Consider the following 57,671-nt stretch of genomic DNA (forward strand, 5'->3'; position numbering starts at 1 on the left):
GGAGTTCGAGAATACGAACTTCTCGTCGAACGTCGCCGACCTGGTCGCCGCGGCCGAGTTCATGGAGGCGGAGTACGAGGCGCCCTCCATCCTCATCGGCCACAGCTTCGGCGGCACCGCCGTGCTCAAGGCGGCGGCCGACATTCCGCAGGCCAAGGCGGTGTGCACCATCGGCTCGCCGTTCGACCCCGCCCACGTCGAGCAGGTCTTCAAGGACAAGCTCTCCGAGATCGAGGAGGAGGGCTCGGCCGACGTCGAGATCGCCGGGCGGACCTTCTCGGTCGAGAAGCACTTTCTGGACGATATCCGCAGCACCGAGATGGAGGGGGCGATCGGCGAGCTGAAGCGCCCGCTGCTCATCTTCCACAGCCCGCAGGACAAGGTCGTGGGCGTCGACAACGCCCGGCTCATCTTCCAGGCGGCCAAGCACCCCAAGAGCTTCATCTCACTCGACGGCGCCGACCACCTGCTGAGCAACAAGCGCGACGCGCAGTACGTCGCCGAGACGCTGGCGGCGTGGTCGACGCGCTACGTGCAGTATCGCCGCGAGTTGACCGACGAGGAGCGCGAGGCCCTCGGCGAGCCGCGCCCCGACGAGGCGCTCGTCGCCGAAACGGGCGAGGGTAAGTTCATGAACCACGTGATCGTGGGGCGCCATCACTTCTTCGCCGACGAGCCCGCCTCGGTGGGCGGCAACGACGCCGGCCCCGACCCCTACGACCTGGTAGCGGCCGCGCTGGGCGCATGCACCTCGATGACGCTTAGGATGTACGCCGAGCGCAAGGGCTGGCCGCTCGAGCGCGTCCAGGTGCGCGTCAACCACGACAAGATCCACGCCGGCGACTGCGCGCACTGTGAGAAGGAGAAGGGCAAGATCGACAAGCTCACTCGCGCCATCCGCGTCGAAGGCGACCTCGACGACGCCCAACGAAAGCGCCTGCTCGAGATCGCCGACCGCTGCCCGGTTCACCAGACCCTGCGCCGCGAAAATGTCATCGAATCGAGCCTGGAATCGGATCTCGAATGATCGATTGTCACCAATCAACCCGCCGCGGATTCACCCCAAACCGCTCACCCCAGCAATAAATATCCCCGTCGACCGTCAGCGCACACGTCGTCCGATCACCCGCGTCCACGCTCGCGACCGGCGGCAGGCCGCGCACGGCGACCGGGGTGGGCGCGGCGGTCGTCGTGCCGTCGCCCAATTGCCCCTTGGAGTTGTCGCCCCAGCACTTCACCTTGCCTTCATCCTCCGTGCCGCGCTCGCCGGCGACCACGCACGTATGACGCGCTCCGGCGGTCAGGTCGGTGGCGTCGGTGAGCTCGAGCACCTTCTGCGGGCTGGTGAGCTCGCGCAGCAAGTCGACGCCCAGCTGGCCGTGTGAGTTGCTTCCGAAGCATTTGACCGACCCGGAGCGTTGCAGCACGCAGGTGTGCTCTTCGCCGGCGGCGACGTCGACCGAGTCGGCGAGCATCGGGATGAGGCGGACCTCGTCGCGGTTGGTGGTGGTGCCGTCGCCGAGCTGTCCCTGGGCGTTGTTGCCCCAACAGGCGATTTGCCCGTCGGCGACGATGGCGCAGCGGTGGTAGTCGCCCACGGCGACCTTCGTCGCGCCGCTCAAATCTTCGACAAGCGTCGGCACCGAGAAGCCGTGCGGCCCCCAGCAGCGAACGCCGCCGTTGGAGGTGACCGCGCAGCCCGTGTAGTTGCGAATGTCGAGGTCGACCGCAGCGCTGATCTGCTGCCAGCGCGTCGGCCGGTGGCGTTCGGTCAGCGGCGCCTCGGCGACCTGTCCCTGGCCGTTATAGCCCCAGCAGAAGACCTCGCCGTTTTGGGTCATCGCGCAGCTGAATCCGTCGGCAGCGGCGATCTTGGCCGTCTCATCCATCCACAACGCGTCGACCGGGCGCTCGGTGCTCTGGGTGGTGCCGTCGCCGAGCTGGCCGTAGGTGTTCTGGCCCGCGCAGCGCACCTGCCCGTCGCTCAAGGTCACGCACATGTGGTCGGCGCCGACCGACACGTCGACCGCCTCGACACACTGCGACTCGCTGCAGGCGACCTCGCAGCTATTCGAGCACGCTCCGCAATGGTCGGCGTCGCGATACAGGTCGCGGCAGGTGTCGCCGCAGCTAAATCCGTCGGGGCAGTCGCAGCTGTTAGCCAGGCATACCGCCTCCTCGCCGCATAGATTCGTCGAGGCGTCGCCCTCGTCGATCAACCCGTCGCAGTCGTTGTCGGCGCCGTCACAGATCTCTTCGGAGCTCTCGCAGGTGCAGAACTTGCCGTCGGCCGGGTAGAGCGTCTCACACGCCCAGCCCGAAGGACACTCCGAGGCTACGCTGCAGCCCACGGTGCACACACCGCGAAGCTCGCCGCCCACGCTCGCGCAATGGCCGGAGGGGCAGTCGTTGTCGGAGTTGCAGGGAATGCCGATGCCGTCTTGCTCGGGGCGGCGAGGGGGGCCGCCGATGTCACGCTGATCGGATACATCGCCGCCGGAGGCGTCGGTCGCTCCCGACGTGTCGATGCCCGCACCGGCGTCACTCACGCCGGCGTCCCATCCGCTCGAGGCGTCCTGGGGAGAGTTGTTGGCGTTGTTGACCAGAGAGTCGTTGCTCAAAATGCCTGCGGTCGAGTCGTCGCCACAGCCGGCCAACAGAGCCAAGCAGAGGATCCCCAGCATCAACAGTATACATCTTCGGTGGGCGGGTGCGTTCATGTGGTGCTGCGTCGATGTTGCTGTGAGTGGCGCTCGTCCTCTTGCCACGTACCCATCTCTACCGAGAATGCAAGTGCGATTCAAATTTTCGCACGATACAGCGCACTTGTGTCGGATGATCCGACTTGCCTGAATTTTTGGCTCGTGAAATTCTCCGCGTCCTACAATCGACCCGAATACACCGGAGCACCCCCTATGATCCTGAGCGACCGCGACCTCAAAGAACGCCTCGACAACGACGAGATCGTCATCGACCCGCTCCTCGACCCCGACAAGCAAATCCAGCCGGCGAGCATCGACGTGCGCCTGGGTAAGGAGTTCGTGGTCTACAAGCTGCCCCACGTTGCCGCCATCGACACGCGCGACCCCGACTCCACGCGCGGCTACACCGAGACGGTGACCATCGAGGAGGGCGAATCGTTCACCCTGCACCCCGGCGAATTCGTCCTGGGCACGACCCTCGAGTGGGTCAAGATCCCCAACGACCTGGTCGCCCGCGTCGACGGCCGCAGCTCCATCGGCCGCCTGGCCGTCGTCGTCCACGCCACCGCCGGGCTCGTCGACCCGGGCTTCGAAGGCCGCATCACCCTCGAGCTGAGCAACCTCGGCCGCGTCGCCGTCAAGCTCTACCCGGGAATGCGCATCAGCCAACTCGTCTTCCACCAGATGACCAGCGAAGCCGAACGCCCCTATGGGCCGGCCCGCGGCAGCAAATACCAGGGCCAGCAAGGCCCGACGCCGAGCCGCATCTCGAACGATATTGATGAGTGAGGGGAGGAAGGGTTCACCACGGGGGGCACGGGGACACGGGGAAAGATGAGAGAAGAAGTTCCCCGCGTACCCCGTGTCTCCGTGGTGAGTCAGCCGTTGATGAGTCAAGATCGGCCGTTCGGTATGTGTCAAGATAGTTGTCGCGTCTGAATTATCTACGTCTCTTGTAAATTGAGCGGCGCAAGCCGCACCTCTTCGGGGCGCGTCCATCCTCGCGGCCTTCGACTCCAGCGTGCGGGATTCTTTTGGCGCGCCTGTTCATAGAGCTTTTGGCGTCTTTGTAGCAGCTCGACGTCTTCGCCCGCGTGGCGCTGCTCGGGGGTCACCCAGCCGATCCCGCTGTGATAGTGCTCGGTGTTGTACCAGCGGACAAACGCCTCGACCCACTCAGACCATTCATGCACGCCGTCGAGCGGCTTTTTGGGGTAGCCAGGCCGGTATTTGAGCGTGCGAAAGCTCGATTCGCAGTGAGGGTTGTCGTTGGAGACGCCCGGGCGGCTAAACGAAGCGGCCACCTCCAGGCGCTCCAGCGTCGCCAGAAGCGTCGAGCCCTTCATCGCAGCCCCGTTGTCGGCGTGGATGCAAAGTCCGCTCGCCTCGACCTGTTCGGCGAGGATCGTCTTTTCAATGAGGCGGCTCGACAGCTCCATCGATTCTTGGTCTTCGACGCTAAAGCCGACGATCTTGCGGCTGAACAAGTCCATGATCCAGTAAAGGTAGACAAACCGGCCGCGTACCTGGGTGGGCAAGTATGTGATATCCCACACCCAGACCTGGCCGGGGCTGGCGGCCACTAATTCGGGCTTCGGCCTGGGCTTCGGCGGCCGGCTTGGCTGGCGGTGGGTCATCATCTTCTCTTCGCGCAACACGCGGTAAAATGTCGACTCGCTGGCGACATACTCGCCCCGGTCGGCCAGGCTGCATACGATCTGCCGGGGGCTCACATCACAGAATTCACGACCTGTGGCGATGGCGACCACCTGTGCTCGCTCCTCGTCGGTGAGCGCGTGCGCACACCGACTGTGGGGTCCCTGGCGAGCGTCCTCGGCCTGCGGGTCTTTTCGCCACCGCTGTATGGTGCGCTCGCTGATGCCCAGGGTCCGACAGGCCTGGGCCTGACGCGCGCCGTGGGAGACCGCCTCTGCGATCATGTCGAGGATGACTTGTCGCTCTTGCCGATCATGGGAGCGTCCTCGTCCCCCCACAACCGGCGCGCCTTTTTTGAGAGCACCAACAAGGCGGCCGTCTCGGCCAGCGCGGCCTCCTTTCGGCGAAGCTCGCTTTCGAGTTCGCGCTTGTCCCGTTGGGCCTGGCGCAGCTTCTGGGTGGCCTCCTTCTTGGCCCTGGTGCGTCCATCAAGCCCCTCGTACATCTGCGCTCTCCAGCGTCGAAGGTCGCTTGTATGCACTCCTTCCTCGCGCAGGAAAGCGCCAAACTCCTTGCCCTCGAGCGCCTCGGCGGCCATCACAAGACGCAGCTTTTCGGCCGAAGAGCGTCTCTCGGGTGCCGACTCTGGCTTTGCCTCAGCACGCAAGGCACCATCGAGCGCCGCCTTTCTCCACCGCCAAAGCGTCGTCTTGCCCACGCCGCTCAGCTCGGCCAGGCTCTCCGGGCTGATCTTTTCGTCGAGCATCCGTCGAACAAGACGCTCTTTTAGCTCTTTAGGATATGGACTCATCTCGGATCTCCTTGTTGCCCCTTCGTTCCATGAAACTAACAATCGAAGAGGCGACAACTATCCTGACACCTGGGGCGTTGGGGTTCACCACGGGGGGCACGGGGACACGGAGGAAGTAAAAAGTAGTTCCCCCGTGTATCCCGTGTCTCCGTGGTGAGTCAGCCTTTCAAAAGTCGATCACGGCCGATCCTGCAGCAGAGGTCGCCCAGAAGTTGACCGCCGCGTCCTCGAGCGCGTCGTCGCTGTAGATGGTGAAGTGGCCGGTCGACGAGCTCATGTACGAGCCCATCGTCAGCGGCTGGCCGCTCAGGGATTGGCGGTTGGCTTCCAGCGGGGCGTCGACTTGTTCGATGTCGCCGACGTTCCACGGGTCGACCGGCCAGCCCTTGGGGCCGACGACGGGCAGGCCCGCGGCGGTCATCAGCGCGTTCATCGACAGGGTGGAGGTGGTGTAGTCGTCTTTGCCGTTGATCATGAACACGCTCGCCCCACCTTGGCCGTCGCCCCAGCCGCGCCAGTAGCGCGCGTAGTTGTGCGGGTCGACCACGTCGGCGCCCACTTGCGCCATCGCCACGATGGGGTGGAAGCGGTCGATGGGGCGCGAGACGTCGAGCAGGTTCTGGACGAGCTGGGCGATGTCGAACGGGTCTTTGCGGAAGATGATCGTCTCGCTCAAGTACGAGCCCACCCCGTTGAGCATGTAGGTGTCGATGCGCGGCTCGACGCCGGCGACCATCGCCCCCACGAGCGCGCCCTGGGAGTGGCCACCGTAGAAGACGCGCGAGGTGTCGATGGGGGGCAGGCCGATGAGGTTGATGAGCTTCTCTTCGATCAAGCGGATGAAGTAGCTAGTCTCGGCAACCTGTTGGCGGAAGACCGTGCGGCCCGACTTGGGGTTGATGTAGTTGAACGTGTCGAGCTCGGGGTCGTAGTCGGCCTCGCCGCGGTCCTTGTGGAATTGGGGCACGAAGGTCGCCACCGCGAAGCCCGCCTCGAGGGCGCCCACGATGTGGTCGTCGCCGATATGGCTCGCCAGTTGTGCGCCGGTGCCGTCCTCCCAGACCAGTAGTTTGAGCGGCCCGTCGGGGTTTCTGGGGACCGTCACCGCAAAGGGCACCGTCTCCCAGCGCTGGATCTCGGGACGTCCGCTCTCGTCGAATACGAGATCGCCGTCGCGCGAGTAGGGCGGCTCGCCCTTCTGGAAGATCGGCATCTTCATGGTGCCGCTGTAGACCTCGTAGGCGCTCGTCGACCGCGCCACCCACTTGCGCCAGTTGCGAATGTCCCGAATCTCGGTCGCGTCACTCCAGACCATCTCGCGCAGCTTGCGCGTCTCGGCGACCGGGTCCTGGGTCGTAAAGACCGAGGCCACCGCGATCTCCTTCGACGACAAATTCGTCTGCGGCAGGCAGTCGCGCATGGGGTCGAAGCTCAGCGCCAGCGCCTCGTCGGCGCCGTCGCCGTTGAGGTGGGCGGCGAACGCCTCGGGGCGCGCGGTCGACAGGTCGTTGCCGCCGAAGCTCGTCGTCACGATGAGCGCATACGGCGTCGCCGGCCGCAGCGGGTAGCCCGGCACCGGCGCTACCTTGAGCGTGTTGGCGGCGACGTACTTATCACCCTCTGCATCCCACACCGCCTCGACCGGCACGCGCTCGCCGCACGCCGCTTCGCTCATCGCGATGAGCTGGATGGGCGAGTTCGGGTCGACCGTGGCGCTGGGTACCGGGATGGCGTCGTCGGGCGGGGCGGTGTCGGTCTCGAACGCCACGTAGGCCACCGGCATCGTCGAGAACCCGCGGATCGTCGACAGCATCTCGACGTAGCGCTTCACGAAGTTGTGATTGGCGTTGGGGATATCGGAGACGTCGACCGTGCCTTGGGCGCTCACCCGCGCGTCCGACGGCCAGGGCATGCGGTAGAAGTCTTCGTCGGCCGGCGCATATCGCGGCATCAGGTCGCCGTCTTGCGCCTCGACCTTCTCGAGGCCTTGCTCGCGCTCGGCGATCTCGCCGCAACCCGACAAGGCGGCGCTCGCGCCCAGGGCGAGGAGAGGGGTCAAGCAGGCGAGGAGACTCGGGAATCGTGGTGTGTACATCGGCGCCGTATCGCTGGAGAGGAGCAGTTCGGCGGCATTATAGCGGCAGGTGCATCGCAGAGATAGTGCGTTCGCCCACGCCCCGTTAACTCCCCGGCCTTCGTGTCGAGTTTGAGTCTCGAGGGCTCATCTGATCCTCGATCTCGACGGAGGTGCGCGATGAAATCGGTGTTCGTACAGGAGTGGGTCGACTCGGAGCTGGGACACTCGGGTAGCAACTCGCGCTACTCGATTCATATGAAGGAGGACGACCGGGACCGGTTCGCCCGCGCTCATGCGGGGGAGGCCAAGCAAGCCGGCCGCGCGTTGCGTCCCATCGGCCGCTGGGGCGTGGTCGGGATCGACGAGGCGGTCTACGAAGAGGTGCGAAAGAGCGTCAACGGCATGTGGTACCGCGGCAAGGCCTACTGGGACGGCCAGGAGATCGATATCGGCGGCGGGTCGAAGTAGTTCGGTACGAGAGTAGTGCCGCCCCCGCACCGAACTCTAATCGGCCCGGTCATTGCTGCTTTTTCGTCCAACGCTTCATGATGCCGTTGCTGCAGCCGAACTTCTCGTGGCCTTTGCCGATGCCGAGCTCGTCGATGATCTGCGAGCAGCTGCATCCGCCGGTGTCCTCCATCGTGTAGGGCCCGTAGACGATCTCACCTTTGGGCGTCAGCGTCTGGAAGACGCCGGTCGGCGTCGCAATCCAGCGATTCACGCCCAGGCGCACCGACGGCACGCCGGCGTCGGCGTCGCTGTCGGGGCTCGCCTCACACAGATCCTCGTTGCCACAGACGCCGTCGCCGTCCGCGTCGTTGCTCGGGTCGTGGGGGCAGATATCGCACGCATCGCCGATGCCGTCGCTGTCGGCGTCGGACTGCGAGGCGTTGGCCACGCTCGGGCAATTGTCGTTCGCGTCGCACACGCCGTCGCCGTCGGGGTCGGCGCACGCATCCCCGATGGTCATCTCCTGCGGATAGCACCCCTCCACGCCCGTCTCTAGGCTCGTCGTCGAGGTCGGCTCGATCGAATAGTCCCCGTCGCCCAGCCCGCTGACGGTCACCGCTTGCCAATAAAAGACGCGCAGGTCCCCACCACACGCCTGCGGCTGACAGACGACGTCGTCGGGGATCTCCCGCGTGACATCGATGAAGTCGTAGGTCTGCCCGTCGATGACCAGCCCGCCCACCGGCCAGAGCAGCCAGTGGGCCGTGCCCGCGTAGAACGTGACGTCCCCGTTGTCGTGTTCATCCCAACAAATCTCGGAGGTGTGAGCCGACGCAGCCATCGGGATGGCGAAGACTGCGGCACAAATAACGAGAGCCAACAAATTCCTAGAACGACGCATGCTCCTCTCCTCGCTTTGTCCTTCGAACGCTCGCCACCGTGGCTTTTACGTTCTTTGGACATCATGAGTTCGTAGCCGGCGGGGATTCGATTAATCACTAAATCGATATTGAGGTAGAACGCCCCGCTTAGCTGCCTTGTTTTTTATGATAGCAGCGGGGCTGTGTTAAAGCGAGAGACGCTAAACCTGATTTTTATGACATCGCCGTCAGAAGGTTTTGTGGGTGGTGTTTTGGGCTAAGGTGTTGGGTTGTTTTGGGTTTCGCGGCCTGTGGTGTGGCTCTGGGAGCATGCATGGGTGGGGGTGGATGTACGTGCTTGTGTTGAGTTGTGCTGCAAGGTGTGTGGTGTGTTTGTGTAGGTTTAGGGGTGCAGGGTGTGTACAAATGTGGCGGTTAAAAATGAGGCTGTTTTGTTAGTTGTTGGTGCGGGTTGTGGTTCGTGTTGTGTGAAATATTAAGTTTAATTGGTTGAGGTGGTCGTTGTGGGGCTGAAAGCTGAGTCGGTCCGTCGCCCGGGCGATCGCTTCAGCGGTGTGAGCGGCTACTCGACCCGCACCGTCACCGACGCCTCCACGCGGCCCCGCCCGACGCCCACGGCGTGCTCGCCGGGCGCGAGCTTCCAGAAGGCCCGAAAGGGGGCGTCTACCGTCGCGACCGCCTCGCCGTCGACGAACCAGGTCAAGGTGTCGTCGCGCCGGCTGGCCGGCACCTCGACGCGCAGGGCGACCTGCTGCTCGCTACGCGGCAGGCTCGGGTCGAGGACGAAGGTGTCGCCGGGCATCGGGTGGGTGATGCGCAGGTCCGCGGCTCGGGCGGCGTCGCCGGGATCGTCGCCACATAGCGGCGAGTGCTGCGTGGGCGGCAGTCGGTGGCCGCGCTCGAGCGCCCACTCGGTCCAGTCGTCGGGGACGTCGAGGAACTCGCGCTCCTCGACGTGTGCGTCGGGGCAGTCGGGGCCGGCGAGGAGGCCGTTGCGCGTGTCGATTGCGAAGGTGCGGTGGATTTCGCAGTCGGCCAGTTCGGCCCACGACGCCTCGCCGGCGAAAGACTCCAGGCGCGTCGAAGGGCACAGGTGGCCGGGCTTCTGGCCCGACAGCGCGCACACGGTGCGCTCCTCGACGCCCTTCGGCGCCTCGTACCAGTCGACGTCGGCCGGGCTGGCCGCGTCCGGGTACAGGGCCTGGAAGACCTGGCGCATGATCGGCGCGGCGCCGGTCACGCCGCTCGAGCCGAGCATCGGAGTGGCGTCGAAGTTGCCCGCCCAGACCGCCACTGTGTAGTCGGGGGTCACGCCCACCGCCCAGTTGTCGCGAAAGCCCGCGCTCGTGCCCGTCTTCGCGGCGACCTTGTAGGGCAGATGCAGGGCGCTGTAGCGGCCGAAGCCCCGCGAGCGGGCGCGGTCGTCGCTGAGGATGTCGAGGAGGAGGTAGGACGTTTGCGCCGAGAGCAGACGCTTTTTTGGTTCTTGGTTCTTGGTTCTTGGTTCTTGGTCAGTCAGTTGAACCGGCTTGGGGTGGCCGAGGCGGCCCAGGGCGGCGTAGGCGGCGGCGAGGTCGAGGAGGCGGACTTCGCCGTTTCCGAGGGCGAGCCCCAGGCCGTAGTGGTCGGCGTCGGCGTCGAGGGTGTCGAGGCCGAGGGCGAGCAGTTTTTGGTGGACGGCCTCGGCGCCCAGGCGGTGGGTGACGTGGACCGCGGGGATATTGAGCGAACTCGCCAGGGCGTCGCGCACGCTGACCGGGCCGTGGTAGCTGCGGTCGTAGTTCTCGGGGATATAGACGCCATCGGCGGCCGGAAATTGCGCCGGAAAGTCGGGCAGCATGTCGGCGGCGGTGCCGCCGCTCTCCAGGTAGAGCCCGTAGACGAACGGCTTGAGCGCCGAGCCGGGCTGGCGGCGGGCGAGCACGCCGTCGTTGGCGCCGTCGCCCTCCGCGTCGAAGTAGTCGCGCGAGCCGACCCACGCCAGGACCTCGGCCGTCTTTGTGTCGAGCACGACCACGGCGGCCTGGCCGACGTTTTTCTTCTCCAGGCGCGACAACTCCTGGCCGACGATGCCCCGGACCTTGTGCTGCAAGTCGAGGTCGAGCGTCGTCTCGATGCGTTGCGGGCGCCCCAACTTACCAAGCCGCGACAGCGGGCCGCGTTCGGACAGCAAATGGTCGGTAAAATGCGCGGCCATGACGCGCCCGCGCCGCCCGACGACGGTGAGCTCCTCGTCGAGCGCGCGCCGGTACGCGGCGTCGTCGATCACGCCGCGCTCGTGCATCAGGGCGAGCACGCGGCGCTGCACGCGCTTGGCGCGCTCGAAGTCGGCGTAGGGGTTGTTGAGGCTCGGCGCGCGCGGGATGCCCGCGAGCAGCGCCGACTCGGCCAGCGTGAGCTGGGAGGGCGGTTTGTCGAAGTACATCGACGCGGCCGCGGCGACCCCGAAGAGCTGATTCCCATAGGGCGCGCGGTTCAGATACTGCTCGAGGATGCTGCGCTTGGTCTCCTGCTTGTCGAGGCGAACGGCCAGCACCATCTCCTCGAGCTTGTTGGGCAGCGTGCGCGCTCGGCTCCCGCCGGCGACCATTTTGGCGACCTGCTGGGTGATCGTCGACGCGCCGCTGACGATCTCGACGTTCGTCACGTTCTGCCAGGCCGCCCGCCCAACCGCCAAGGGGTCGACGCCCGCGTGCGACCAAAAGCGGCGGTCCTCGGCGTGGACCGTCGCCGCGACCATATGCGGCGAGATGGCGTCGAGGCCGACGGCGCGCGCGCGGCCCTCGGTGGCGCCCAACGCCTCGCGCAGCGGGCGGCCGTGGCGGTCGACGAGGCGTGTGCTGGTGAGGTTATCGTAGCTGAGCAGTTCTCCAGGGAACGGCACGAGCCAGAGCGCGGCGCCAGCCGCGAGGAGCGCGGTAGTGCAGATAACCGTGAGGGCTTTGTGGGAGTTCTTCATTGAACGCTAGCCAGTGGCGGTCGAACAGCCCCGTGATCGTCGTCGTGATCGTGATCGTGATCGGTTGTCTGTACCGCGAAAACGATAACAACCGATCACGACTACGATCACGATCACGATCACGGTCGAGTCGACGCTCAACGAATCTCCACGGCCTTCGCATCGGAACGACCGTATAGTGCCGGCTCGTACATTGCTTCCGCCCGCGCCGCCGGCGCGGTGAACGTCCCCGGCGTGGTCGCCCGGGCCAGGTAGGCGTGCTTGTAGACGCCCGGTCGCATGCGGTTGGCGAATAGGAGCACCTTGTCGTCGTGCTGCTCGGTGTGGTCGAAGCGCGCCCACCAGTACCAGGACCACCAATACCAACGCCCGCGGTCGCTCGAGCCGAGCGCCTCGTCGAGGTTCGTCGAGGTGGTCTTGAAGTCGGTGTTGATCGGCTCGAAGCCCGCAGGCAGCGGGTCCTCGACGGCCACGAAGCTGCGTTCTTCGGGCACCGTCAGCGTCAGCTGCACTTTGACGACCTGGCCGGGGCGCACCTTGTCGAGGGGTTCGCCGGCGTTGTCGCCGTCGGCGGCGACGTAGTCGCGCTGCAGGTGGAAGCCGCCGTCGAAGCCGGTCGTGGGCGGCTCGTCCTGCACGTAGGTGAGCGTGGCGGTGTAGTACATCGGGCCGCCGGCGCCGCGTCGGGCGATGGTCAGCAGCTTGCCGTCGCGCTTGGCGAGTTCTTCCATGGGGATGAAGATGCGCCGCGGGCGAAGCTCGGCCTTGGTGAACTCCTCGCGGGCGAACTCGGTGTCACCGACGCCGACGAGCGCGCGGTAGTCGGGCGTGATCGCCTCGGCGCGCTCGAAGTACTCGCTGAGCGCCATGACCGCAAAGGCGGTGTCCTGGGTGTTCTGCCAGCGGCCGCGTTGGCGCGTCTGCAGGAGGCCTTGGGCGAATTTGGGGATGAGCGGGTCGTTTGGGCGAATGCGAAGCAGCGCCAGCAGCGTCATCGCGTCGGCGCGGGTGCGCGAGTGCCAGATCATCCACCAGTGACGCTCGCTCGGCTTCTTGTCGGTCAGATGCGCGATGCCGTTCTTCTCGACCACGCTGCTCAGCAAGTCGTCCATGAGCGCGTCGCGCACCTCGGGGCTGTCGCCCGACTCGTGGATCGCCAGGGCGAGCAGCGCCTGGGCGAAGCGCGGCATCAGGTGGCGCTGGTCTGCCAGTCGGGTGTGGTAGCTCGGCTGCGGCTCGCCGGCTTCGGCGAGGACCCAGCTGGCGAAGGCCTGGGTGGTGAGGACCGCCTCGCGGTGCCAGTGGCTGCTCATCGAGACTTTGCCGCGCAGCAGGTTGCTCAGGTAGCCGAGCAGCTTGGAGTAGCGGTCGGCGTTGATGTCGTAGTCGCCGAGCTTCTTGGCGCGCACGAGCGCCAGACCGCCATAGGTCGTCGTCCACGGGTGCGCCGAGCTCGCCCCGGGCCAGTAGCCCAGGCCGCCGTCGCGGGTCTGCATATTCAACAAGCGGTCGAGGCCCGACTGGGCGAACTTGCCGATATCGTCGCTCCGCAGGCCGGGCAGCTCGAGGTCGCCGACGGTGTCGCGCATCGACACCAGCGGGAGCGTGCGCCCGGTGGTCTGCTCGGCGCAGCCGTACGGGTAGTCGACCAGGTATTCGAGGCCCGGCAGCAGCTCGCCGAGCGCGCTCGACGACAGCTCGATCTCGAGGCCGCCGACGTCCTTGCGGATGCCTTTGGGGAGCTCGAGGCGGCGGCGTACGTCGGCTTGCGACCAGCTCGAGTCCATCGTGACGGTGCCCGTTTCGACGAAGGATTGCTCGGCGGCGGGGTAGCGCACCGGAAGCTCGAGCTCGACGGCGTCCTCGCCTGCGAGCTCGCCCTGGCCGCGCACGGCGAAGCGCACCTTGGCGGCGCCGGGCACGCCGGCGGTCACCGGGAAGGCGACCTCTTTGGCCGCGCCGGCGGGCAGCGTGATCGTCTTCGTCTTGTCGCCGGTGAGCTCAAGCGGCCCGTCGATCTCGACGTCGACGCTCACTTTGCCGGCGGTCTCGACCATCGACTGGACGACCACGCGCGCCTCGAATTTGTCGCCCGTCGAGGCGAAGCGGGGCAGGGCGGGGCGAGCCATCAAGGGCTTGTTGACCTCGACGCGCTTGTCGCCCGAGCCGAAGCGGTTGCCCTCGGCCACGGCCACGGCCATGAGCCTGTAGGCGGTCAGGTTCTCGGGCAGGCGGAACTCGACGGTCGCCTGGCCACTGTCGTCGACGTCGATCTTGGCGCGATAAGTCGCGGTGGTGGCGAACTCGGAGCGGTAATTCATCGCCATGCCCGACCCGTCGCCGCCCTCGGCGGACTTGTCGGCGGCGAGCTCTTTCTTCTTCTCGAGCTCGGCGCGGGTGGTCAGCATCAGGCGCGAGTCGCGGTTTTTGACCCCGAGCGGGCGCTCTTTGAAGAAGGCGTCGACCGGGTTGGGCGTCTTGTAGCCGGTCAGGCTGAGCACGCCCTGGTCGACGGCCATGAAGGTGACTTCGCCGGCGGTGGGCCGGCCTTCGTGGTCGCGCACGCTGATATCGGCGCGCACGAGCCCGCCGGGGCGGTACTCGAGGCTGTCGGGGGCGACCGCGACGTCGAGCTGGCGCTCGCTGTGGTCGACGGTCAGCTCGACGTAGCCGATCTTGAAGGCGGGGCGGCCGAGGTCGGCGCCCTCGTCTTTGGCGCGTTGGCGCTCGTCCGCGCTCAGGGCGACGCGGCCGCGCACCAGCGAGACCGACACGTACGCGTTGGGCTGCATCTTGGGGGTGATGGGCACCTCGACCACGCTGCTCGTGCCGTCGATGGCGGTGGTGAATCGCTCGAGGACGCCGCCGCGCTCGACGGTGACCAGCGCGTGCGCCTCTTCGAAGGGCGACTGCACCATGATCTTGGCGGTGTCGCCGACCTCGTACTCCTTCTTGTCGGCGATCAGGTCGATGCGCTCGTCGTCCGAGCGGCCCCACCAGTAGCCGTCGCCGCCGTACGCGTAGAAGGGCGCGGTGCTCACGAGCTCGTTGCCGAGGCCGTCGGTCGATTTGACCTCGACGACGTAGGAGCCCGACCCGTCGATCTTGAAGTCGCAGCCTTTGGGGGCCGCGCCGCTGGTCAGCTTGCAGGCGCCGACCTCTTTGTCTTCGTGCTCGGTGACCCAGGTATACCCGCCGCCGGCCGACTTCTTCTTGACCGACTTCCACTCACGGCGCAGCACGCGCATTTGCACGGGCTTGCCGCTGAGCGCCTTGCCGTCGTAGTCGACGGCGACGGCTTTCGGCGAGATCGACTCGCCGGCTTTGACCAGATAATTGGGCTGTTTGACGCCCACGTAGTATTCGCCGGGGTGCACGCGAATCGTCGCCCGTCCGCTCGAGCGCTGGCGGTTGACGTCGGTGACCTCGGCCTCGATGACGATCTCTTGCGGGCCGGAGAAGTCCTCGTCTTCCGGCACTTCGAAGGCGGCTTCGAGCGCGCCCTCGTCGTCGAGCTTGCCCGAGGCGCTCGACAGGTGGCGCGAGCTCGACGAGTCGTAATACCACCAGTAGCGCCAGCGGTTGGCGTTGAAGTTGTACTCCTTGAAGTTCTGCGGCTCGAAGCGGGCGCGCGAGCGTCGGGCGGTCCAGTAGGCCTGGTTGTTGCGCATGGGCGCGCCGAACAGGTAGCGGCCGCGCACGGTCGCCTTGGCGTCGCGGCCGACGATCATCTCGTCGTTCTCGGGCTCGACGAGCACCTCGAACTCGGGCGTGCGATACGCCTCGACCCTGAACGAGCCGCCCCGGCCCGTGGCGAGCTGCTTGCTCACGTCGGGGTCGATGGGAGCGACGCTCACCGAGTAGGTGCCCAGAGCGGCGTTGTCGGGAAGCTTCACGTCGAGCGAGTAGCCACCGAGCTTCGACAGCTCGACCTCTTCGCGAGCGACGTTCTCGCCGCGCGAGTTCGCCACGGTGACGACCGCGCGCTCGGCGGGCATCTTTTGGAGCTCACCGTCCTTCTCCAGGCGCATATAGCCTTTGACGTGCACCGTCTCGCCGGTGCGGTAGACGCCGCGCTCGGTGAAGATGAAGTTGCGCGTGTACATCGACTCGCGCTGCTCGCGGTAGTCGAGGCGGAAGCGGTACGGCCAGACCGTGCCGCGCCAGCTGTCGAGGTCGATGAGGCTCGTGTCGGCGCCTTTTTTGGCGGTCAGCGCGACCACCGAGTTGCTGTCGATCGTTTCGCCGGCGGGCGTGGTGACGAGTCCCTGCTCGTCGGTCTTGCCGGTCCACAGGCGCTTTCCGTTGGCCGCCCACAGCGAGACCTTGGCGTCGGCGACGGGCTTGCCGTCGGAGAGTCCGGTCACCCAGACCAGGTTCTCGTCGCCGGCCTCCTTGATGGTGATGCCCAAGTCGGTCACGACCACGAGGCCCTGTCGAATGCTGTTGCCGTAGCTGACTTGCACGTCGGGCGAGTCGACGTCGAAGTAGACCGCGCCGATGGGCTTGTTGCCGAGCTCGCGGCCCAGATCGATGGCGTAGCTCTTCGTCTGCCCGGTGCGCAGGTTGGTGCCGATCTTGTATTGAGTGCCGCTGCCCAGGCGCCCCTTGAAGGGCTTTCCGGTCTGTTTGGTGACGTCGTACAGGTTCGCCGAGACGTAGGCGAGCTGGTCCTCGGGCACCTCGTACATGCGCACCGTGGCGTTCTTGGCGTTGCGCAGGGTCACCGGGATCGCCGGGGCCTCCGAGCCCTTGGCCACCTCGAGGATGCGCAGGCCGTTCTCGACGCTGATCATCGGACTGGGGTAGTCGACCTCGATGCTGTAGGTGCGCGTGGCGGCGAGCGTGTTGCCGAAGATGTCCTTGCAGCCGCGGTCGACGCGAAGCTTGTAGGTCTTGCCGCCTTTGACGTTGCTCGGGTTGATGTAGAGCGTGTCGCGCGAGGCGCTCACGCTCGACAGCTTGGCGCCGCCGCTCACCGAGACGCACTCCTCGACGTCTTCCTTGTCGAGCGGGTTGGAGAACTCGACGCGCCAAGACGAGTGGGAGTCACAGTCGCGCCACCCGCAGCGCACGCGGTCGACCTGGAAGTGGCCGTAGGCGTCGAACTGGGCGTGGTAGTCGCCCCCTCGGTAGTTCTTTTCGGCCGAGCGGCGCCGGCTGGGACTCATCGACGCGACCTTCTGCTCGATGCCCTCCGACAGCGTCGCGTTGCCCCCTTTGGGCGTCAGCGAGCCGTCGATGCGCAGGTGATAGCGCGACCCGAGCCGGAAGCCGCCCGGGCGTTTGATGGCGTAGCTATCTTTACCGTAGTAGCCCTTGGTTTCACGCCCTTCGACGACCTTGGCGATCTCGACGCCGTCCTCTTCGAGCGTGACCGCCTCCTCGAAGTCCTCGGGGTCGACCTCGAGGTTCAAGAAGACGCGAATCTCGCCTTCGGGGCGAAGCTTGCGGTAATCGGGGTGGGAGCGCACGCGGCTGACCTGCAAAAAGGGCGTGCGAAACCCGAAGGTGTAGTCCTGGGCGAGCGCGTTGCCGTCGAGGCTCTCGGTGCCGGCCGGAACGGTGACCTTGAAATGAGTCGCCTTCGGCAATTCTTCTTTGGGATGGAACACCGCGGTGCGCGAGCCCATCCAGTGGTAGGTGCCGGCGAGCTTCGGCTCGATCTGGAAGATGGGCGCGTCCGCCTCGACCTCGCCCACGCTCGGCTCGACCATCGCCTGATTGAACGAGACGGTGACCACCGACGAGCTGGTGACCTCGTCGGTCGGCCGCTTCATGACGACCTCGAGCGCCTCACTCTCTTCGCCCGACGACTCGTCGCTGGAAGACTGGAGGGCGCCGCCGGTGCTCGGAAACGCGCTGTAGGCGCTCGGATCCTCCTCGGGCGACGAGAGGCTCGGCGATTGCGAGCAGGACGTGAGCGCGCAGGACGTGATAAGGAGCGCGGCGACGAGGAGAGGGGTGATGCGGGTCATACGACACATCGTTGGATTCCCTTAAAGTACCAGCAGGCTTGTCGAGCGGGGATTGCTCGGAGTCACATCAAAAAGTATGGTGCGGCGGCGCGACCATAGCGCTTTTGCGTCGATTCGTGGAGTCAAAATGACAGCAGCACCCGAGACACAAATGACAGGCTCAACCGGCAACGCCGCTCCTTTGAGCAAGCCGGTGATCAAGCTGGTGCGCCAGGCGGTGCTCGACTTCGTGCTCATCGAGCCGGGCGACCGCATCGCGGTGGGGTTGTCGGGCGGCAAGGACTCGCTCATGCTGGCCGCGGCGCTCGGTGAGCTGTCGCGCCACGGCGACCTCGACTTCGAGATGCAGCCCATCCACCTCGACCAGAACCAGCCCGGCTTCGACCGCGACGGCTTCAACGCCGCGCTCGATCGCCTGGGGCTTGGCTGCGAGGTCATCGACGAGGACACCCACTCGGTCGTCCAGTCGAAGCTCGAGCCGGGCCAGATCCCGTGCGCCCTGTGCAGCCGGATGCGCCGGGGCATCCTCAACGAGTTCTGCGTGGCCAACGGCTTCAACAAGCTCGCCCTAGGCCATCACCTCGACGACGCCGTCGAGACGTTCTTCTTGAACCTGTTCTACGGACGCAGGCTCGAGCCGCTCAAGCCGGCCACGCCCACCGAGGACGGCGCGGTGACGACCATTCGCCCGTTGATCCTCGTCGAGGAGCGAAAGATCGAGGCGTGGGTCGACGAGCACAACGTGCCCACGGTGCCCTGTCCGGTCTGTGACGCGTTCCCCGAGTTGAAACGACGTGACCTCAAGGAGTTGTTGTCGGAGTTTGCCAAGATGCAGCCCGACATGCATGCTTCGGTACGTACCGCCCTTTACGAGAGCTGAACTATGGCGCGCTTTACGCTCATTTGCTTTCTCTTCGTCGCGCTGCTGATCCCGGCGAGCGCTTTTGCCGAGGTCGGCCCGGGCGACAAGCCCACCTACACGGCGACCACGCTCGACGGCGAGAAGGTCTCGTCGACCGAGCTTCGCGGCAAGGTCGTGCTGGTCGACTTCTGGGCGACCTGGTGCGCGCCGTGCAAAGAGTCGTTTCCGTTCTACTCGAAGCTCGCCAAAGAGTACGAAGACGACCTGGTGGTGCTGGCCGTCAGCCTCGACGGCTCGCGCAAAGAGGCGCGGAAGTTCATGGAGGGCAAAGGTTACGCGTTTACGGTTGCTTGGCACCCGAAGCATCCGGTGGTCAAGACGTTCGGCCCGTCGATCTTTCCGACCTCGTATTTGATCGACCGCAACGGCGTGGTGCGCCACGTGCACACGGGATTCGACGACGAGACGCGCAAGCAGACCGAAAACGAGGTCAAGGCGCTCGTCGGCCAATGAGCCGCATCGCGACGACCCTCAAATCGTAGTTTCGCGCCGCAGTACAGGCGCCCCAAATAGCTGGCGCCGCGACTTCTGCAAGGCGCAACATTGTTTCGAGCGGGATTGATGATGATGACGAAAACCAACACGCGCATCGCTGCAGCTTTGCTCACCGCCACCCTCGCCTTGCCGAGTCTCGGCTGCGGCGACGACGGCCCGAGTACCTCGCCGTTTGCGGACACCTACCAGGTCGTCTTGCACACGCGAAATACGGAGAATTGCGACGGAGAGGGCTCCCCCTTCGACGGCGACGACTACTTCGAGTTGACCGACGAGGGCGACTCGCTCGCCTACCACGTGTGCGACGCGGCCGACGATTGTCGAGACGCGGTCAACGACAGCAAGAGCTTCACCATCCAAGACGGCGACGCCTGGATCGGGCGCACGATCGACGCCTCGGGCACCCGCGGCGGCTGCAACGTGACGTTCACCGAGCGGGTGGCCACCCTCGAGAACAACACCGACGTGCGCATCGAAACGCGCACCTTTAGCGGGGAGTTCAGCCGGGAAGAGGGGCAGGACTGCACCGACCAACTCGTGCTCGAGAACCGCGGTGAACTGACCTGCGGGCAATTCGAGGTCGTGCTCGCCGTGCCCGCCGACTGAGCCGTGTCTGCTCGATAGGTCGCCTCAGAGTTTGCCCTCGACGAGCACGACCCGGTGGCCGAGCACGCCGGCGAGTCGCTCGATGAACTCGCGGTTGAGCGACGGCCAGTTCCAGAAGGTAAAGCCCAGACACCCGAAGCCGATGGGTGTGTCGTGGCGCCAGTCGACGATGGGCGCCCGGCTCGCGCAGTGCGGACAGTCGAGCGAGGCGCTCGCATCGCCCTCGCGCCACCCGTCGAGCGCCGCCTGCCAGGCGCTGTCGGCTGCGCGCGGCTTGTTGCACTCGGGGCAGTGCGGGCGCGACGCAAATTGGCCGGCGTCGAAGATCTGCCGGCCACAGACCACCTCCACGCCGTTGAACTCCAGCCCCAAAAAGTACTCGTCCAGCTCGACAATCGCCGACTCCCACGCCTCCGCCGGCCGGTGGCCCATTCGCCCGCCCGGCACGCACGGACTGGGCTCGTCGGCAATAACCTGCTCGTCGGCCATGAACTCGACGGCCCGTAGACCCAGACGCTCGGCCTCGGCGGGTGTGGCGTCGCGGTCGACGATGGTTTGGTAGTAGTTGTTGTGGGGCATTGGTTTGGTGTTGTAGGTATGGGTTGTTGGGGCCCCCCATCCGCCTCGCGCTAAACTACGCGCTCGGCACCTTCCCCCCGGGGAAGGGATGCTGTTGCGAAAAGTTACGTGGTTCGAACGCGCGAGGGATGCCCCTGCGAAAAGCTACGAAGTTCTAATGCGCAAGGACAGCCCTTCCCCGGGGGGAAGGTGGCTCGCGCGCTTTACAGCGCGAGGCGGATGGGGGCGCCGCCAAGCAAAGCCTTACACAACACGACCCATACAAAAGCCAATGACCGACACACTCCAAGAACTCCTCGCCGACTACCCCGTCACCGCCACGTTCCCCATCGCTTGGGGCGACATGGACGCCTTCCAGCACGTCAACAATACGCGCTATTTTCGCTACTTCGAAGACGCGCGTATCGCCTATTTCGACGAGGCCGGCATCTCCGGGGTCTCCGGGATGCCCAGCGGCATCGGGCCGATTTTGGCGTCGACCTCGTGTCGGTTCAAGGCTCCGCTGACCTTTCCCGACACCATCGCGGTGGGCGCGCGCGTCATCGAGCTGGGCGAGGATCGCTTCACCGTCGAGCACGCCGTGGCCAGCGAGAAGCTCGGGCGCATCGCGGCCATCGGCCAAGCGTTGGTCGTCTCGTTCGACTACAGCGCCCAGACCAAGGCGCCGGTGCCCGACGCGTGGCGCCAGGCCATCGAGAAGATGGAAGGTCGGACGTTCGGTTGAGAACCGTCGGCTGAAAACTCTTGAAAGATCCCCCGGGTCCGATACCCTGAGAAGCGAGAGCTCGAGATCCCGAGACCCCAAGACCTCAAGACCCCGAATATCAAGTTGAAACATTACGATGTAGTCGTCATCGGAAGTGGGCCCGCCGGAGAGGGCGCGGCCATGACCGCCGCTAAGAGCGGCAAAAAGGTTGCCATCGTCGACCGTGAGTCGGAGATCGGCGGCGGATGTGTGCACTGGGGGACCATCCCCAGCAAGGTGCTTCGTCACGCCATCCAGCGCTACGATGAGTTCCGCAACAACCCGCTGTTCCAGACCGCTATCAAGTATCTGGACATCGAGTACCCCGACCTGCTGCGCGCGGCCAAGGACGTGGTCGCCAAGCAGGTCAAGCTGCGTCGGGGCTTCTACGAGCGCAACGACGTGCGCATGGTCGACGGCTTCGCCAGCTTTATCGACCCGCACACCGTCGAGGTGACCAGCTCGGAGGGGATCAAAGAGAAGATCAGCGGTGACCACTTCGTCATCGCCGTGGGCACCAGCCCCTGGCGGCCGGCCGACATCGACTTCAGCCACCCGCGCGTGCTCGACTCGAACACGGTGCTCCAGCTCGATGAGACCCCCGGCTCGATCACCATCTACGGCGCCGGCGTCATCGGCTGCGAATACGCCTCGATCTTGCGCAACCTGGGCTGCAAGCTCGATCTGGTGAACACCCGCGACAAGCTGCTGTCGTTCCTCGACGACGAGATCATCGACGCGCTCAGCTACCACCTGCGCGACCAGGGCGCGATCCTGCGGCACAACGAGCAATACGAGAAGGTCGAGCCCCGAAACGACTGCGTCATCTTGCACCTCAAGTCGGGCAAGCGCGTGCGCAGCGACTACTTGCTGTGGGCGCAGGGGCGCACCGGCAACACCGACGGGCTGGGCCTCGAAGAGGTCGGCTGCCAGGTCAACTCCCGCAAGCAGATCGACGTCAACGAGTACTACCAGACCTGCGTCGAGCACATCTACGCGGTCGGCGACGTGGTCGGCTTCCCCGGGCTGGCCAGCGCCAGCTACGACCAGGGACGCTTTGCGGCCACCCACATCGTCAAGGGCGAGCACGACCGGCGCCTCGTCGAGCATATCCCGGCGGGCATCTACACCAGCCCCGAGATCAGCAGCGTGGGGCCCACCGAGCGCGAACTCACCGAGCGTCAGGTCCCCTACGAAGTCGGCCACGCGCTGTTCCGCAGCCTGGCCCGCGCCCAGATCGTCAACTGCCCGGTCGGCATGCTCAAGATCTTGTTCCACCGCGAGACCTTCGAGATCTTGGGCATCCACTGCTTCGGCTACCAGGCCGCCGAGATCGTCCACATCGGCCAGGCGATCATGTCGCAGTCGGGAACGGCCAACGACATCCGCTACTTCACCGACACGACCTTCAACTACCCGACCATGGCTGAGGCCTACCGAGTTGCTGCGCTCAACGGGATCAACCGCGTCAAAGGACGTTGATGGCCGGGTTGGCCACCAATCGACTTTCTTAATGACGGGCGTTGCATAAATTCCACTTACGGTTGATCTTGTATGTGTGATGTACGCACGGGGAGTGCGGCAGCGCCGACTGGCCCTGTCGCAGTGCGTTCTCGCGAGTGATGTGTGGAGTGTGCTGCGAATGGCGACAACGTCCGACAATCCATCAGGTGGCGACGGGGGCTACCTGGGCAGGATCCTCGACGAGCGCTATCGTCTCGACGAGGTGATCGGCGCCGGGGCCATCGGCAAGGTCTATGCGGGCACCCAGCTCGCGGTCGACCGCACCGTGGCCATCAAGCTGTTGCACCCGGCGATTCGCGACCGCGAACTGAGCAAAGAGCGCTTCTTGCGCGAGGCCAAGGCGGTCGCGCGTATGAACCACAGCAGTTGCCTGACGCTGTTCGACTTCGGCTCCGACGACGAGCTCGGCTGCTTCTATATGGTCACCGAGTTCGTCGAGGGACGCACTTTGGCCGACGAGATGCGCGACGGCCGCCTGTCGCTCGAGCAGATCTTCCACGTGCTCTACCAGGTGACCACCGCGCTGCAGCACGCCCACGAGCGCGGCATCTTGCACCGCGATCTCAAGCCCGAAAATATCATGCTCGTCGCCGGCGATGGCGGCTACTCGAGCGTCAAGGTCCTCGACTTCGGCCTGGCGCGCATCCGCGAGGAGGCCGCCCCGTCCGAAGGCGGCGAGAAGGGCAACGCAGGCTCGGTCGACGACTCGCGGCTGACCAACTTCGGCGAGATCAACGGCACGCCCGCCTACATGAGCCCCGAGCAGTGCCGCGGCGACCTGAACCTGACCCCCGCGTGCGACTACTACTCGCTGGGCGTGCTCGCCTACGAACTCATCGAGGGGCGGCTTCCCTACGAGTCGAGCGTGGTCCAACGGCTGCTCTCCATGCACATGAACGACCCCATCCCCGAGATGAAGTCGGGCAGGGCGCCCGACGAGGTCGAGGCGATGGTCTACCGGATGTTGGCCAAAAAGCCGGCCCACCGGCTGCAATCGGCCGACGAAATCCTCGAGATTTTGAGGCCTTATGTCGCCCTCGAGCCGAGCCAAGAGTTCTCGATGGCGAGCCTCGATCGCTACAAGCGCGATGCTTCCGCCTCGCAGGACGCCCTCGAGACCAAGACCGCTCCGGTGGCGCAGTCGGGAGAGCAGACCTTGGTCAACTACGACCAGGCCGATACGCCCCTGCCGCAGGCACAGCTCCCGATCGAGGACCGTAAAACCTTGGCGCTCGACTCGGACGAGCGCGCCAGTCACGACAGCGCCTTTGGTACGATGCTCGCCGCAGACGCCGCCTCGGCGGCGGCGAGCGAGGACGGCGACTCGACCGAGGCCGCCGACGGACCGGGTCGTGCCGGTGTGGTGGCGCTCGCCGTCGGATTCGTGGTCGCGGCGGTCGCCGGCGTCTTGTGGTTCGCTGATACGACGCCCTCGGAGCCCGCGAAAGCCGAGCCGCAAGAGCAGGTCGATCGTGCACGTCCCGCCACGCCCTCCGAAGACGACGAGCCGAGCTTGACGGCCACGGATGAATCGTCCCAGGCCTCCGACGGGGTGAAAGCAGCCGCCGAAGAGGAAGGCGACGACAAGCAAGAAGCAGAGGCCGACGAGGCGAAGACGACGATCGCCGCCGACAAGCCCGGCCGCGCCAAGCAGGCCGAAGAGCGCGGCAAGCCTCGGCCGACGCCGCGGCCCGATGACAAGAAGAAGCGGCCACGTAAGCTCGAGCTGACCTACTAGCACACAGCGAGAACGTTGCATGCCTGTGTCCCACGAAGCGACGGACAAGAAGGGGTGGTTGCCGGTCATGTTGGCGGTGGCGCTCGTCTTCAGCGGCATGCATCTGCCCGCGGTCGTTCGGGCCGCCGAGCCGGCCGGAGCGCCAGCCGACGCGCCGGATGAGGCCCGCGCCGAGCAACGCATGCTCGAGCTCAACGAGGCGGGCTTTTCGGCGTTCGCCGAAGGCGAGTTTGTCGAGGCAGCGCGCAAGTTCGAGGAGGCGCACGAGTTCGTGCCCGATCCGAACCTGCGCAAGAACGCCGCCATCGCTTGGTTCAAGGCCGAACGCTGTGAAGAGGCGAGCGAGGCGGCCGTCTTTTTTCTGCTCGCCGACGAGATGACCGTCAAAGATCGCATCGAGGCGCGCTCGGTCCTCGGCCACTGCCGCCTCGATGAGGCCGAGGCGGCCATCGCCGCAGGGGACGTCGAGCGGGCGCGCTTGATCGTCGAGCGCGTCGCCTTGCTCGAGACCGACGAGCGCGTCGAAGAGCGCCTGTCGTCAGTCCGCGTCCAACTCGGCCCCCCGATGGGGCAGGGCGAGGGCGTCGCTCGCGTCGACGAGTCGAATACCGCCGGTTGGGCGCTGCTGGCGACCGGCGCGGCCATCGTGGCCGGCACCGCCGGCTATCATATCTTGAGCGCTCGCCAGGGCGACGCAGACACCGCCTCCTGGCTGGTGCCCTCGCTGTACGGCGCGGGGGCGGTCACCGCCAGTACGGGCGTCTGGCTGATCGTCTCCGACCAGACGGCGTCTCCCAACGCTGGCAGCCAAGAAGCAGCGAAGCCGGCCGCCCAAAAGGCGCCGGCTCCGTCTGTTCAGGTCGGAATGACCTTCAAATTCTAATCTTCGGTCGGCCCATTAACCGGGCTCGACGAGCGCGTTGATCTGCCAACCTGCGCTCTCCGGAGCGTTGACCATCTTGAGGTCACGGTCCATCTGCTCTTCCAGGTCGTGGATCATCTCTTCGAGCAGGTCGATCCACCTGTCGGTATACTTGCGCTCACGCCCACGCATCTGCATGACGAACTTGACCTGATTGCCCTTCTCGAGGAACCGCTGGGCGCGATTCATCTTGGTCTTGAGGTCATGGTCGTCGGTCTTCGGGCGCATGCGCACCGTCTTGAGCGAGACGTTGTCTGTCTTTTTCTCTTTCTTGGACTGTTGGTACTTGTATTTCCCGTAGTCCATGATGCGACAGACCGGCGGTCTTGCTTTCGGCGCCACTTCGACCAGATCGAGGCCCAAGTCTTTGGCCTTCATCTGACCTTCTTTGGCCGACACCACGCCAAGCTGTTCGCCGTCCGGATCGATCAGCCGGATTTTGTCTGCGCGAATTTCGTGATTGGTGCGATGCGCGTCACTGTTGCGGCGCCGATTGTGTCTGCTTCCTCTTCTTCCGATAAGTGCTCCTTTCTTGCTAGGTGCTTTGAAACTTGGTGCAGCAAACGCTGCGCTATAACGCGCCTTGCGTTATGCATGCGCGTCGGTTCATGTAACATACAACCTAACGGGAGCATTTCGAAAAGCAAGGGTCCCTATGGACATCAACAGCAGCCAGAACATCGAGATCCACATTCCCGGCCTCGAGATCGCCGCCAAAACATGGGGTCCGGAGGACGGAAAACCGGTCCTGAGCGCCCACGGCTGGCTCGACAACGCCGCCACCTTCGATCGCCTCGCTCCGATGCTCGACGGGTTGCGCATCGTGGCGTTCGATTTTCCGGGACACGGCCGATCCGATCACCGCCCGCCGGGGGTGACGTACCATTTTATCGACTGGGTCCCGATCTTCTTCGACGTCGCCGACGCCCTCGGCTGGCAGACTTTCTCGCTGATGTGTCACTCGATGGGCGCCGCCGCGGCTAGCCTTGCGGCGGGCACTTACCCCGAGCGCATCGAGCGCATGGTGCTCATCGACGGGCTTGGCCCGTGGGCGAGCCCCGCCTCGGAGGCGCCCGGCCAGCTTCGAAAAGCCCTCGACGAGCGCAAGGTCCTCTCCGAGAAGAGCTCGCGGGTGTTCAACTCGCCCGAGGATGCGGTCAACACGGTCTCAGAGGTGCACGGTCTGTCACCCGCGAACGCCAAGTTGCTCGTCGATCGCGGCCTGGAGCAACTCGACGACGGCCAATGGCGCTTCACCTACGACCTTTTCCTGCGCGGCGCCTCCAATCTGCGACTCACCGAAGAGCAGGTGCTCGCCTTCTTCGGCGAAATTGAATGCCCGTCGCTGCTCATTCGCCCCAGGAGCGGCTGGCCGACCGACGCGGCGCACATGCAGCGTCGCATCGACGCGATCGCCACCCTCGAGGTGTTCGAGGTCGAGGGCGGCCATCACGTGCATCTGGAAAACCCGGAGCGGATCGTCGATGCGGTGGGCGAGTTTCTGAACCCTCACTGAGCTACTTTTGCGCAAAATCCCACTTGGGTCGCTTCCACGTCTTTCTGAACTCGTCGACCCCGGCGACCACCGCCGAGCCCGAAGACTCGCGCCCGTCGAGGAAGTAGACGAACTCGAGCGGGCGCTCGTTGGACTCGTACTGCGTGTCGAATTGGCGCACGATCTCGTTGACGGGCAGGGTGGTGCGGCCCATGACGTAGTCGAGTTCGAAGTCGACGCCTTCTTTCTTCTCGGCCGGCTGCCACGCCTTGTAGACCAGCTCGGTGCACACCAACTTTTGGTCGGTCAGAAAGTCGAAGTTGAAGTCGTACGGCTTGCCCCAGTGGCCAAACGCCTTGGCGATGGCCTGCGCCTTGGCGAGTTTGTCGGTCGTCGGGCGCATCGCGGCGGCGTAGTCGGCGCCGGCGGCCTCATAGATGGAGTTGAACACCACGCCCTCCGAGCGCGCCTCGATGATCCGGTGCGGTTTGCCGTCGGCGTCGCGCCGGGTGAACTCGGCCCATGCCTGCGGGTGTTCGGCCTTAAGATAGGCAACCAACCCGTCGTGGCCGGTCTTCTCTTTGAAGTGGGCGTCGACCGCCTCGTCGTCGAAGTAGGCTTCGAGCTCGTCGGGCGAGCCGACGTACAGCTCCGAGTGCGGCCAGAAGCCGGGCAGGCCGACGTTCGAGACGTACCAGTTGCTTCGCGTGACCACGATGTCGCCCGGGTCGAGCGCGTCGCGCATGACTCGCAGTTGGTCGTTCGAGATCAAGTACTGGTGCTTACGGCGCACGCGGGTGTCGCCCATCCACATGGCCACCTTCGTCTGCACCGGGAACCACGCCTTGAAGCTGGTGTCGCGGGCGATATCCCACGCGTTGTAGCTAAAATCGACCACGCCGCGGTCTTCGAGCTGCGCTTTGGACGCCTCGTAATGCGTCTCGATGAGTTCCATGGCGAACGCGCACGGCTCCTCGTTGTGACAATTCGACTCGCGCAGGTCGTCACGAATCGTCTTGTAGTAGCCGTAGCCGGCAAACAGGCGTGAGACCTCTTTGACGTGGATGATCTGGTATTTGAGGTCGCCGAACGAGCCCTCCGGGAGGTCGTGAGCCGGCGAAGCCTCGTCCAAGACCGTCTCGAGCGGCTTGTTGGGCACGGTCATCTCGACGTACTCGAGCCCGCGGCGGTACTGGACGAGCCAGGCGGCAAAGCCGGCGGTGAAGGCGCGGGCATGCGCCTTCTTGTCGGTCAGCGGGTTGATGCGAAGCGAGCCCTTCCAGAAGGTCTTGACCTGGTCGAGCGCGCGCATCCGGTCGAGCACCGAGCCGTGGACGTCGCGAAGCTTGTTCTTGTCAGCCGCGCTCACGTCCGATTGCCCCTCGGGGTTGGGCAAAAGCTCTTGGTGCTCGCCCAGGTAAGACAGAGTGTCCACGAGACCCTCGTCGTAACGGCGCACTAGCTGCATGTCTTGGGTGAATTCGGCGTGGCGCTCCAGGCGCGTGGCCGTCGCGGCGTTGTCCTCGGCTCGGTGGGGACCACACCCGACGAAGGTGGCCAGGCTGACGGCCAGGGCGATGCTCTGTTGGATGAGTGCGCGTGTCATCATTTATCTCCAGAAAACAATCGAAGCTTTGATGTTGATAAGACACTGCAGGGGGCGTGCCAATGTACCGGACGCCTGCGCAAGCCTCCTGTACGGCTACCTCGCGAGACTCGATAGGCACGACTGGAGAAAGAACACTCCGGGTGTGGAGAAGTGCTGCTCGATCATTTCGGGACGAGCGACTATCATCTGGGCGCCGGTGCCATCCCCCCGCGAAACGCCATGAACGCGCCTACAAAAGCCGACAAGATCGAGGTCGACAAGACCAAGGCCGACCGACTCGCCGAGTTTACGAAGGTCTGGGAGACCATCGGGCTCCAAGACCAGACCATCGACGTCAAGCTCACCCACACGATGCGCCCCAAGACGAAGCTCATGGAGGCCGACGCGCGCCGAAGTCTGCCCAGGCTTCCTCGGCTCGTCGGCCCGCGGGCGGGCGCCGAGGCGCCGGAGGCGATGCCCGAACTCGACTTCAAGCACACCATCGGCGAGGGGGGCATGGGGCTGGTGTCGCTGGCGAATCAGGTGCCCATGGGCCGCGACGTGGCCGTCAAAGGCCTGCGCGACGAGGCGCGCTCTCAAGAGATGCGCATGGCGCTCCTGCGCGAGGGATGGACCACCGGGCTCCTCGAGCACCCCAATATCATCCCGGTCTACACGCTGGGGCGCGACGCCGACGACGAGCCCCTCATCGTCATGAAGCGCATCGAGGGCGTCTCCTGGAGCGAGTTGCTGCGCGACCCGTCGAAGGCCCCGCGCGACTTCGACTCCGACGACCCCCTCGACTGGCATATCGATATCCTGGCGCAGGTGTGCAACGCGGTGCACTACGCGCACAGCAAGGGGATCATCCACCGCGATCTCAAACCCGAAAACGTCATGATCGGCGAGTTCGGCGAGGTCTACGTGCTCGACTGGGGCATCGCGGTGCGCCTCGACGAGGACCCCAGGGGGCGCTTGCCGTCGGTCGCCGAGGTGACTTCACCGGCGGGCACGCCCGCCTACATGGCCCCCGAGATGGTCACCGGCGACGGTCGCCAGCTCTCCAAGCGCACCGACGTCTACCTGCTCGGCGCGATCCTGCACGAGATCTTGACCGGTCATCCGCCCCACAGGGGCGACACGTTGCAGGCGATGCTCTTCGAGGCGTTTTGCTCGCAGCCCCACGACTACGACGTGTCGGTGCCCCAGCCGCTCGTCGACATCTGCCATCGCGCCATGGCCGCCGACCCCGCCGAGCGCTTCGAGTCGGCCGAGGCGTTTCGCCACGCGCTCGTCGACTTCACCCGCCACCGCGAGGCGCTCGCCCTGGCCGACGAGGCCGCCCAACGCCTGGCCATCCTGCGCGACATGCTGAGCGAGGACGCCCGGGGTGACTCCGCAGACGCGGCGCAGGTTCCCGGCGAAGCACAGATTTACAAGCTCTTCGGCGAGTGTCGCTTCGGCTTCGAGCAGGCGCTGCGCGTCGAGCGCGACAACCCCGCCGCCAAGCACGGCCTGCAAGCCGTCCTCGAGACGATGGCCGAGCGCGAGCTGTCTCGCGGCGCCTATCAGGCCGCCTCATTGCTCATCGCCGACTTCCCCGAGCCACGCCCCGACTTCGATCGCCGCCTCGAGGCGCTCGGCGAGGAGCTCGAGAATCGCGAGCAGGAGTTCGAGCACCTCCAAAAGATCAAGCGCGAGGTCGACCCCGAGGTCGGACGCACCTCCCGCAGCGTCTTCGCCGCCGTCTTGGGCGTGGTCTTCTGCGGCCTGGGCGTGCTCATCGACACGAGCTGGCGCTTCTGGGACATGCCCATCACCCACGAGCTGCTCGTCGCCCACGGCGTCTTCTTGGTGGTCATGCTCGTCGTCGCGCTGCGCTTCGGGCGACGCTGGCTCTTCCAGAACTCCGCCAACCGCCGCATGATGCTCGGCCTGTTGATGATGCTCATCGGCTCGGCCTGCTACCGCACGATCATCTGGATCGCCGACCTCCCCCTGATGCCCGCGATCGCCGGCGAAGTGATGTACTACGGGATGGGCGCGGCCATCCTGGGCTTTGCCCAAGACCGGCGCATCGCCTGGTCGGGCCTTCCGTACTTCCCCGCCGGTTTCCTCGGCGCCCTCTTCCCCAACTACGTCATGCTCATCTTCGCGGTGACCAACCTGGTCGCCCTGTGGGTGCTCGCCTGGGCGTTGTGGCCGCGTCGGTGTTGACGAGGCCTTCGGCGAGGGGAACCGCGAAGGCCGCCTTCATTCGGAGGCAGCGCTTCGAGCGCTGGTGGCAGGGGCGAGCGGCCCCGCCATTGGAGGCAGCGCTTCCAGCGCTGGTTGAAGGGGCGAGCGGCCTTGCCATTGGAGGCAGCGCTTCCAGCGCTGGTTGAAGGGGCGAGCGCCCCAAAGACCCCGGCGGGTTCACCCCGCCGGTGAATGAGCCTGAGCAGCTATCAAGGCGCCCAACTCCCCCGAAGACCCCGGCGGGTTCACCCCGCCGGTGAATGAGCCTGAGCAGCTAAGCCGCCGGCCCATCTCCATCGTGATGACACACCGGTGCGCCTGCCGACAATATTCGCCGGCATGGGCGCTGCGGATTTGCTTGTGATTGTGATCGGCTAACGGGCTAGGCCCGCCCCGTTTTGAAGCCACCTCGGATAGGTCATACGCTGAGCGCATGCCCACCCCGACGCCACGACCTACAAGCTACGACGACGCCGCTGCGGCACTCCACATGGCACAGGCCCATCTTCACGCCACATCCGAACTTCGACGCATCAACAAACCCGCACCGGGCAAATCCGGTAACTGCGCTCCGCCGCAAGGGCGAAGCTACCGGCTCGGCCTCCGCCGAGCGCGTCGAAGAGGTACGGTCCCACATCTCCTCGAAGAAACGCTCGCTACGAAAGCTCTGTTTTGCGGATCGGGAAACCGTTCCGCCGCAGTCCGAGCCCACCGGCTCAGCCACCCGGGCAGTGAGCCAAAACGAACTCCGACTCACCCGCCCGTTTGAAATTTGTGGGGAAATTCGTGGCCACGATACTTCCACCCCTCATTACGGTTTTCGGCAAAAATCGAAAATCGTTGCGTACTTTTTTCAGAGATCGGGCCGTGGCGGACCGTACGCGGCGAATTCTTCTGTTCTAGCGTGCTGCCTGCAACGCACACCCCAAGACCCAAGACTCAAGACCCACAACCGGGCCGCAGCCCCCCCGACCGGCCCGCAGGCCCCAAGACAGCAACCGTTCCGTGATTAAATCTCAGTCATGGGGAGCGGCACTTGGTTTGTACTCGTCGACGAGGGCATCATGGAGCGCAACAGCCTGCTAGCAGTCGTAGTTTTGTTTTTCTTGGCGCCCATCGCGGGCTTCGGGCTCGTGGGGTGCGACACGCCTTCTATGCTCGAGGAGTCCGACGAGGAGTCGGGGCCCGGTGAGGCGGTGCCCGAGGGGTTGATCGACAACTGGGTCGAGTTCGACACGACGGGCGACGACGTGCTCGATCGCGAGGAGTATCGCCAGGCCATCCGCGACCAGCGCCTGTTCAGTCAGTGGGATATCGACGAGGACAAACAACTCAATAAGGAGGAGTTTGCCCGCGGGATGTTCGATATGTGGGACGGCAACAACGACGGCGTGCTCACCGAGCCGCAGTACATGGGGGCCATCGACGCCTGGTTCGAAAAGGGCACTGAGCTGGGCGCCTTCTCGTCGCTCGACGTCGACGGCGACGGCCAACTCACCCGCGACGAGTTTCTGCAGAACGTCGACATCGACCCGGTCTTCTCGCGCTTCGACAACGACAGCGACGACAATATCGCCCAGAACGAGTACGGCGAGGGGCTCTTCATCACGAACGACTCCAACGGCGACGGCGTGATCACGCAATCGGAGACGTTGTTCTGAAGTCTTGGAACCAGGGGCGCGACGCCCAGGGAGGCAGCCATGCAAGACATGCTCGAGTTGTACGTACCGGAACTCGTCTCGACGAGTGATATGGAGCGCATCGAAGATGCGGTCGACGAGGTGCGCGGGGTCGACTCGGCCAGCGCCGACTTGCGCACGCAGATGGTGTGGGTGCGCTACGACAACGACATCACGAGCGCCCGCTCCATCGCTCACGCCATCGAGGGGCTGGGCTACACGGTCTCCCAGCGCCCCTCGGAGCGCCGGCCGGGGGGGTAGGGGGCGCAAAAGGGCTTTGTGACGGCGACAAACCCGCGCTCGACCGTCGACGCGGCCTGATCGACGCAACCAAACCGGCGCAAGAAGTTGAGCGCGGGGTTGGTTCCAGAACCAACCGCATTTTGCTGCGCCAGCGGGCACTTGTTTCCGGAACCAAGTGCATTTTGCTGCGCCAGAAGGCACTTGTTTCCGGAACCAACCGCATTTGGGTAGATGGGCGCGGCTTTGCGGCGCACACAAACCCGCGCTGGCCCGCCACCTTGGCCTTGGTTACGCGAACAAACGCCAACTGGTGCGCCAGCGCGGGGTTGGTGCTGGCGCGCGGGCGATCCTGTACGCCAGCGCGGGTTTGTTTGGCCAACCAAGTGCCAAGTCGAAAACCCGCGCGGGCTTGTTTGGCCAACCAAGTGCCAAGTTGAAAACCCGCGCGGGGTTGGTTCCGCCGCGCGGGTCGAGTGGACGATCGACGTCGACTTTGTGGCCGTCCGATCAGCCGGTTTGCTCGCCGAATTCGTATCGGCGCATCAACCAACGCTCTTCGTAGACGCGACGGGCGGTCTCGCACACGTGCTTGACGAAGGCGCGGTTGATTCCACCGCCTACGAGCGCGCCCACAAGGGGGAGGGCCTGGGCGAGGGAGCCTCGGGCCAAGCGTACGACCAGCTCTTTGGCGACCTCGTCCATGATCGGCTCGGGCACCTCGCCGCGGTGGCTGCGCTGGCCGTGGGTGGTGCGCGCGTGTTTCTCGATGCGCTCGAACATCTCGCCGCGCGACTCGCCCGAGCTCGCGGCCGCGGCCAAGGTTAAGACGGCCATGGCGCGCTCGTCGGCGTCGTCGATGTCGAAGCCGTAGCTGATGGCATATTCGTTGATGGCCCGCAGGCACAGGCCCACGAGCGCGGGAAGGTCGGCTAGCGCCCCGGGCAGGCCGGCGGCGCCGGTGGCCGTTCCCTGGGCGAACGCGATGGAGTTGTACTTGCGATCGAGGTTGTCGACGACCTTTTCGATCTCGTCGAGCTCCAGGCCGCGCACGTCGTTCAGATCCGAGACGCTCAGCCCTTCCTCTTGGAAATTCTCCCAGATCTTCTCGGGCCGCAGTGTCCACGACGAGGCGTCGTTGAGCACACTGATGACCGCGTCGATCGCCTTTTCGGTCGTCTCACCCGACGTCGTCTGCTGCAGCTTGGTGGCCACGTCGTCGAGCTTCTCGTCGACGCCCTGCTGGAAGCGGGCGCGCAGGCCGTCGTTCTGGTTCTTGAAGGCTTTGATCTCGCGCCAGACGTGGGCTTCGGTCTGGTTGAACTCGTCGGTTTTCTGGTCGAGTTGGGTCATGGTCGATGTCCCTTTCTTGTTTGGATAAGCAATGAAATGGGGCATCGACGAATGTAATTACGCGCGACAGTTTCTCACGTCGTGAACTTCCTCACCGCCGCTAAGACGTCGCTGACCAGGTTCGTCTGCTCCTGACCCGCCTTGCGCAAGATCTGCTCCACGCTCCCCTGCAGGCGTTCGTAATCTTTTTCGGACAGGTGTTTGGCCGTGAGCACCACCACGGGGACGTCGGCGTACGCCTCGAGGCCGCGGAAGCGCGCCAGGAACTCGAAGCCGTCGACGTCGGGCATCATCAGGTCGAGGAGTACGAGCTCGAGGTTGCATGTGTCGAGCTTGTCGAGGGCCTCGCGGCCGTTGACCGCCTCGACGACGTTGAATCCCTCGCGGCGAAGCAGCTTGCCGATGAGCTCGCGGGAGGCTTCGTCATCCTCGACGAGCAGGATGTCGCCGTCGCCGCCGCGCCCGCGGAAGGTGTCGAGCAGGCCGACCAATTCGTCGCGGTCGATGGGCTTCGACAAAAAGTGCTCGGCGCCCAGGGCCATGCCGCGCTCGCGGTCGTCGACCATGGTGATCAGCACGACCGGCGTGTCGGACAGGTTGTCGCTCTCTTTGATGCGGCGAAGCGCGGTCCACCCGTCCATCAAGGGCATGAGCACGTCGAGGGTGATCACGTCGGGCTGGAGTTGCTCGGCCAGGAAGACGCCCTCGCTGCCGTTCGAGGCGCAGGCGACCTGGTAGCCGGCGCGCAGCAGCGTGCGCTTGAGCAGGTGTTGGGTGTGCGGGTCGTCGTCGATGACGAGCACCAGCGGGTCGTCGACGGCCGACGACTCGTCGAGGTTGGCCAGCGTCTCGACGCCCTCGTCGGTGCTGATCGCTCCGCTGCGCGGCAGGCGCACGGTAAAAGTGGTGCCTTCGCCGGGGGTGGAGACGACGTCCATGCCGCCGCCGAGCATCTTGCAGAAGTGGCGCGTGATCGTCAGCCCGAGGCCCGTGCCGCCGTATTTTCGCGTCGTCGACGAATCGGCCTGCGAGAAGGCGTCGAAAACCCGGTCGAGCTGCTCCTCGCTCATGCCGATGCCGGTGTCCGAGACCACGAAGACCACCTCGTCTTTGGTCTCGTGCGCGTCGATCTGCACGCTGATGGTGCCCCCGGTGGTGAACTTGGCGGCGTTGCTCAACAGGTTGAACAAGATCTGGCGAAGCTTGGTCGGGTCGCTCGTCAGGTGGCCGACCCCGTCGGTGTTCTCGAGGACGAGTTCGTTCTGGTTCTTGGCCACCAGCGGGGCGATGGTCGACTGGATATCGTCGAGCAGCTCGCCCAGGTCGACGCTCTGCAGGTGGACCTGCATGCGTCCGGCCTCGATCTTCGACAGGTCGAGCACGTCGTTGATCAGCGCCAGTAGATGCTTGCCCGCGGTCAGAATGCGCTCGAGATCCTCGACGTACATGCTCGCGCCCTCCTCGAGACCCATGTCCTCGATGAGCATCTCGGAGTAGCCGATGACGGCGTTGAGCGGGGTGCGAAGCTCGTGGCTCATATTTGCCAAAAACGTGCTCTTGGCCTGGCTCGCCTCCAGGGCCTCGTCGCGGGCGCGGCGAAGCTCTTCGTTCAAGTTTTGCAGCCGCTCTTCGGACTCGCGGCGCTGGGTGATGTCGCGACCGGCGGCGTAGACGAGTCCGTCCTCCTGAGAGGCGGTCATATTCCACTGCAGCCAGCGCCGCCGTCCGTCGCGGGCGCAAAAGCGCGCCTCGAAGGTCACCGCCGCGCGATCCTCGGCGAGCAGGGCGAGCTCGGCTTCGACGAGCTCGACGTCGCGCTCGTCGACGAGTTCGACGAACGGATGGCCGCACAGCTCGCTGGCCTTGTAGCCCAACTGATCTTCGACGGCCGGGTTGAGTTGGCGAAAGCCGCCGTCGACGTCGAGGATGCCCATCAGGTCGCGCGAGACGCTGAAAAACTGGTCGCGCATCGAGCGCTCGAAGGCGCGAAGCTTCATCTCGCGCAGGTCGCGGTTCACCAGCGCCTGGGTGGCCAGCATGCTGAAGCGGCGCGCCAGCTGGACGTGGCGAGGCGCAAAGAAGGCGGGCTCGGGGTGGGTGCACACCAATAGCGAGGCGTGGGGCTTGTCGCGAAGCCCAATATGCAGCGCCGAGGTGACGTTCGAGGCGCACGCGCCGCTCCGTTCACGCAACTCCTTCCATTCGGGGATGAGCGCGGTGTTGAACACCGCCACCGGCTCGCCGCCGAGCACCCGGTCGGTCAGCTGGCCCGAGGGCCACACGATGTCTGCGAAGGTCGGGCACGTCGAGGCCACGCTCTTGAGCTGGCCGTCGTCGGCGGTCGACAAGATGAAGGCGTCCTCGAACTCGAGCAGGTCACTGAGCAATTCGAGGAGTTGCGAGAACGTCTCCTGGTCTCCCTCGCTCGACCCTAGCAGTTCCAGGCCCCGGAGCAGGCCTTCGGTTTGAACGCGCAACTCGCGCTCGGCTCGTCGGGCGCGCTCCAGATCGAGCAACGCCTCGCGCAATGTTTCTGCGGACTCTGTCATAAGTGGCTACTGCAGATTGCTGCTGATGCGGGGGTCAGATCCCGCGCTCCCCCGGGCGCGGGTTCGGAAGGGATCACTCGTACAGAGTTACCACTGAAATCATAAGGTTACCATGACGGTTCTCGCCGCCGATAAAGCAACCTTGCTCGCCGAAGGTGAACGCGCCCAGGTACGGCTTGCCGCCCAGGGCCTCGTTGAGGCCGTCGGAGACTTCGTCGATGCGGTCTTGGACGGTGAGCATGCAGCCGGCGCAGTAGATGACCAGTGCGCCGGCGACCTCGTCGCTGTCGCGAAAGGTCGTCTCGAGGGCAGCCTGGGCGACGCGGGCTGCGCGCGTGGTCAACGAGTCGATCGTGCCGGTCATGTGCACGAGCTTCTCGCCTTCTTCGACGCGCGAGAAGAGGGTGAGCGCGCCGTCCTCGGTGACCTGGTCGGGGTGAGACAACTGGAAGTAGGAGGTCGATTCGAGCTGGCCGACCTCACGACCCAGGGGGTGCAGGGAGGTCTTGGCGAGCACGTTGCCGCCGCCGTCGAGCTCGTCGCTCACTGCGCCGTCGGTCCACTCGTTGTAGACTTCGGCGGCCGGGCGGCCGTCGATCTCGTACAGGATGCGGTCGTCGGCGCGGGTGACCGTGCCGGTGTGGCCGGTTGGTTCGTAGCCGCTGTGGAACGAAAAGCCGACCTGGCTCGACGGGAACATCGCCGTGACGACCACCGCGTTGGAGCTCACCTCGCCGTTGGCAAATTGGAACCAGTTGCCGGCGACCTCGTTGTCGGCCGCGCTGCCTCCGAGCACCGGCACCTTGGGCCCGACGAGCGCCTCGATGCCGGCGATGACGTCCTCTTCGGAGCCGGGCTCGGCGGTCACCCAAATGAGCTCGGGCACCTCGCCGATGCGACCGGAGGCGCCCAGCGCTTGCTGGACTGCCTCGCCGGCGGCGCCTTTGGGGTCGTCGCCGATGTGGGCCATGCCCACGCCGTAGGCGCCTTCGGGGTCGCTCAGGGCCATCAGCGCCAGGCCGCGGCCGTCTTCGCCGAACATCCCTTGTTGCGTCATCACACCCTGGCAGGAAGTGCCGCCGTGGATCGCCGCCCCCTCGGCGAGCTCGGCGAGCCGGGCGTTGATCGCCGCGGCGTCGTATTCGACCGAGGCGTACAGAAAGAGAACGTCGGGAGCTCCGCCGAGCTCGCTGACGATCGCCTCGTACGCCTCTTCGATTGCTCGGTTTCCGTCAGTCGTCGTCGAACCGGCTGTGGCACAGCGCATCTACATCTCCGTTGAAGAAGTCCAAACAATAGCGCGACAATCATCTCTCGCCTTCGTGGGCAGAGGAGATTGTGACATTTCTGTGACGTGTGCTGTATAAGCTACATCATCCTTTCATAGTTGGTCTCAGAAAGTCACGGCGAAATCCTCAGAAATCTGTAGAGGGTAGAGAGGGTTGGCCACCTGAAGCCCACGCGAGGCGCATAGCGTGCGGGTGCGCCGGGATATGCGTCGTGGCACGAGTCTTGTAATCTCCTTTAAATGATGATGAGAACGTCCTTCAACTACCGACCACGGAGTCTCCATGCGTTCTATCTACGTCTTCATCTGTGCCGCGCTTTGCTGCGTTGGCCTCGCCTGCTCCGACGACGCCGAGCAAGCCAACAACGAGGGCTGGGATATCGGCCACGAGGACGCCGGCGAGGATGCCGGCGAGGACGCGCATTCTGACACGGGCCGCGACGGAGGCGACGATGGCGGCGGTCAAGACGGAGGCACCGTCAACTACGAGGTGGTCTTCGAGCTGGTCAACGAGTCGGGAGGCACCGTCTACGCGCACGACCAGATCGCCGGGATGCCATGCGCCTTTGGAGACAATCACTGGCTGTCGGTGAACCGGAACGGCGTGTCGTGGATGCGCCTGAGCGACGGCTGTCATGTGTGCAATTGCGACGAGCCCGATGACTGCGCCGTGTGCGCCTACGACTGCCCCGGCCAGCCGATGCGGGAGTGGACGGAGTTGGCTGACGGCGAAGCGCGCCGCTTCACGTGGGACGGGCGCATCTGGGAGACGACGGAAGAGGGCTGCGAGATGCCCGAGCTCGCCGTCGGGCAGCCGCTGGAGGCCGAATTTTGCTGGGGCACGGGCTTCGACGACGAAAACTACGCCATCACCGGCTCTCGGTGCCTGCCGGTCGACTTCGAGTTGGAGCCCGGCGGGCAGGTCGTGCGCGTAGAAATCCCCGAGCGTGAGACCCACGACATCACCTTCCGCATGATCAACGAGACGGGCAAGGACCTGTACGCCAATCCGGACGGTGCGACCCAAGAGTATGGCTGCTACGGGTCGTGGTACACGGTGGGCAACGGCGACGAGACGTACACGTTGATGTCGTCGTGCGGCCTTTGCGATTGTTCGACGGTCGAGCAGAACCCCGACGAGATGTGCCACGAGCCGTGCCCCGACATCGCGTGCCCGGCGCCCACCGAGGAGGCGTACCGATTTGCGGCCGGAGAGGAGTTGTCCGACACCTGGAGCGGCAAGCTCTGGGCGCCCGACCAGGTTGGCGACCAAGCCTGCGAACGCCAGACCGCACCGCCCCAAGACGAGCTGGTAGCCACGTTCTGCTACGCCGAGGAGGTCGTCGACGGGGGCGGTTATGCGAGCCTGGGGCCGACAACGTGCCAGCAGGTCAGCTTCGACCGACTCGCCGACGACGAAGTGGTCCTCCGGTTGCAGTAGCCCGAACTGAGAGATCCGCCTTCGAACCAGCTGGGGCCTCTCCTCCGTCGACCGAACGGCGGTGGGATGCGCCAGCAGCAAATCAATCGCGTCGATCGCGGTCTCCCTCGGAGAGGCCACCCGCTCGTTCTTCGGCTCGCAGCGCGTGACGAGTCAGTAGCAGAATGCGAAGGGGGCCTCTTCGAGGAAGAATGCGATCGACGCTAAGGCTCCTCGGGTGGCGTAAGTCTACGCCGTTCATTCGCCCGAGAAGAGGCCCCCGAGCTTCTGCGTAAACGGAGCAATCCTCCTCAAACCCCGAGACCGTCGACGCAGTCGTTGACAGTTTTTGGGCCCGTCTTTACATTGCAGCGGCGCGCACTTGATGCAGCGCGTCATGTGCGCGGGCCACCTGACAAACCTAGCGAATACCCTCGGAAAACCGCCGTGAAACACTTTATCACCACCCTCGACTGGTCGCGCGAGGAGCTGCAGGCGTTCTTGGACCACGCCAAGGCTCTCAAGGCTGACCCGATTCAGCCGCTCCTCAAAGACAAGTCGGTCGCGCTCGTCTTCTTCAACCCGTCGCTTCGCACGCGCACCTCCTTCGACGTGGGCGCCCGCCAGTTGGGCGGCCACGCGGTGGTGCTGCAGCCGGGCCGCGGCGCCTGGCCCATGGAGTTCGAGGTGGGCGCCAAGATGGACGCCGACGCCGAAGAGCACGTCATCGAGGCGGCGCGGGTCCTGAGCCGCTACTGCGACATCATCGCCGTGCGCGCCTTCCCCAAGTTCGAGAACTGGGAGCAGGACCGCCGCGACCACGTCATCAAGGCGTTCGCCGAGTACGCGACGGTGCCGGTCATCAACATGGAGACCATCACCCACCCGTGTCAGGAGATGGCCCACATGTTGACCCTCCAGGAGCACCTGGGGCAGGTCGACGGCAAGAAGTTCGTGCTCACCTGGACCTACCACCCCAAGCCGCTCAACACCGCGGTGGCCAACTCCGGGCTGATCATCGCGTCGAAATTCGGTATGGACGTCACGCTTCTGTGCCCCACCGAGGACTACCTGCTCGACGAGCGCTACATGAACGCGGCCAGCGAGTACTGCTCGCAGAACGGCCACGAGTTGACCGTCACCCACGACATCGAAGAGGCCTACGACGGCGCCGACGTCGTCTACGCCAAGAGTTGGGGGGCGTTGCCGTACTTCGGCCGTTGGGACGCCGAGCGCGAGATCCGCGACCAATACCAGCACTTCATCGTCGACTCCGAGAAGATGGCGATGACCAACAACGCACTTTTCAGCCACTGTTTGCCCGTTCGCCGCAACGTCAAAGTGACCGGCGAAGTGTTGGATTCGGAGCAGTCGGTGGCCATTGACGAAGCAGAGAACCGCTTGCACGTCCAAAAGGCGCTCATGGCGGGCCTTATCGGAGATTGAACCGCAAATTCACCACGGAGACACGGGGGGGCACGGAGGAAGGCAGTCTAAAGTTTACAAAGCCGTTTCCCGTGTTCGCCGTGTCCCCCGTGGTGAATCCCAAGCAGAGAGTTAGATATGTCGAAAGAAGTCGTACTTGCATTTTCCGGCGGCCTGGACACCAGCTTTTGTGTGCCGTGGCTCGTCGAGAAGGGTTATGAGGTGGTCACTCTCTTTGTGGACACCGGTGGTGTCGACGACGAGGAGCTCCAGTATATCGAGGACCGCGCCTACGCGCTGGGCGCCAAGGAGCACCTGGTGGCCGAGGTCGGCCAGGAGATCTGGGACGAGGTCGTCGTGCCGCTGGTTCACGGTGGCAAGACCTACCAGAACCAGTACCCGTTGCTGTGCTCGGACCGCTACCTCATCGTGCGCAAGTCGCTCGAGGTGTGCGAGGAGCGCGGTACCAAGCTGTTCGCTCACGGCTGCACCGGCATGGGTAACGACCAGGTGCGCTTCGACTTGACGGTGCGCGCGCTGGGCGACTTCGAGATTCTGGCGCCCATTCGCGAGATCCAGCAAGAGCGCGACAACGTGCGCGAGTTCGAGCAGCAGTATCTCGAGGAGCGCGGCTTCGAGGTGCGCCCCAAGACCACCGTCTACACGATCAACGAAAACCTGCTCGGCGTGACCACTTCCGGCTCGGAGGTCGACGAGTGGGAGATCCCCGGCGAGGAGACCTACCAGCTCACCGCCCACCCGTCCGAGTGGCCCGACGAGCCGCTGCGCGTCGAGATCGGCTTCTTCAAGGGCACGCCGGTTTCCATCGACGGCGAACACCTCGACGGTCCCCAGATGCTCGCCGCGCTCAACGAGCGCTTCGGCGCCTACGGCGTGGGCCGCAGCCCCTACACCGGCGACACCACCATCGGCCTCAAGGGCCGCATCGTGTTCGAGGCGCCCGGGCTGACCGCACTTCTGACCGCGCACCGCGCCCTCGAAGAGGCCGTGCTCACCAAGCACCAGAACCGCTTCAAGCCGACCGTCGCTGACAAGTGGGTCGAGCTGGTCTACGAAGGCTTCTTCTACGAGCCGCTCAAGGCCGACCTCGAGGCGTATCTGGAGAGCTCGCAGCGCAAGGTCAACGGCACCGTGACCCTCGAGACCTACGGCGGTCGCGTCGACGCGGTCAAAGTCGACAGCGAACATATCCTGCGCCGCAAAGACGCGGTGTACGCCCAGAGTGCCGACTGGGGCGTGCAGGAGGCGGAGGGCTTCATCAAGCTCTTCGGTCAATCCTCGACCCTGTGGGCCGAGGTCAACGACTTCGACTCGGAATGACATGAGCGACTTACTCTCAACCACGCTCGACCACCTGCGCGAGCTCGTCGCCTGCGACACGCAGAACCCGCCGCGCCAGATCGCCGATAGCGGCATCATCCGCTATCTGCGTGCCCGGCTTGCCACCTTCGACCTCGAGTTCGAAGACCATGGCGAGGGTTGCCAGAGCTTGCTCGCCGTTCGCGGCGAGCCGCGCGTCTTGTTCAACTTTCACATCGACACCGTTCCGGCGTCGGAGAAGTGGGAGACCGACCCCTTCGACCTCGTCGTCGACGACGAGCGCGCGGTGGGGTTGGGCGCGTGCGATATCAAGGGCGCCGCGGCGTGCATGCTCGCGGCGGTCGAGGAGACCGACGGGGACGTCGCGCTCCTGTTCACCAGCGACGAGGAGGCCGGCTCGAGCCGGTGCGTGCGCCAGTTTCTGAAGCGCCGCCGCGACTACGACGCGGTCATCGTCGCCGAGCCGACGCAGGCCGAGGCCGTGCTCGAGCACCGCGGCATCGCCACCTACACGGGCACCTTTCACGGCATCGCCGGGCACGCCTCCGACCGCCGCGCGCTCGAGGACAGCGCGGTGCATCGCGCCGTGCGCTGGGCGGAGGCTGCGCTGGAGTACGCCGAGCGAAACGAGCGCACCTCTTACAAGAGCCTGAGCGGCATTCGCTTCAACCTCGGCGTCTTCGAAGGCGGCATCAAGCCCAATATCATCGCGCCGTCGGCGACGGTGCGCTTTGGGTTTCGGCCGCTTCCCGACCAGGACGCCGAGGCCGTCATGGCCGACTTCGAGGCGCTGGCCCCGACCGACGCGCACGTCGAGTGGGCGCCGGGCTTTTACGGCCCGACGCTGCCGGCCGAAGGCGGCAAGGGCAAAGGCGAAGTCGCCGCCGACGCACGTCGGCTGGCCGACGACCTCGGTTTGCCCGTCGGCGATCCGGTCGATTTTTGGACGGAGGCCTCGCTCTTCTCCGAGGCGGGTTTTACTTCGCTGGTGTACGGTCCGGGTGATATCGCCCAGGCCCATACCGCCGGCGAATGGGTCGCCCTGGAGCAGTTGAAACGCGTCGCCGAGACCTATCGGCGTCTCCTGTCGTAACGCAGAAGCCCCGCATGAAAGAAACACGCAACACAATCGTTCGGCTGCTGAGCAATATCGGCAGCCGCAAAGAGGTCGAGCAGTACCTGAAGCGCTTTTCGAGCGTGGAGTCGACCCGCTTTGCGGTGGTCAAAGTCGGCGGGGCGATCCTGCGCGACGACCTCGAGAACCTGGTCTCGTCGCTCAGCTTTTTGTACCGCGTCGGCCTCTACCCGATCGTCATCCACGGCGGCGGCGTCCAGCTCAACGAGGCCCTCGACGCCGAGGGGATCGAGACCGAGCGCGTCGACGGCATGCGCGTGACTTCGCCCGAGGTGCTCGAGGTCGCCCGCAAGGTCTTCCAGCGCGAAAACTGGCGCCTCGTCGAGGCGCTCGAAGAGCTCGGCACCCGCGCCCGGCCCATCCCGAGCGGGGTCTTCCAGGCCGACTTCATGGACGAGGAGCGCTTCGGGCTGGTCGGCGAGGTCACTGACATCGACCTCGACCCGATTCGCTCGAGCATCCGCTCGGGACACCTGCCGATCCTGTCGAGCTTGGGCGAAACCCCGGGCGGCCAAATCCTCAACGTCAACGCTGACGTCGCGGCCAACAAACTCGCGCTGCGCATCGAGCCGTTTAAGATCATCTTTTTGACCGGCACCGGCGGCCTGCTCGACAACTACGGACGCATCATCCCATCGGTCAACTTGGCCGAGGACTTCGACCACCTGATGAATCAGGACTGGGTCCAGGGCGGCATGCGCCTGAAGATCCAACAGATCAACTCGCTTCTGAACGAGCTTCCGCTCTCCTCGTCGGTCTCCATCACCAACCCGGAGCACCTGGCCAAGGAGCTGTTCACCCACCGCGGCTCCGGCACGCTGGTGCGCCGCGGCGAGCAGATCTTGTGTCACGACGGTATGGACGGAGTCGACCGCGAGAACCTCTCCGAGCTCATCGCCGCCTGCTTCGGGCGCCCGCTGACCGACAATTACTTCGACAAGAAGTCGTTCTATCGCACCTACGTCTCCGAGTCGTACCGGGCCACCGCCGTGCTCACGCAGGAGGGAGGCATCCCGTACCTCGACAAGATCGGGGTCACCGAAGAGGCGCAAGGCGAAGGCCTCGGCGGCTCGATTTGGCTGCGCATGAAGGACGAAAACCCCAAGCTCTTCTGGCGCTCGCGCGTCGAAAACCCGATCAACGGCTGGTACTTCGAGGAGGCTCAGGGAAGCTTCCGGCAGGGCAAATGGGTCGTCTTCTGGTACGGCATGGAGTCCTTCGAAGAGATGAAACAATGCGTCGACACGGCGCTCGACATGCCCGAAACACTCCTCCCCCGTGAGGGAGGTGGCGGCGAAGCGTAAGCGAAGCCGTCGCAGGGGCCCCCAGAAAGCAATTGAGTACACCAATGACCACCAAAACGATCGGAATCGTCGGCGCGCGTGGCTACACGGGCGCCGAGTTGATCACGCTGCTCACCGCCCACTCGGGCTTCGAGCTCACCTACGTCAGCTCCCGCGAGCTCGCCGGCGAGCGCCTGGCCGACCACGTCGACGCCTACGACGGCGAGCTTCGCTTCGAGGAGCTCTCGCCCGACGACGTCGCCGAGTACGCCGCCGACGTCTGCGTGCTCGCCCTGCCGAACGGCATCTCCGGGGCGTTCATCGACGCCATCGAGCGCGAGTGCCCCGACACGGTCATCCTCGACCTGAGCTCGGACCACCGCTTCGACGACACCTGGACCTACGGGCAGACCGAGCGGTTTCGCGAGCAGCTCAAGGGCGCCACGCGCATCTCGAATCCCGGCTGCTACGCCACGGGCATGCAGCTCGGCCTGGCGCCGGTGGTCGACCTGGCCATCGCACCGCCGCAGGCGTTCGGCGTGTCGGGCTACAGCGGCGCAGGCACCAAGCCGTCGCCGAAGAACGACCTCGAGGTCCTGAGCGACAACCTGATGCCCTACAGCCTGACCGGCCACACCCACGAGAAGGAGGTGAGCCGGCATCTGGGTAGCCAGATCTACTTCACGCCGCACGTCGCGCCGTTTTTCCGGGGCATCACGCTCACGCTGTCGGTCCAGCTTGGCCGACCCAAGAGCGCCGAGCAGATCCGCGCGCTCTTCGACGAAGCCTACGCCGACGAGCCCCTCGTCGAACTGGTCGACGATATCCCGCTGGTCAAAGACAACGCTGGCGAGCACGCCGTGCGCATCGGCGGCATCTCGGTCGACGACAACGGCGAGCACCTGGTGGTCGTGGTCACGCTGGACAACCTGCTCAAGGGAGCGGCCACGCAGGCGCTGCAGAATATCAACCTGGCGTGTGGGTTTGGTGAGTTGGAGGGCATCCGATGAGTTCGCCACTTTGGGATAAAGGAAACGCCGAGATTGACGCGCGCATCATGCGCTTTTGCGCAGGCGAAGACGTCGTGCTCGACCGTCAACTCTTCCTGTACGACATCCAGGCATCGAAGGCGCACGTGCGCGGCCTGGAGCGCATCGAGCTGTTGAGTGAGGAGGAGCGCGACAGCCTGCTCGAGGGGCTCGACGCACTCGCAGGCGAGTTCGAGCGCGGCGAGTTCGTGCTCGACGAGCGCTTCGAGGATGGCCACTCGGCCATCGAGGCGTACCTGACCGACAAGCTCGGCGACGTAGGCCGCAAGGTGCACACCGGGCGTAGCCGAAACGACCAGGTGCTGGTCGCCTCGCGCCTCTACCTTCGCGACACGCTCGACGAGCTCGCCAAGCACTGCAAGCGCGCCGCCGAGATCTGCCTGGAGCGCGCCGCCAACGACGACGTGCCGATGCCCGGCTACACGCACCTGCAGCGCGCGGTGCCGTCGTCGACCGGCATGTGGTTCGCTGCTTTTGCCGAGGCGTTCATCGACAACGCTCGGCTGGCCAAGCACACCCGCACCTTCGTCGACTCGAATCCGCTGGGCACCGCCGCCGGCTACGGCGTCAACCTGCCGCTCGACCGCGACGGGGTGACCGACGAACTCGACTTCGAGCGCGTGCAACTCTCGCCGATTTACGCGCAGAATAGCCGCGGCAAATTCGAGCTGCAGGCGCTCATGGCGCTGGGCCAAGCGCTACTCGACGTACGCCGACTCGCCTGGGACTTGAGCCTCTTTACGACCCGCGAGTTCAGCTTCGTCGAGCTGCCGGACCGGTTCACCACCGGCTCGTCGATCATGCCGAACAAGCGAAATCCCGACGTCGTCGAGCTCTTGCGCGCGAGCTATGGCGTCGTCCAGGGAGCCATGGCCGAGCTGCAGTCGCTCTTGTCGCTGTCGAGCGGCTACCACCGCGACCTACAGGCCAGCAAACCGCCGGTCCTGCGCGCGATGACCCGCGGCTTGGACGCCCTGGCGATCGTCAGCGAGCTCTTGGGCGCCCTCGAGTTCGACGCCGAGCGCATGGCCGAGGCCATCGAGCCGGAGATGTACGCCACCGACCGCGCCGTCGAGCTCGCCCGCGACGGCGTCCCCTTCCGTGAGGCCTACCGCCAGGTCGCCGGCGCCTGGGACGAGCTCGCCAGCCGCACCCCGCAGCAGAGCCTCGACGCGCGCACCTCGCCCGGCGGCGCCGCCGACCTGCGCCTCGACGTGCTGCGCGAGCGCCTCGCGAACCTGTAAACGAGTCCAGTCAGGCAACGTTCTCCTCTCCACCCGTAGCGAAGCGAAGGGAAGGAGAGGACCAAGGAGAGGCCTCCCTTTCCGCCCGAAGCAAAGCGAAGGGTGGAGAGGGACCGAGGGAGAGGCCCCTCTGGCCTTTCGCGCGCCTTTTTTCCTCCTCCTGAATCCTCCTCCACTACGCTTCGCTACGTGGAAGAGGACGCCCCTCCTCGGTCCTCCCCTTCGCTCCGCGCGGGGAGGAAGATGTTGCAGGTAGCGCATATCATCACCAAATCGTTGCATTCGTCGATTGAAGCCGAAGGCGGGCGGCGGGTACGCTTGGGCGATGAGCACCAACGGTAGTCCCCGCGAGAGCGCCCCCGATGACCGACAAGCCCGAAGCCGAACGCCTCGACGACCGATCGAGCCTCACGTTGAGCCGCCGCGAGTTTGTGGGTTTTATCGGAGCCACGCTCGCTGCGTCGGCGTGCGGCGGGCTCGAGCAAGAGCAGGCGCCGTCGGCACCGCTGCTCGCCGCCAACCCGTTTAGCCTGGGCGTCGCCTCGGGCGACCCGCTTTCGACGGGCGTCGTGCTGTGGACGCGGCTGGCCCCCGAGCCCATCGCCGGCGGCGGCATGCCCGACGAGCCCGTCCCTGTCATCTGGGAGGTGTCGCGCCAGCCTGACTTCTACGGCATCGAGGCCTACGGCTGGGCCTGGGCCGACCCCGACTTCGCCCATTCGGTGCACGTCGATGTCGACGGCCTCGAGCCGGACACCTGGTACTACTATCGGTTTCGCGTCGGCGCGCAGTGGACGAGCCCCACCGGCCGCACGCGCACCTTTCCTCGGCCGGGCGAGTCCCCCGTGCGGCTGCGTCTGGCGACCGCCTCCTGCCAGAACTGGCGTCACGGCTACTACAGCGCGTACCGACACTTGGCTGCCGAGGAAATCGATCTGGTCGCCTTTCTGGGGGACTACATCTACGAGTCGGGCGTGCAGGGGCCGGTGCGCGACCACGACGGTCCGCGGCCGAAAGACCTGGACGGGTTTCGCAACCGCTACGGCCTCTACAAGTCGGACCCCGACCTGCAGGCTGCGCATGCGCGGTGTCCGTGGATCTTTACGTGGGACGACCACGAGGTGAAGAATAACTACGCCGACCTGGACATCCCAGGCGTGTCGGTGGACGAGGCCAAGGCGCTCAGAGCGGCGGCCTATCAGGCCTACTACGAGCACATGCCGCTTCGTATCCCGGCTCCCGACGAGCCGGCCGACATGCAGATCTATCGGCGCCTGCAGTTTGGCGATCTGGTCAACTTCCACGTGCTCGACGGCCGCCAATATCGCACCGACCAGCCGTGCAACGACGACGCCGGACTCGCCTGCGGCGAAGAGAAGGACGAAGCCAACACCATGCTCGGCGCCGAGCAGCGCGCCTGGCTCGAGGGCGGGCTGCGCGCGTCGAAGACGACCTGGAACGCCATCGTCCAGCAGACGGTCTTCGCCTCGCTCAACCTGGGCGGCGGCGTGCTCAACCCCGACCAGTGGGACGGCTACATGGTCGAGCGCCAGCGTTTGTTGTCGGTCTTTGCAGAGGAGGGCGTGCGCAACGTCGTGGTGCACACCGGCGACATCCACGCCGCCATCTTCGCCACGCTGCACCGCGACGCCAATGACTTCGACTCGGAGGTCGTCGGCGTCGAATGTGTCACCACCTCGATTTCGTCGAACGGATTGTCCGAGAGCAGGATGCCCTCCGACCTGATCCGGCGCGTGATGAACAACCAGAAGAATATCGGCTACTTCGACCCGGACCGGCGTGGCTACTGCGTCTGCGAGTACACGCCCGAGAAATTCACCGTCGAGTACAAGAGCGTATCGACGGTCGAATCACGCGAGGCGGAGTTGAGCGTGGATGGGGTCTTCGAAATAAAGAGGGACTAAGGGTAACTAATACTACCTGATTACCTTCTCGCGAATCCGCATGAACACTCGCCGTCCGACATCACGAAGCTTCGATCTCGGTCGGAGCTCTGCTGACTCAGTCGGCGGCGGTGATTCATGCGGGCCATACGGTCGTCTACAGTGGATACAATGGCCTAGTCGCTCCATGAGTGCCTCTTCAAGGTTTCGCCTGACGCGGCCAATCGACGGCGCGCGCTTCAGGGGGAAAAACCTGGCGGTGAAGCGCCAGGTAGTACATCGCGGCCATGCACAGGACCAAATGATGGTGAAACCCGCGCCACATCCGGCCCTGGTAGTCCTTGAGGCCAAGCTCCTGTTTCAGGTCTTGGTAGTCACGCTCGATTCTCCAGCGCAGCATGGCCAGACGGACAAGTCGTCTGATCGAGGTACGCTGCGAGAGGTTCGAAAACCAGTAGTGGCGCGGCTCCTTTTCGCCCTCGGGCCACTCGATGAGAAGCCATTGCTCTTCTTCGAGTTCTTTCCCGAAATGGCGACCCTGAGCAGGTACGACGCGAAGAGCGGCAAAGCGCGAGCTAAGCTCGCCCTTGGTGCCCTCGCGCCAGGTGATGGTGCAAAAAGCTTTGTCAGGCAAGGCTTTGGCCACCTCAAAAAGGGACATTGCCTCCTGGTCGTGGTGACGAAGCTTATTGGGCCGCATGACCGTCACATTCTTTCGTGTGCCGCCCATGTACTCGAGGCCTCGCATCTGCAGGCTCTTTCGAAACTCCTGATTGGCCCCAAAGTCGGCATCAGCCACCACGACCTTCTGGGCGCAGCCGGCATCGAGGAGGCGGTCGATCTGGTCGACCGCCATTTGAGGCTTGGAGCGAAACTCGATGTCTTCAGGCACACCAACTTCGGCTCGCCGGTCTGGATCGAAAGCCCACTCCTCGGGCAAAAACAGGTCCATGATCAGCGGCAGGCTCAAGGTCGAGGTCGACAGATGCACGCTGACCAAGACCTGACAGTTGGCCAGTTTGCCAAGCTCGCCGCAGTACTGATGGGCCACGCCCACGCTTTTGTCGCCCTTCTTGGGAATCCCCGACGAGTCGATAATCCAGGCACTGGCATTGGGCATGATCTGGTAGGCCAGCGCCCAGAGCCGCTCAGTGACCGCCTCGGTAGGCCACTCATTGAGCGTCGAGCGGGTCAGCTTCTGGCGATAGGCATCCGCCTTGTGCGGCGCTGGTGCCAGATGAGCGCCCGAGACCTCGCTGTTTTTGCGGTCGATCGTCAGCAGGCGCGACTGGACATACAGACCCAGGTTATCTCGCGTGGTCTTGTATCCGATGCCATCGAAGGCGTAGTCGACGAAAGCATCGAAGTCGCGAAAGTCCGAAAGCGCAGGCGTGGTCGTATCCATCGGCGTCCTCCCAGAAAGAGCGGGGGTCCAACACGGAGTCGACCTGAATGTCGGCGCAATTCTCATTTCACGAAGCTAATCAGGTAGTACTAAGTGCGACTAAGGGTAACTAAGTGCGACTAAGGGTAACTAAGTGCGACTAAGGGTGGCTAAGGGTGACTAAGTGAGACTAAGGGGAACGAAGTAACCTTTAGTAACCCTAAGTAACCTTTAGTAACCCTAAGTAACCTTTAGTAACCCTAAGTAACCTTTAGTAACCCTAAGTAACCCCAAGTAACCCTTCACTCATTGATGTAATCCATCACAAAATGTGAGTTCCCACTCACCTGCGCCTTGGCGCCCTGGATAGTCATCTGCAGGGTGTACTTGCATTTGACGTCGTAGCGGTAGGGGTTGCTCACCGTCGAGGCGACCATCTTGGCGGCGGCGCCGTAGTTCTCGAGCAGGTCGATGCGCTTGAAGCTCTTGCCGCGCATGACCAGCTTGATCGAGTCTTTGCCGTCCTTGCCGTCGATCTGGATGGCCATCGGGAACTTGTAGCCCCCTTTGGGATCTTTGCGCATCCGCGCGAAGCGAATCGTGGCGTCGGGGTCCGAGAAGACGATCTTGTCTTTGTAGCCGACCACCGCCCAGGTGTAGGAGCGGCTGCCGTAGTCGGAGTGCAGCTTGATCTCGCGCCACATCACGAACACGTCGTTGTTGTAGGTGCGAAACCGCGAGAAGCGCTTGGCGAAGTCGAACGGAGCGATATTGGTGGCGACGTGGTCGGCGTAGCCCTTCTTGGTGCCTTTGACCTTGATCGTTTTGCCACCGATGGTCACCTCGCCGGTGACGTTGGCGCGCGGGGCGAGCATGTTGAACTTGTAGTAGCCGTCCTTGACCTTGATCTCGCCCGAGCCGGGCTTCCACATCGGGGTCGTGTTCTTGAACAGCAGCTTGAAGCTGACGTCGTCGCCCTTGTGGGTCACCACGAAGGTATTCTTGCCCCGAGCGCGCACCCGAGTGTCGGCGATGTCGATGTCGAACTTTTTGCTCGAGTAGCTCCACTCGTCGTCGTCGGCCTTCTCTTTGAACTTGTACTTGTCGTGGCCGGGAAGGCGCACGCGCACAGCCGCGCCGCCTTGGCCGTCGCCCCAGCCCAGGTTCGACACCGTCCAGTCCACGCCGATATGGCCGCCTCCATCGAGGTCGACCGCGAAGGTGTAGCGCTCCGTATATGCCTCGTCGCTGCTCATCTTCGGGATCATGTCCGAGACGCTCGGCGTCGACGAACTCTTTCCTTTCGACCAGCCCTGAGTCTGCGCGCTGGCGGTCGAGATGCCCGTGGCGAGTACGACGGTGGCGCCCAGGGCGAGCGAGGCTACGAACAAGACAATGTGCTTCAACGGCTTAGTCATGGTCGGTGGCAGTTCTTTGCGTGGGTGTGGAACTGTCGGTTGTGTGAGTCAGACGCAGTCAGGCGGTCTGAATTCAAAATCGAATTCAAAATGGGGGCGATTTGATCCGCGAACGTGCACGTGCAGGTTCACAGGATCAGAGCAAAACCCCCGGGTTCAACACACCCTTGGGGTCGAACGATTCCTTCACTTGCTGTAGACCCCGTTGAAATAGCTCGGGAACTTCGCGTTTGTACCACGGCTTGTGGGTGCGCCCGACGGCGTGATGGTGGGTGATGGTCGCGCCGACATCGGCGATGGCCTCGGCGGCCGCGCTCTTGATCTCGTCCCACTGCTCGAGCTCCGAGCCGACCTTGGCGGGCGCCAAAAAGGTATAATAGGGCGCCGGGCCGTCGGGGTAGACGTGGGTGAACCGACACGAGATGAAGCCTGCGCCGCACACGCGCTTCATCGCGTCGCGCACGTCCGTGATGATGCGCCGGTGGAGCGTGTCGAAGCGGTCCCAGGTGCAGGCGGTCTCGAAGGTGTCGGCGATGACGCCCAGGCTGACCATCGTGTTTTGCAGGTAGGGGCCCTCGAAGAACGAGCTCCGCCACCGGCCGCCGGCCTCCGAGTCGGGCGACTTGTCGTGCTCGTCGACATGGACCGGCTCGCCGGCGAGCTTTCCGTCGAACTCGCGGCAAATCTCGAGCGCACGCTCGAGGTCGGGCTCGGTGGGCACCCGCGGCGACTCGAAGGCGACCAGGAGCACGTTGCTTCCGTCGAAGACCACGCCGTTGAGCATCGCCTCGCGGCTGTCGAGCAGCCGCAAGTTCGCCGGCGCAAGGCCCGACTGAACCACCTCCCGCGTAGCCCTCACCGCATCCTCGAACTCGGCGAAATGCACGCTCGCCTTGCTTCGAAATCGGGGCCGCAGGTGCACGCGGGTCCACGCCTCGGTGATTACGCCCAGCGCTCCCTCCGAGCCGAGCGCGAGCGCGTCGGGCGACGGGCCGGCGCCCGAGGCGGGCAGGCGGCGCGTCTGGAACTCGCCCGCCGGCGCGATCATCTGCACCGACTCGATGAAGTCGTCGATATGGGTGTAGCGGGTGGCGTAGTGGCCGCCGGCGCGCGTGGCGATCCAGCCGCCGAAGGTCGAGAACTCGTAGGACTGCGGGTAGTGGCGAAACGACAGATCGTGCTCGTGGAGCTGCTCGGCGAGCCTCGGGCCGGTCGCGCCGGCCTGGATGCGCGCGGCGCGCGAGGTCTTGTCGACCTCGAGCACCCGGTCCATGCAGCGCATGTCGAGGGAGACGACCCCGCGAAAGCTCCCGCTCGCGCCGTTGGTCACGTCGGTCTCGACGCCCCCGACGACGCTCGTGCCGCCGCCAAAGGGCACCACCGCGACCTCCTCGTCGCTCGCCCAATCGAGTACACGCCGCACGTCGTCGGCGCTCGTGGGGTAGGCCACGAAGTCGGGCGGCTCGCCGAAGTCGGCGCGAAACCCGCGCACGATGTCGCGGTACGCCTTGCCATAGGTGTGCGTGGTGCGCTCGCGCTTGTCGGTCGAGCAGATGGCCGCGAGCGCCTCGGGCGGCTCGACACGCGGCGGGCGAAGCTCGACGTCGTCGAGGCTCGGGGGCTCCAAAAGCTCGACCTCGTCGAAGCCGAGCATGGCGGTCACCTGCGAGCCGAGGTTCTTCCGACCTTCGTCATCGGGAAACTTGTCGGCGTAGCCCCAACCCCAAAAACTCTGCTCTCTTTTGCTCATCGTATCGTGTCGACAGAAGAATCACCACGGAGTACACGGAGGCACGGGGAGAGGCAAAATAATGCTTTTCCCCGTGTCTCCGTGTACTCTGTGGTGAAATGTTAAGCTTCCAGATACCACACGCTAAACCACTCCCGATCGTCCGTCCACACTTGCTTCGCCTCGAAGCCGGCGCTCTGGGCGAGCGCCTCGAAGCTCTCCTCGGTGTATTTGTAGCTGTACTCGGTGGTGATGTACTCGCCTTCGTCGAAGTCGATGGCCTCGTCGGCCAAGTTGACTTGTTGGGGGCGTCGGCTGACGAGGTGCATCTCGATGCGGCCCTCGTCGGGGTTCCAGCGGGCGCGGTGGTGGAAGGCGTCGAGGTCGAAGTCCCCGTCGAGTTCGCGGTTGATGCGCTCGAGCAGGTTGAGGTTGAAGGCGGCGGTCACGCCGCGTGCGTCGTTGTAGGCATCTTCGAGGACGTCGCGCTCCTTTTGCAGGTCGACGCCGATGAGCAGGCCGCCGCCCTCGCCGACCAGCCGGGCGACGCGGTTGAGGAAGGTGCGCGCCTCGTCGGGCTCGAAGTTGCCGATGGTCGAGCCGGGAAAGTAGGCAGCGGTGCCTTCGTAGGCCGTTTGAGGGCGAGGGAGGTCGACCCGCCGGGTGTAGTCGGCGCAGACCGAGAGCACCTCGAGGTCCGGGAAGGCCTCGCGCAGCCGCCTGGCGCACCCGTCGAGCGCGGCCTGCGAGATCTCGACGGGTAGGTAGGCCGCCGGGCCGTCGAGCGCGTCGAGAAGCAGGCGCGTCTTGCGCCCGCTGCCCGCGCCCAGCTCCACCAGGCGCACGTCGGGGCCGACCGCGTCGGCCATCCCGTCGACGTGCTCCTCCATGATGCCCAGCTCGGTGCGCGTCGGATAGTACTCGTCGAGGCCGCAGATCTCCTCGAAGAGTTGCGAGCCGCGCGCGTCGTAGAAGTACTTGCACGGCAGCGTCTTTCGGGGCTTCGTGAGCCCGGCGAGCGCTTCGGACAAAAAGGTGGGGGCGGCGCTGTCGGCGCTCGTTGCGGTTCGCTCCATGTTTCCCTCGTTTGTTCTCGATGTTGTTGACGTTATGGGGGCGTCGTTTGGGCGACGTCGTTTGGGCGAAGACGGTGGCCTTGCAGGCGACTACGTCGGCTTTGCAGGCGCGGCGCACCTGCAGGGCCTTCGTCTCGTGTGTCTGTCTAAAGCAATAACTCCACCCTACACGAATCTGAGGATCTCGACACCTCGACCATCAGGAATCTGATACCTACGCTCGAAGTCGGCCGCGCACTCGGAGCGCGATCGCCGTCAGAAGGCGTCTCGTGCCCCCATCAGCATCTTCTTGTCGTGGTGGCGCGGAATTTGCTCGCGAATTAGCCCAAGGCAAGCTTATAGTGGGACCATCTTCTCGAGGGCCAAGACGATGAATGTACGAACGATGACGAAATGGGCAGCGGCCGCGCTGCTCGTGGGACTGGTCGGGCTGGCTGCGCCGCAGCGCGCCGACGCCTTTTGCGGGTTCTATGTGGGAGGCGGCAGCGCCGACCTCTTCGCCAACGCCACCCAGGCGGCGATGATGCGTGAGGGCAACCGCACCGTCATGTCGATCCAGAACAACTACCAGGGGCCGACCGAAGACTTCGCCATGGTCGTGCCCGTGCCGGTGGTGTTGCAGGAGACCGACGTCAAGACGCTGCCCCAGGACTTGTTCGACAAGATGGACCGGCTCACCGCTCCGCGGCTGGTCGAGTATTGGGAGCAAGACCCCTGTGCGTCCCCGCCCATGTACGAGGACTCGCCGACGGCGGGCGGCGGCGGGACCCGCGACGACGTCGACACCGGCGGTGTGACCGTCGAAGCCGAGTTCAAAGTCGGCGAGTACGAGGTCGTCATCCTGAGCGCCACCGAGTCGACCGGTCTGGAGACCTGGCTCAACGACAACCAGTACAATATCCCGCAGAACGCCGCGCCGTTTCTCGACCCGTACGTCCAGAACGGCTCGAAGTTCTTCGTCGCCAAGGTCGACCCCAACGAGGTCACCTTCGAGAACGGCCAGGCGGTGTTGTCGCCGCTTCGCTTCCACTACGACACCCCCGAGTTCAAGATCCCGATTCGCCTCGGCCTCATCAACTCGGGCGGCCGCCAGGACCTCATCGTCTACACGCTGGGCCAGAACCAGCGCTACGAGGTCGCCAACTATGATAACGTGATCATCCCGACCAATATCGAGGTGGTCGACGACGTGCGCCACGACTTCGCGACCTTTTATCGACGCCTCTTCCAAGAGACCGTCAACCAGAACCCGAACGCCGTGGTCACCGAGTACTCCTGGGACGCGTCGACCTGCGACCCGTGCCCCGGGCCGACGCTCGACGCCGGCGACTACCTGACGCTGGGCGCCGACGTGCTCCCCGGCCAGCCGACTTGGAACTGGACGATCACCCGGCTGCACGCGCGCTACGAGAAGACTGATATCGGCGCCGACCTCGTCTTCCGCGAGGCCCCGCCGATCGTCGGCGGCCGTGAGCGCTACGACGCGAGCGGCAACCTGGAGACGGGCTCCGAGCCGGGCACCGTCAACAACTTCCAGGGCCGCTACATCATCCGACACCACTGGACCGGACCGGTGATGTGCCAGGACCCGACGTTCGGCCGCTGGGGAGGACCTCCCGGCGAAGAGGGCGGTCCGTCCATCAGCACCAACCCGAGCCCGAACACCGAGGGCGGCCAAGAGCAGACGCCGGGCTCGCTCGACGACTCGCAGCTCGAAGAGTTGGTCATCGACGCCATCCCCGAGCTCGGCGTCACCCCGGCGCCGCGCGAGCGCAGCGACGCCGCCTGCACCGTGCGCGGTGTCCACGGCGCGATTCCGGCCGGCTTCGCCGTGGTGCTCGGCCTCTTCGGCCTGGCCGTGATTCGACGCAGACGCGACTGAGTACCCATGAAGCAGTCCTACACCAGCCTTAGCCGCCTGCTCGCCGCCGCCTTCTTGGTGGCGGCGGGCAGCGCGCTGTTCGTCGGGGGATGCGAGTCGGACGCCGGCAAAAAGTCGGCGGGCGACTCACAACCGTCGAAGGTCAAAGCGAAGCCTGCCTTGCCCGAGGGCGTCGACGGGCCGATGCTCCCCGACGAGGGCAGCCGCTTCAGCCCCTCGCTCGCCCGCCTGGTCGAAGACACCCCGCATATGGCCGCGCTCACCGAGGTCGACAAGTGCGCCGAATGCCACGCCGACATCGTCGCCCAGTGGCGCGACAGCATGCACGCCTTCGCCTCGTTCAATAACCCGCTGTACCGCACGGCCTTCGATGATTTTCAGAGTGAAGACCAGCCCGAAAAGGTCCGCTTTTGCGCCGGCTGTCACGACCCGACGCTCTTGTTCGACGACAGCATCACCAAACCCGTCAGCCCCAAAGAGCCGCGCGCGCATCTGGGCGTGACCTGCGGGGTCTGTCACGGGGTCAAAAAGGCGACCTACGACGGCAACGCGAGCTACGAACTGACTTCGGCGCCCATCCCCATCCCCAAAAACGACGACCCCGACAGCATCGAGAAGCATATCAAACGCGTGGTCACCTACCCGGTCGAAGACGACGAGCTGTGCGCCTCGTGCCACCGCGGGTTTTTGACCCAGGCCACCGGCCACGACGTCTTCATCCAGGGCATCGACGAGCACAAGCCGTGGCGACGCTCGGGCTACGCCCAGAACCCGACCACCCGCCTCGACGAGGCGGTCGAGGCGGCCGACTGCACCGACTGTCATATGCCCCGCACCGACGGGGGCGAGGCGTCGCACCGCTTCCCGGGCGGGCACACGACCTTCGCGAAGATGCTCGGCTCCGAGGCCCAGCTCGAGGCGAACAAACGCCTGCTCGAAAACGCCGCGACCCTCGACATCGCCGCGGTCGGCAAGGGCGACGAGGACCTCCCCTCGACGCCGGACGACTTCTCCATCGACGCCGGCGAGCGCCTCTGGTTCGACGTCGTCGTGCGCAACACCGGCACCGGCCACAACTTCCCGGGCGGGGTCAAAGACCTGCGCGACACCTGGCTCGAGGTACGCATGACGCGCGCCGACGGCTCGCCGCTGGCCCACGCCGGCGTCGACCACGCCGAGACGGGCGACGACCCCACCGCCCACAGGCTGCGCGTGCTTCTGCTCGACGAAGAGGGCAAAGACGAAGAGATCCACGCCGTCGCCCACTTTCGCACCCCCGTCTACAACCACACGATCACCCCGCGCGACGCCGCGCTCGTGCGCTACACCTTCGCGCTCCCCGAATCGCTGGAGGCCGACGCCTTCCCGCTGGAGATCCACGTGAAACTCCGCCACCGCCGCCTGACTAAGGCTTTCGCCCAGGCGAGCTGCAAGGCGGCGTCGAGCGAGCGCGGCCAGCAATTCTTGGCCGCGACCAAAATCCAACTCGGCCGCGCCCCCGACCCGTGCGTCGAGCAGCCCATCTTCGACATGGAGACAGCACGGGCGACCGTGCGCAAAGACGGCTTCGACCTGCCCGAGAAGCCCGCCTGGAAGCGCTGGTTCGAGCGCGGCCTGGCCCTGCAGTCGACCTTGTCCGAGCGCCTCTACGAGGCCCACGACAGTTTCGACCGCGCCTTGTCCTCTATCGGTGAACACGGCGACGACCACCACCGCGCCATGGCGCTCGTGGGCAAGGCGCAAGTCTTCGCCCGGCAGGGAAGCCACCAAAAGGCGATCGACCTGTTCGACGCCGCCGAAAAACTCGTGGGCGAGCACCCAGCGATCTTCTTCGGCCGCGGCAAGGCCTACGCGCGGGTGTGGCGCTTCGACAAGGCCGTCGAGGAGTTCGACAAGGCCGCCCAGC

The 57,671-nt window shown here is 65.1% G+C and carries 41 protein-coding genes (2 of these 41 running past the window's edge); 24 read left to right on the forward strand and 17 right to left on the reverse strand.

The annotated features are described in order from the left end of the window. Positions 1–1,027: the 3' portion of a bifunctional alpha/beta hydrolase/OsmC family protein gene (locus tag FIV42_RS19285; RefSeq protein ID WP_141199272.1), read on the forward strand. It extends 224 nt beyond the left edge of the window; only the last 1,027 of its 1,251 coding nucleotides appear in the window; its start codon lies off the left edge, out of view; its stop codon occupies positions 1,025–1,027. A 7-nt stretch (positions 1,028–1,034) separates the two neighbouring features. On the opposite strand, the gene FIV42_RS19290 is transcribed toward FIV42_RS19285, so the two are convergent. After that, positions 1,035–2,684, reverse strand: a complete 1,650-nt coding sequence (locus FIV42_RS19290; RefSeq protein WP_168210772.1) for an RCC1 domain-containing protein — start codon at positions 2,682–2,684, stop codon at positions 1,035–1,037. A gap of 231 nt (positions 2,685–2,915) precedes the next feature. Between FIV42_RS19290 and dcd the strand changes: the two genes are divergently transcribed. After that, positions 2,916–3,491 (forward strand): dCTP deaminase, encoded by a 576-nt coding sequence (gene dcd, locus FIV42_RS19295; protein WP_141199274.1) that lies wholly within the window; start codon positions 2,916–2,918, stop codon positions 3,489–3,491. Between the two features lie 155 nt (positions 3,492–3,646). Here dcd and FIV42_RS19300 read toward each other — a convergent pair whose 3' ends face one another. The 3 genes from FIV42_RS19300 to FIV42_RS19310 all read right to left on the reverse strand — a co-directional run bounded on the left by FIV42_RS19300 (position 3,647) and on the right by FIV42_RS19310 (position 7,264). Next, the gene (locus tag FIV42_RS19300; protein ID WP_141196617.1) at positions 3,647–4,642 is read right to left on the reverse strand and encodes an IS3 family transposase; all 996 of its coding nucleotides are present in this window, start codon (positions 4,640–4,642) and stop codon (positions 3,647–3,649) included. Then, entirely contained in the window at positions 4,639–5,169 is a 531-nt protein-coding gene (locus FIV42_RS19305) for a transposase (RefSeq protein WP_141196618.1), read from the reverse strand. Before FIV42_RS19305 ends, FIV42_RS19300 begins: the two co-directional genes overlap by 4 nt. Before the next feature lie 166 nt (positions 5,170–5,335). Next, on the reverse strand, positions 5,336–7,264 hold the full coding sequence (locus FIV42_RS19310) for a hypothetical protein (RefSeq protein ID WP_141199275.1): 1,929 nt from the start codon (positions 7,262–7,264) through the stop codon (positions 5,336–5,338). A gap of 159 nt (positions 7,265–7,423) precedes the next feature. On the opposite strand from FIV42_RS19310, the gene FIV42_RS19315 reads away from it, so the two are divergent. Further along, positions 7,424–7,714: a hypothetical protein gene (locus FIV42_RS19315; RefSeq protein WP_141199276.1), complete on the forward strand. Its 291-nt coding sequence runs from the start codon at positions 7,424–7,426 to the stop codon at positions 7,712–7,714. Between the two features lie 49 nt (positions 7,715–7,763). On the opposite strand, the gene FIV42_RS19320 is transcribed toward FIV42_RS19315, so the two are convergent. The 3 genes from FIV42_RS19320 to FIV42_RS19330 all read right to left on the reverse strand — a co-directional run bounded on the left by FIV42_RS19320 (position 7,764) and on the right by FIV42_RS19330 (position 17,514). Next, positions 7,764–8,597, reverse strand: coding sequence for a thrombospondin type 3 repeat-containing protein (locus FIV42_RS19320; RefSeq protein WP_141199277.1), 834 nt, complete (start codon positions 8,595–8,597; stop codon positions 7,764–7,766). A 542-nt stretch (positions 8,598–9,139) separates the two neighbouring features. After that, a complete protein-coding gene (gene pbpC / locus FIV42_RS19325; protein ID WP_141199278.1) occupies positions 9,140–11,536 on the reverse strand; it encodes a penicillin-binding protein 1C in 2,397 nt (798 codons plus the stop codon). A gap of 137 nt (positions 11,537–11,673) precedes the next feature. Then, positions 11,674–17,514 carry an Ig-like domain-containing alpha-2-macroglobulin family protein gene (locus FIV42_RS19330; protein ID WP_168210773.1) on the reverse strand — a complete coding sequence of 1,947 codons (5,841 nt, stop codon included), beginning with the start codon at positions 17,512–17,514 and terminating at the stop codon, positions 11,674–11,676. Positions 17,515–17,665: 151 nt separating this feature from the next. Between FIV42_RS19330 and FIV42_RS19335 the strand changes: the two genes are divergently transcribed. The 3 genes from FIV42_RS19335 to FIV42_RS19345 all read left to right on the forward strand — a co-directional run bounded on the left by FIV42_RS19335 (position 17,666) and on the right by FIV42_RS19345 (position 19,537). Then, entirely contained in the window at positions 17,666–18,394 is a 729-nt protein-coding gene (locus FIV42_RS19335; protein WP_168210774.1) for an ATP-binding protein, read from the forward strand. A 3-nt stretch (positions 18,395–18,397) separates the two neighbouring features. Continuing rightward, positions 18,398–18,889: a TlpA family protein disulfide reductase gene (locus FIV42_RS19340; RefSeq protein WP_141199281.1), complete on the forward strand. Its 492-nt coding sequence runs from the start codon at positions 18,398–18,400 to the stop codon at positions 18,887–18,889. A gap of 108 nt (positions 18,890–18,997) precedes the next feature. Beyond that, entirely contained in the window at positions 18,998–19,537 is a 540-nt protein-coding gene (locus FIV42_RS19345) for a hypothetical protein (RefSeq protein WP_141199282.1), read from the forward strand. A 24-nt stretch (positions 19,538–19,561) separates the two neighbouring features. Here FIV42_RS19345 and FIV42_RS19350 read toward each other — a convergent pair whose 3' ends face one another. Beyond that, positions 19,562–20,116, reverse strand: a complete 555-nt coding sequence (locus tag FIV42_RS19350) for a hypothetical protein (RefSeq protein ID WP_141199283.1) — start codon at positions 20,114–20,116, stop codon at positions 19,562–19,564. 271 nt (positions 20,117–20,387) lie between these two features. Between FIV42_RS19350 and FIV42_RS19355 the strand changes: the two genes are divergently transcribed. The 4 genes from FIV42_RS19355 (at position 20,388) to FIV42_RS19370 (ending at position 25,006) form a co-directional block, all read left to right on the forward strand. Then, positions 20,388–20,840: an acyl-CoA thioesterase gene (locus FIV42_RS19355; protein ID WP_141199284.1), complete on the forward strand. Its 453-nt coding sequence runs from the start codon at positions 20,388–20,390 to the stop codon at positions 20,838–20,840. Between the two features lie 99 nt (positions 20,841–20,939). After that, positions 20,940–22,343: a Si-specific NAD(P)(+) transhydrogenase gene (gene sthA / locus FIV42_RS19360; RefSeq protein WP_141199285.1), complete on the forward strand. Its 1,404-nt coding sequence runs from the start codon at positions 20,940–20,942 to the stop codon at positions 22,341–22,343. A 160-nt stretch (positions 22,344–22,503) separates the two neighbouring features. Beyond that, positions 22,504–24,123, forward strand: a complete 1,620-nt coding sequence (locus FIV42_RS19365) for a serine/threonine protein kinase (RefSeq protein ID WP_168210775.1) — start codon at positions 22,504–22,506, stop codon at positions 24,121–24,123. Between the two features lie 19 nt (positions 24,124–24,142). Further along, a complete protein-coding gene (locus tag FIV42_RS19370; protein ID WP_141199287.1) occupies positions 24,143–25,006 on the forward strand; it encodes a hypothetical protein in 864 nt (287 codons plus the stop codon). Between the two features lie 15 nt (positions 25,007–25,021). Here the strand turns inward: FIV42_RS19370 and infC are convergent, their stop codons facing one another. Continuing rightward, positions 25,022–25,564, reverse strand: a complete 543-nt coding sequence (gene infC / locus FIV42_RS19375) for a translation initiation factor IF-3 (RefSeq protein WP_141199288.1) — start codon at positions 25,562–25,564, stop codon at positions 25,022–25,024. A gap of 136 nt (positions 25,565–25,700) precedes the next feature. Between infC and FIV42_RS19380 the strand changes: the two genes are divergently transcribed. Further along, complete coding sequence (locus FIV42_RS19380; protein ID WP_141199289.1) at positions 25,701–26,561, forward strand: alpha/beta fold hydrolase; 861 nt, start codon at positions 25,701–25,703, stop codon at positions 26,559–26,561. Position 26,562: 1 nt separating this feature from the next. Here FIV42_RS19380 and FIV42_RS19385 read toward each other — a convergent pair whose 3' ends face one another. Then, entirely contained in the window at positions 26,563–28,146 is a 1,584-nt protein-coding gene (locus FIV42_RS19385; RefSeq protein WP_168210776.1) for a YiiX/YebB-like N1pC/P60 family cysteine hydrolase, read from the reverse strand. 222 nt (positions 28,147–28,368) lie between these two features. Between FIV42_RS19385 and FIV42_RS19390 the strand changes: the two genes are divergently transcribed. The 3 genes from FIV42_RS19390 to FIV42_RS19400 all read left to right on the forward strand — a co-directional run bounded on the left by FIV42_RS19390 (position 28,369) and on the right by FIV42_RS19400 (position 32,306). Continuing rightward, positions 28,369–30,345: a serine/threonine-protein kinase gene (locus FIV42_RS19390; RefSeq protein WP_141199291.1), complete on the forward strand. Its 1,977-nt coding sequence runs from the start codon at positions 28,369–28,371 to the stop codon at positions 30,343–30,345. A gap of 1,085 nt (positions 30,346–31,430) precedes the next feature. After that, on the forward strand, positions 31,431–32,027 hold the full coding sequence (locus tag FIV42_RS19395; protein WP_141199292.1) for a CREC-EF hand family protein: 597 nt from the start codon (positions 31,431–31,433) through the stop codon (positions 32,025–32,027). A 39-nt stretch (positions 32,028–32,066) separates the two neighbouring features. Beyond that, positions 32,067–32,306 carry a heavy-metal-associated domain-containing protein gene (locus FIV42_RS19400; RefSeq protein WP_141199293.1) on the forward strand — a complete coding sequence of 80 codons (240 nt, stop codon included), beginning with the start codon at positions 32,067–32,069 and terminating at the stop codon, positions 32,304–32,306. 489 nt (positions 32,307–32,795) lie between these two features. Here the strand turns inward: FIV42_RS19400 and FIV42_RS19405 are convergent, their stop codons facing one another. From FIV42_RS19405 to FIV42_RS19415, 3 genes are all read right to left on the reverse strand, one after another. Next, positions 32,796–33,638 carry an EcsC family protein gene (locus tag FIV42_RS19405; RefSeq protein ID WP_168210777.1) on the reverse strand — a complete coding sequence of 281 codons (843 nt, stop codon included), beginning with the start codon at positions 33,636–33,638 and terminating at the stop codon, positions 32,796–32,798. 74 nt (positions 33,639–33,712) lie between these two features. Beyond that, positions 33,713–36,187 (reverse strand): response regulator, encoded by a 2,475-nt coding sequence (locus FIV42_RS19410; protein WP_141199295.1) that lies wholly within the window; start codon positions 36,185–36,187, stop codon positions 33,713–33,715. Positions 36,188–36,260: 73 nt separating this feature from the next. Further along, positions 36,261–37,454: an FIST signal transduction protein gene (locus FIV42_RS19415; RefSeq protein WP_141199296.1), complete on the reverse strand. Its 1,194-nt coding sequence runs from the start codon at positions 37,452–37,454 to the stop codon at positions 36,261–36,263. 304 nt (positions 37,455–37,758) lie between these two features. On the opposite strand from FIV42_RS19415, the gene FIV42_RS19420 reads away from it, so the two are divergent. The 8 genes from FIV42_RS19420 (at position 37,759) to FIV42_RS19455 (ending at position 48,297) form a co-directional block, all read left to right on the forward strand. After that, positions 37,759–38,916, forward strand: coding sequence for a hypothetical protein (locus FIV42_RS19420; protein ID WP_141199297.1), 1,158 nt, complete (start codon positions 37,759–37,761; stop codon positions 38,914–38,916). 426 nt (positions 38,917–39,342) lie between these two features. Next, positions 39,343–40,341 carry an N-acetylornithine carbamoyltransferase gene (locus tag FIV42_RS19425; RefSeq protein ID WP_141199298.1) on the forward strand — a complete coding sequence of 333 codons (999 nt, stop codon included), beginning with the start codon at positions 39,343–39,345 and terminating at the stop codon, positions 40,339–40,341. A 117-nt stretch (positions 40,342–40,458) separates the two neighbouring features. After that, complete coding sequence (locus tag FIV42_RS19430) at positions 40,459–41,661, forward strand: argininosuccinate synthase (RefSeq protein ID WP_141199299.1); 1,203 nt, start codon at positions 40,459–40,461, stop codon at positions 41,659–41,661. A 1-nt stretch (position 41,662) separates the two neighbouring features. Further along, entirely contained in the window at positions 41,663–42,754 is a 1,092-nt protein-coding gene (locus FIV42_RS19435; protein ID WP_141199300.1) for an acetylornithine deacetylase, read from the forward strand. 14 nt (positions 42,755–42,768) lie between these two features. Then, positions 42,769–44,100 carry an acetylglutamate kinase gene (locus tag FIV42_RS19440; protein ID WP_141199301.1) on the forward strand — a complete coding sequence of 444 codons (1,332 nt, stop codon included), beginning with the start codon at positions 42,769–42,771 and terminating at the stop codon, positions 44,098–44,100. 44 nt (positions 44,101–44,144) lie between these two features. Beyond that, positions 44,145–45,089 carry an N-acetyl-gamma-glutamyl-phosphate reductase gene (gene argC, locus FIV42_RS19445; RefSeq protein ID WP_141199302.1) on the forward strand — a complete coding sequence of 315 codons (945 nt, stop codon included), beginning with the start codon at positions 44,145–44,147 and terminating at the stop codon, positions 45,087–45,089. Beyond that, entirely contained in the window at positions 45,086–46,372 is a 1,287-nt protein-coding gene (gene argH, locus FIV42_RS19450; RefSeq protein ID WP_141199303.1) for an argininosuccinate lyase, read from the forward strand. The genes argC and argH overlap by 4 nt, the downstream gene beginning before the upstream one ends. A 362-nt stretch (positions 46,373–46,734) precedes the next feature. Continuing rightward, on the forward strand, positions 46,735–48,297 hold the full coding sequence (locus FIV42_RS19455; protein ID WP_141199304.1) for an alkaline phosphatase D family protein: 1,563 nt from the start codon (positions 46,735–46,737) through the stop codon (positions 48,295–48,297). 178 nt (positions 48,298–48,475) lie between these two features. Here FIV42_RS19455 and FIV42_RS19460 read toward each other — a convergent pair whose 3' ends face one another. The 4 genes from FIV42_RS19460 to egtD all read right to left on the reverse strand — a co-directional run bounded on the left by FIV42_RS19460 (position 48,476) and on the right by egtD (position 53,883). After that, a complete protein-coding gene (locus tag FIV42_RS19460; RefSeq protein ID WP_168210778.1) occupies positions 48,476–49,681 on the reverse strand; it encodes an IS701 family transposase in 1,206 nt (401 codons plus the stop codon). Positions 49,682–49,962: 281 nt separating this feature from the next. Then, positions 49,963–51,066, reverse strand: a complete 1,104-nt coding sequence (locus FIV42_RS19465) for a carotenoid 1,2-hydratase (RefSeq protein ID WP_168210779.1) — start codon at positions 51,064–51,066, stop codon at positions 49,963–49,965. 148 nt (positions 51,067–51,214) lie between these two features. After that, complete coding sequence (locus FIV42_RS19470; protein WP_141199307.1) at positions 51,215–52,828, reverse strand: FAD-binding oxidoreductase; 1,614 nt, start codon at positions 52,826–52,828, stop codon at positions 51,215–51,217. 101 nt (positions 52,829–52,929) lie between these two features. Further along, positions 52,930–53,883 (reverse strand): L-histidine N(alpha)-methyltransferase, encoded by a 954-nt coding sequence (gene egtD / locus FIV42_RS19475; RefSeq protein WP_141199308.1) that lies wholly within the window; start codon positions 53,881–53,883, stop codon positions 52,930–52,932. Between the two features lie 370 nt (positions 53,884–54,253). On the opposite strand from egtD, the gene FIV42_RS19480 reads away from it, so the two are divergent. Both FIV42_RS19480 and FIV42_RS19485 read left to right on the forward strand, forming a co-directional pair. After that, on the forward strand, positions 54,254–55,765 hold the full coding sequence (locus FIV42_RS19480; protein WP_141199309.1) for a DUF2330 domain-containing protein: 1,512 nt from the start codon (positions 54,254–54,256) through the stop codon (positions 55,763–55,765). A 6-nt stretch (positions 55,766–55,771) separates the two neighbouring features. Beyond that, positions 55,772–57,671, forward strand: partial view of a multiheme c-type cytochrome gene (locus FIV42_RS19485; protein WP_141199310.1) — the 5' portion only. 317 nt of this gene lie beyond the right edge of the window; only the first 1,900 of its 2,217 coding nucleotides appear in the window; its start codon is at positions 55,772–55,774; its stop codon lies off the right edge, out of view.

It is taken from the genome of Persicimonas caeni (assembly GCF_006517175.1).
GTDB classification, from domain to species: Bacteria; Myxococcota_A; Bradymonadia; order Bradymonadales; family Bradymonadaceae; genus Persicimonas; species Persicimonas caeni.

Coding starts and splice junctions, on each gene's coding strand:
- FIV42_RS19290 (WP_168210772.1), bottom strand. CDS start 2,684: ATGCTGGGGATCCTCTGCTTGGCTCTGTTGGCCGGCTGTGGCGACGAC.
- dcd (WP_141199274.1), top strand. CDS start 2,916: ATGATCCTGAGCGACCGCGACCTCAAAGAACGCCTCGACAACGACGAG.
- FIV42_RS19300 (WP_141196617.1), bottom strand. CDS start 4,642: ATGATCGCAGAGGCGGTCTCCCACGGCGCGCGTCAGGCCCAGGCCTGT.
- FIV42_RS19305 (WP_141196618.1), bottom strand. CDS start 5,169: ATGAGTCCATATCCTAAAGAGCTAAAAGAGCGTCTTGTTCGACGGATG.
- FIV42_RS19310 (WP_141199275.1), bottom strand. CDS start 7,264: ATGTACACACCACGATTCCCGAGTCTCCTCGCCTGCTTGACCCCTCTC.
- FIV42_RS19315 (WP_141199276.1), top strand. CDS start 7,424: ATGAAATCGGTGTTCGTACAGGAGTGGGTCGACTCGGAGCTGGGACAC.
- FIV42_RS19320 (WP_141199277.1), bottom strand. CDS start 8,597: ATGCGTCGTTCTAGGAATTTGTTGGCTCTCGTTATTTGTGCCGCAGTC.
- pbpC (WP_141199278.1), bottom strand. CDS start 11,536: ATGAAGAACTCCCACAAAGCCCTCACGGTTATCTGCACTACCGCGCTC.
- FIV42_RS19330 (WP_168210773.1), bottom strand. CDS start 17,514: ATGACCCGCATCACCCCTCTCCTCGTCGCCGCGCTCCTTATCACGTCC.
- FIV42_RS19335 (WP_168210774.1), top strand. CDS start 17,666: ATGACAGGCTCAACCGGCAACGCCGCTCCTTTGAGCAAGCCGGTGATC.
- FIV42_RS19340 (WP_141199281.1), top strand. CDS start 18,398: ATGGCGCGCTTTACGCTCATTTGCTTTCTCTTCGTCGCGCTGCTGATC.
- FIV42_RS19345 (WP_141199282.1), top strand. CDS start 18,998: ATGATGATGACGAAAACCAACACGCGCATCGCTGCAGCTTTGCTCACC.
- FIV42_RS19350 (WP_141199283.1), bottom strand. CDS start 20,116: ATGCCCCACAACAACTACTACCAAACCATCGTCGACCGCGACGCCACA.
- FIV42_RS19355 (WP_141199284.1), top strand. CDS start 20,388: ATGACCGACACACTCCAAGAACTCCTCGCCGACTACCCCGTCACCGCC.
- FIV42_RS19365 (WP_168210775.1), top strand. CDS start 22,504: ATGGCGACAACGTCCGACAATCCATCAGGTGGCGACGGGGGCTACCTG.
- FIV42_RS19370 (WP_141199287.1), top strand. CDS start 24,143: ATGCCTGTGTCCCACGAAGCGACGGACAAGAAGGGGTGGTTGCCGGTC.
- FIV42_RS19380 (WP_141199289.1), top strand. CDS start 25,701: ATGGACATCAACAGCAGCCAGAACATCGAGATCCACATTCCCGGCCTC.
- FIV42_RS19385 (WP_168210776.1), bottom strand. CDS start 28,146: ATGACACGCGCACTCATCCAACAGAGCATCGCCCTGGCCGTCAGCCTG.
- FIV42_RS19390 (WP_141199291.1), top strand. CDS start 28,369: ATGAACGCGCCTACAAAAGCCGACAAGATCGAGGTCGACAAGACCAAG.
- FIV42_RS19395 (WP_141199292.1), top strand. CDS start 31,431: ATGGAGCGCAACAGCCTGCTAGCAGTCGTAGTTTTGTTTTTCTTGGCG.
- FIV42_RS19400 (WP_141199293.1), top strand. CDS start 32,067: ATGCAAGACATGCTCGAGTTGTACGTACCGGAACTCGTCTCGACGAGT.
- FIV42_RS19405 (WP_168210777.1), bottom strand. CDS start 33,638: ATGACCCAACTCGACCAGAAAACCGACGAGTTCAACCAGACCGAAGCC.
- FIV42_RS19410 (WP_141199295.1), bottom strand. CDS start 36,187: ATGACAGAGTCCGCAGAAACATTGCGCGAGGCGTTGCTCGATCTGGAG.
- FIV42_RS19415 (WP_141199296.1), bottom strand. CDS start 37,454: ATGCGCTGTGCCACAGCCGGTTCGACGACGACTGACGGAAACCGAGCA.
- FIV42_RS19420 (WP_141199297.1), top strand. CDS start 37,759: ATGCGTTCTATCTACGTCTTCATCTGTGCCGCGCTTTGCTGCGTTGGC.
- FIV42_RS19430 (WP_141199299.1), top strand. CDS start 40,459: ATGTCGAAAGAAGTCGTACTTGCATTTTCCGGCGGCCTGGACACCAGC.
- FIV42_RS19435 (WP_141199300.1), top strand. CDS start 41,663: ATGAGCGACTTACTCTCAACCACGCTCGACCACCTGCGCGAGCTCGTC.
- FIV42_RS19440 (WP_141199301.1), top strand. CDS start 42,769: ATGAAAGAAACACGCAACACAATCGTTCGGCTGCTGAGCAATATCGGC.
- argC (WP_141199302.1), top strand. CDS start 44,145: ATGACCACCAAAACGATCGGAATCGTCGGCGCGCGTGGCTACACGGGC.
- argH (WP_141199303.1), top strand. CDS start 45,086: ATGAGTTCGCCACTTTGGGATAAAGGAAACGCCGAGATTGACGCGCGC.
- FIV42_RS19455 (WP_141199304.1), top strand. CDS start 46,735: ATGACCGACAAGCCCGAAGCCGAACGCCTCGACGACCGATCGAGCCTC.
- FIV42_RS19460 (WP_168210778.1), bottom strand. CDS start 49,681: ATGGATACGACCACGCCTGCGCTTTCGGACTTTCGCGACTTCGATGCT.
- FIV42_RS19470 (WP_141199307.1), bottom strand. CDS start 52,828: ATGAGCAAAAGAGAGCAGAGTTTTTGGGGTTGGGGCTACGCCGACAAG.
- egtD (WP_141199308.1), bottom strand. CDS start 53,883: ATGGAGCGAACCGCAACGAGCGCCGACAGCGCCGCCCCCACCTTTTTG.
- FIV42_RS19480 (WP_141199309.1), top strand. CDS start 54,254: ATGAATGTACGAACGATGACGAAATGGGCAGCGGCCGCGCTGCTCGTG.